Below are 56,976 nucleotides of genomic sequence, written 5' to 3'. Positions count from 1 at the left end.
TGACGTTGGCGTCGATCCAGGCGGCCAGGGCCGGCTCCAGCGCCTCCGCAAGCGCGCCCACCGCACGGCGGGCCACGGCACCGTTGTCCGCAAGGTTGTCGCAACTCACGACGGCGAGTGGACCGGCGTCGGCATCCCTGCGGGCGGCGAGCGCGGTCACCAAGCGTGCCAACGGCGTCGACGGTTGAGCGCCAACAGCCGCAGCGCTAAAGTCGGCCGCGTACGCGGCCTCCGTGATGGTGAGCGTGACGATCGCCGTGGACGGAGCGGCCACAAGCTCCGCCAACCGTCCGGCGTCGGCACCATCAACGGCCTCCACAATGCTGCCGATGACTTCGAAGGAATCGCCGCTGCCTGACCGTTCCACCAGCGTGTAGACGCCGTCCTGCGCAGCCAGGACCTCGGCGGCGTCGGGGCGCCGGCCCGTGAAAGCGGCGATCCCCCACTCCGCTGCGTCGCCTGCATGCTGGGTGTACCACGCCTGGTGGGAGCGGTGGAACGCGCCCAGGCCAAGATGCACGATGCGGACCGGAGGCTTGTCCCCGACCATCCCGCTCCTGCCGAGCCGGGGCAACGAATCGGAGCTGTTCACAGTTTGAAGACCCTTCTCGGGGAAGCATCGACGACGTCGACAATCAGCTCGTGCGCGCGTTCCTCGCTGATGCGGTGCTCGGCTACGAGCCTTGCCAGGAACGAGGCTTCGATCCTGCGTGAAGCGTCGTGCCGCGCAGGGATGGAGCAGAAGGCCCGGGTGTCGTCGATGAAGCCCGAGGAGCGCGAGAAACCGGCGGTCTCCGTGACAGCGGAACGGAAGCGGAGCATGGCATCGGGCGCGTCCAGGAACCACCACGGCGCACCCAGGTACACGGAAGGGTAGAAGCCAGCCAAAGGTGCGAGTTCCCGCGAGAAGACAGTCTCGTCCAGGGTGAACAGCACCAGGTGAAAGTCCTTCGCCGTGCCGAAGTCCTGCAGCAGCGGACGGATGGCCTCCGTGTAGTTCACGGCGACGGGGATGTCGTGGCCGGTATCTGCTCCGAAGGCCTCGAACGTGGGCTGGTGGTGGTTTCGGAAGGAACCGGGGTGGATGGTCATGACCAGGCCGTCTTCCACGGACATCCTGGCCATCTGGTACATCATGTGGGCCTCAAAAACGTCCCGGTCCTGCGACGTGGCTTGGCCTAAGCGCGCCTTCTCGAACAACGCCCCGGCCTCGAAAGGATCGAGTTTGAGCGTCGCGGGCGTACGGACACCGTGGTCCGCGGAGACGGCACCGTGCTCCACGAAGTAACGGCGGCGGGCCTCCAGCGCGGAGATGTAACCGCTGTAGCCCGTGCCGCCGTCGGACGCCTCAGCGATCAGCTGCTCAACGTTGGCCGCCCACGCCGGGTGGGCGATATTGATGTACGCATCCGGGCGGAAGGTCGGCAGGACCCGGCCGTGGAAAGACGGATCATCTGCGAGCGCCCGGTGGCTCGCGAGGTTGTCCAGCGGATCATCCGTGGTGGCAAGGACCTCGATGTTGAAGTCCTTGAACAGCTCGCGGGGCCGGAAGCCGGGCTCGGAGAGCTTTGCGGAGATCGCGTCGAAGCTGGCGTCGGCGGTGTCCGCACTCAGTTCCCCTTGCAGGCCAAAGACGGTGTCGAACTGCGTCCGCAACCAGTAGCCGGAGGCTGTGCCGTCGAAAAGAGGCCACGACTGGCAGAAGGTCCGCCAGACCTCGCGCGGCCCGGTGCTTGGCTGGAGTCGTTCAAGCGGTACGCCGGACGCGTGAATGAGGCGCGTGACGTAGTGGTCCGGTGTAACCAGCAGGGCGGCAGGATCCGGGAACGGAGTGTTTTGCTCGATGACTGCGGCATCCACGTGGCCATGCGGGGAGATGATGGGCAGGTCCTGTATCCGTTCCAGCAGCGAGCGCGCGATGCCACGGGTGCCGGGATCAGCAGGCAGAAGCCGGTCTGGATGGGTGGCAATCGACTGGGACATGGATCAGCCTTTCGAAAGTGTGTCAGCGTGCAGGCTTCCGTTGACGGTCAGCCCGGCCTTTTCCGCGGTGCGGCGCAGGAACTCCAGGTTGCCCGCTGTGCGCGCGGCCAGAGGCAGTTCCGTGGAGAAGTCCTCCACGGTCACCCATTCGTCGTAACCCACCTCGGCAAGCGCCCTGAAGTAAGCCAGGACGCTCCCTTGCCCTTCGGCGAGCGGCGCCCACTCGTTGACCCACACAGCGGCGCCGGCCTCGTCACGCTCATCGGTGCGGACCCAGCGGGCGTTCTTCACGTGGACGTGTGCCAGGTAGGGGCCCAACAGCTCGAGCGCCGGCAGCGGAGACTCCCAGCCTTCGATCAGCAGGTTGCCAAGATCGTGGATGACCCCCACGTGCTGTGGGTCCAGGCCTTCAAGAAGGCGGCGGGCCGACGACGCCGAGGCCGTCACGGTGCCGTGGTGCAGCTCGACGAGCGCCTTGACTCCATGGTGTGCGGCTCGCCCGGCCACCCATTCGTAGTGTTCCCGGGTTGCCGCGAAAAGCTCCGGGTAGGCCAGGCCGCTCGGTTCCTGGCCGCCCATGGTCGAATTCCCCAGCGGCAGGACGTTGACCCTGACTTGGCGGGCACCCAAGGCGGCCGTTGCCGCGAGAACGCGCTCCACGCCGTCGTGGTTGTCACAGCGCGCGTAGCCGCCCAGGCCGGAGTACTCCAGCCCGGCTTCGGACGTAATCCGGGCGATCTCCGGAAGCGAGTCCTCAAGGCCAGTCATGGGCCACGTGGCCTTGTTGCCTGCCCAGAAGCCTGGCTCGGGAGCATCGGCCTGGTCCGTGACGCGCCATTCAATGCCGTCCCAGCCCTGGGCGGCAAGCTCGGTGGCGGCTTCCTGGGGAGTCCACTCCGGCGTCGAGGCCGTGAAAACCGAGAACTTCATGCCGTGACCTCCTCAAAGTGGCCGTTGCCGGTGCGTACTTCGACGCTGTTGTATTTGCCGGCCAACACGTCGTCAACCAGCACCGGCCGGCCCAGCGTTGCGGATACATAGATTGCGCGGACCGTGGCCAGTGCCGTGACGGCGTCCTGGACCGTGACTCCGGCGGGGCGGCCGTTCCGGATGGCATCCACCACATCGCGGTACTGGCGGATGTGGCCGGCGGGGTACACGGTCGGATCCAGGGTGGTCCGGACCGGCGGTTCCGAGAACCTGGCAAGCTCCGCGTCAGCCTGGTTGCCCCCGCCCAGAAGGCCCATTGCTCCGCTTTCGGTCTCCGCGTCCGAACCGGCGGCGTGGAAGTATTCAAGGTTGTCGTTGTCGATCACGGCGGAACCTTGGCTGCCCATGACCTGCAACCTGACCGTCAGTCCCGGGTAGGCCCCCGTGGTGGCGTGCAGCACGGCCAGCGCGCCGGACTCGAACGTCACCGTGGCGACGGCGGTGTCCTCGACCTCCACACCGGAGTGAGCCAGAAGCGCCGTCTTGGCGCTGATCTCAAGGGGACGCCCCAGGAACCACAGCAACAGGTCCACGGTGTGGACGCCCTGGTTCATCACGGCTCCTCCGCCATCCATGGCCCACGTGCCACGCCACGCGCCGGAGTCGTAGTAGCCCTGGCTGCGCCACCAGCTGACGGACGCGATGGCCGACGTCAGGCGGCCGAAACGGCCCGCACGGCGGGCCTCGTCCACCACGATGCTGGCGGGATCGAAGCGGTGCTGGCTGATGACACTCGCAACGAGTCCCTTCGCTGCTGCGGCATTGGCCGCAGCGAGGATCTCGTCCGCGCGGTCCAGGTTCACGTCAAGGGGCTTTTCGATGACGACGTGCTTTCCGGCGTCGAGCACTTCCAGGGCTTGCTGGATATGCAGGCCGCTGGGCGTGGCAATGATGACAAGATCGACGTCGGCACCGGCCATCGCTTCACCCAAGGTGCGGAACGTTGCCGGGCGGGCCGCGCCGCCGTCCTCGATGAATTGCGCGAGGGCCTCGGCAGCCTCCGCTATTTCGTCCACGAGCGCCGTGACGTGCAGTTCGGGAAGTTCGCCGACGGCGGTGGCGTGCGTACGGCCTATGACGCCGCAGCCGGCGATGGCCACCTTGAGGACGGTTGCCTGTGTTTCGATGCTCATTTGGTTCCCACTCCTGCTTCGTTCACGACTTTGGCAAAGGCACGGGCCGCAATGCCGAACGCCGTCGGTCCTGAAAAGCCGCCCAGGCCATGCGCCCCGGCCAGATGCGGTTCGAGGCTTGCGAAGCCCGCGAAGCCATCGGCCTTCAAGGCCTCCACGGTGCGCAGCAGATCGCCGTCGCCCTCGCCGGCAGGAACCACGACGCCGTCGGCGAACCGCGCGTCCTTGACCTGCAGGTACTCGAGGTGGGGACGGAGCTTGGCATAGCCTTCGTCGAACGGCTTGACGCCCACCTGCACGAAGTTGGCCGGATCCCAGGCCACCTTCAAGGCCGGGGATGCCACGGCCTCGATGATGTCCAGGACGCGGTCCGGGGTGTCCCCGAAGATGTCCTTTTCGTTCTCATGCAGCAGCACCACATCGCTCTCCTCGGCCACGGCCGCGAGCGCCCGCATCCGCTCGACGACGTCGTCGCGGATGCTCTCCACGGCCACCCCTTCGCCGTAGTAGAAGGAGAAGATCCGGATGTAACGGGCACCGAGGACATGGGCTGCGTTGGCGGCGCGCCGCAACCGTTCCACTTCGTGCTCCACCGGCAGCGAGACGTCCACCTTGCCGATGGGCGAAGCGATGGCGGACACGCCCATGCCTGCTGCGTCAAGGAGGGCTTTGAGTGCCGCCAACTGGCCGGCATCGAGGTCCACGATGTTGGTTCCCCACGCGCTGCGGACCTCAATGTGGTTCGCGCCCAGGGCCTGGAGCACGGCGATCTGCTGTACGGGGTCGTCGTCGATCTCGTCTCCGAAGCCCGAAAGCGTCCACTCAACTGTTGCTGAACCGGTCATTGCTATTTGACTCCTCCGGCGGTCAGGCCGCCCACTAGATATCGTTGGAAAATCAGGTACAGGATGACCACAGGCGCCGCGCAGACCAGCGAGGCCGCCATCATCTGCCCGTACAGCGGGATGGCACCGCCTTCCTGGGACGCCCCGAAGATTTGCAGGGCAACCGCAGCCGTCTGGCTGTCCGGCCGGGTCATGACCGAGGCGAACAGGACGTCGTTCCAGCCGAGCAGGAAGGCGAAGATCCCGGAGACCACGATTCCCGGCCAGCTCAGCGGCAGGATGATGCGGACCAGGACGCCGAGGTTGCTGGCGCCGTCGATTCTCGCGGCTTCCTCGAGTTCGCGCGGCAAGCCCCGGAGGTACGTGACCATCACCCAGGTTGAGAACGGCATGGCGAACGTCAGGTAGGTGATGAAGAGGCCCCACTGCGTCCCGATGACCTGGATGCCCAGGTAGCTCGCGGCGGACGAGAAGAGGACGAACACCGGCAGGACCATGAGCGTGCCGGGAACCGACTGCAGTGCCAGCAGGCCGCGCAGGATGCTCAGGCGTCCGCGGAACTGGTACCGGACCAAGACGTAGGCGATGGACACGGACATCGCCGCGGACACTATGGCCGTGGCACCGGCTACGAGCACGCTGTTGGCAAGGCCCTTGGCCAGGCCAACACTGGACCAGATCTTGGTGTAGTTCTCCAGCGAGAACGTCGACGGCCAGAATTCCCCGTTGGCCACGCCGATGTCCGAGTTCACCGAGGCCAGGAAGATGTAGGCGATGGGGATCAGGACGATCGCACAGAGGACCGTGAGGATGATTGCCAGCATCGGACCCGGGAGCAGACGGGTGACCTCATGCTGCCGCTTGGAACCAGGCCGGAACCCTGATCCAGCCGTGCCCCGGACGGACGTACGGCGGACGGTGGTGGCTGATGCGCTCATTTCTTTCCTCCGGGCGTCTCGGCGTCGTCCAGCTTGACGGCGCGCAGGTAGATGAAGAGCGGAATGGCAATCAGGACCAGGGACACGAAGGCCATGGCCGCACTGAGGCCGAAACGGAAGCTCTGGAAGCTGGTCACGTAGGTCAGGATCGGCAGGACTTCGACGTCGGCCGGGGCCGGTACGCCGAACAGCACGAACGGGAGCGTGAAGTTGTTGATGTGGTGCAGCATGCCGATCAAGAACGCCAAGGAGAGCGGGCCCTTGAGATACGGGAAGACAACGTACCTAAGCTTGTTCCACCACAGCGCCCCGTCCAGGGCCGAAGCTTCGTGCACCTCATGGTCCACAGACTGCAGGCCGGAAAGGGCCAGCAGGTAAATAAACGGCCAAGAGGCCCAGATCTGTACCAGGATGAGCGTCCAGTAGGTTTGCGGCCCGTTGAGCCACAGCCCGGCGTCAATGCCGAAGCCGCCCAGGGCCGAATCCACCACGCCATCCGGCTGGAACATCGTGCGCCACACGGTGGCGACAACGAACGACGGCAGTACGTAAGGGATCAGGAAGATCGAACGGATCACTGCCCGGCCCTTGAAGGAGTTCTGCGTCGCGACGGCTGCCGCAATGCCCAGCGGCACGGTGACCACCATGGCGATCAGCGAGTAGCTGACGCTGAGCCAGACCGAGTGGAGCAGCGGCGAGTCGGTCAGCGCCTCAATGAAGTTCTCGACGCCGATGAACGGGGCGCTGATCCATTTGCGGAGCGTGTACTGGTCCAGGTTGAGCGCGGACATGTAGATGCCGAGGAACAGCGGCACCACGATGATGACCAGCATCAGCAGTCCACCGGGGATCAGCATCCACAGGGGACGGTTCCGTTCGCTGAGGCCCTTCCTGCGGGCCGTCTTTTTCGAAGGACCCTGGGGCCCGGTGGCGGGTGTACCCGCGCCCGGTGACGTACTGCCGTCGGGCATGTGGGCTGCGGGGCCGGACCGGGCCGGCTGCGAATCCGCGGCGGGGCCGGTCACGGCGCTCATTTCCCTGAAGGAATTAGTGGACATGATGGTCCCTGCCTAGGACTTCGATGCCCGGTCGAGTGATGCCTGTCCCTTGGACTGTGCGTCCTTGAGGCGGGCCTGCAAGGCTGCATCGTCCACGGAACCGTTGGCCAAATCCGGAATGGACTGGACTGTGACGTTCAGGAGCGCAAGCTGGATGTCGCCCCAGGCTCCGGTGAAGGGGGTCGCCTTGGACTTGCCCGCGGTGTCGGCGATCGGCTGAAGCTTGGCGTCCGTCAACGATGCCAGGGCCTCGGCGTTGGCAGGCAGGTCGCCGAAGATCTTCTGGTAGTTCAACTGCTCGTCCTTGGACGTGATGAGCTTGATGTACGCGAAGGCCAGGTCCTTCTGCTTCGAGTAATCGGCTACCACGACGTTGTCGCCGGACAGGATGCTCGCGGCCTTGGCGCCGTCCCCCTTGGGTGCGGTTTCGCCCGGAGCCGTGGTGGGCATGGTGGCGTACGCGTACTTGCCCGCGACGGCGGACTTGTCCAGCGTCGGCACGGAGCCGGACGTCGTCATCATCAGATAGCCGGCCTTGCCGGACGCGAAGGCGGCAACGGCGTTGCTGTTGCTCCACCCGATAGCGGCGGGATCGACGACTTTGTCTTTCGTGAGCCAGCCGAAGTAGGTCTCGTAGGCCTTCTTGACGGCGGGATCGTCCAGCTTAAGGTTCTTGCCGTCCACCAGCGGATTTCCGGCCTGGATGGACATGGCCCAGACGAACTTCCACGGGTCGAAGTTGTCCTTGTATCCGGTGGCCAGGCCGTAAGTGCCAGCGCCCGTGTTGGTCAGTTTCTTGGCCTGTTCGGCAAGTTCGTCCCACGTGGTGGCCGGCTTCTCGATGCCTGCTGCGGCCAGCAAGTCCTTGTTGTACGCCATGACGAACGGGCGGCTGACGAACGGGATACCTGCCATGTGGTCAGCATCCGGGCCGGAGATGCCCAGGGCTGCCGGGTTGAAGCGGTCCTTGCCACCCACCTTCTTCCAGTCATCTTCGGACAGAGTAACGAAGGCCTTGGTTGCGTAGGCCGTCGGCGTAAACGTGGTGCCCAGGCTGTAGACGTCCGGGCCCTGGCCGGACACCACGGACGTTTGGATTCGCGTCAGTTCATCATTGGCTGACGCGAAAGTTTCGAATTCAACGTCGGCGCCGGTCTGGGCCTTGAACTTCGCGGAGATGTCCTTGAACCATGCCTTTTGCTGTTCAGGGTATTGGTTATTGACGCTGGTCAGGACACTCAGCTTCTTGCCGGCGCCGTCCACGGCGCCTCCCGCGCTTCCGGAATCGCTGCTGCTTCCCCCACAGGCAGTCAAAGCCAACGCGGCAGTAACGGCGACGGCGGCCAGCTTTGCTGATGGTGCAAACTTCATTGTTCCTCCTTGGATACCCAGCCCGCAGGTGGTGGCGTGCGTCACAGGGGCTTCGGTGTCGAGTCTATGGAACGGCAAATGTCGTGGCAAGCGGTTGCCAAAAATTGCCAAAAGTGCTGCAATTACCTCACAAGAGGACTCTCGCCCCACCTCCGGCGGCCAGGCTCCTACGTCAAGGAAGGTCCGTCACCATGGCAGATGCAAAGACCCGTGCGGCAGGTGCTCCACCGACGATCCGCGACGTTGCAGAACTCGCCGGGGTGGCAACATCAACCGTGTCCAGGGCGCTGTCGAATCCGGGCAGGGTGAACCGTGTGACGCGCGAGCGGATCGAGCAGGCAGCCGCCGAATTGCAATACGTGCCAAGTTCGCAGGCGCGGGGACTGAGTTCGGGACGCACCAACGCCATCGCCCTCCTGGTCCCCGACGTGACCAACCCGTTCTACTTCGACATCATCCGGGGCACCCAGAACCAACTCAAAGCAGCCGGATACACGCAGCTGCTGGTGGATACCGAGGAATCCGCCGAGATGGAAGCAGACACACTCCGCAAGATGCAGCGGACGGCCGACGGCTTCATCCTGGCGGCGTCCCGCCTGACCGACGCGCAAATACTCGAAGCCGCGTCATCACAGGCAATCGTCACGATCAACAGGTCCTCCGCCAACGCGCCCACCGTCATGATCGACACCCCCGGCGCTGTGGTCCAGGCCCTGGAGCACCTGACTTCGCTGGGTCATTCACAGATCTGCTACGTCGGCGGCCCGGCCTCATCATGGTCCAATGCAAAGCGGTGGAAGACCTTTGAAGACGAGAGCCGCGAACGCGGGCTGACCACCTCGCGCGTGGGTCCCTTCACACCCAAGACCACCTCCGGTGCAGCGGCCGCCGACGCCGCAGCCCGCACGGGAGCCACTGCCTGCATCGTGTTCAACGACCTCCTGGCCATCGGCATGCTCCAGCGGCTCCGCGAACGCGGCATCCGCGTCCCCGAGGACATGAGCATCGTGGGCTGCGACGACATCTTCGGCGCCGACTTCTGCAACCCGCCGTTGACCACCATCGCCTCGCCGATCGAACAGGCCGGACGTGTGGCAGTGTCCATGCTGCTGGCCCAGCTGGATCCGCTGCACGCCGCCTCCAGCCGCCGTCTGGCAGTCATGCCCACGCACTTGACCGTCCGCTCCTCCACGGGCCCGGCCCCGGCCTCACCCAACCCGGCGTTGCCCAACTGACTGGCAATCGTGGTTGTTCTGGGCCCTCAGAACAACCACTACTGCGGGTTACTTGGGTGCCGACACAGTTGAGGGGCGCGGACGCCGCTGACTAGTGTGGTGCTATGCGCGAACTCCAGGCCACGATCATTGCCGAAATGGGCGTACAGCCCCGGATCACCCCCGTCGAGGAGGTCCGCAAACGCGTCACCTTCCTGAAGGACTACCTCAAGGCCACCCACACCAAGGGCTTCGTGCTGGGCATCTCCGGCGGACTCGACTCCTCATTGGCAGGCAGGCTGGCACAGCTGGCAGTCGAGGAACTCGAAGCGGAGGGCGTCGAAGCCAACTTCGTGGCCGTCCGGCTCCCGTACGGCGAGCAGCATGACGAGGACGACGCCCAGGCCGCCCTGGACTTCATCAAGGCCAAGACCGAGTGGAGCTACAACATCTCGCAGGCCGTGGACGGCTTCGAGGACGAGTTCGAGAAGACCACCGGTGCCCCGATCTCCGACTTCCACAAGGGCAACACCAAGGCGCGGGCACGCATGATCGCCCAGTACGCCCTGGCCGGGGAGCACAACTACCTCGTGGTCGGAACGGACCACGGCGCGGAATCCGTCACGGGCTTCTTCACCAAGTTCGGCGACGGCGGCGCGGACATCCTGCCGCTGTTCGGCCTGAACAAGCGCCAGAACCGCGAACTGCTCGTCGAGCTGGGCGCCCCGGCACGCGTGTGGGAAAAGGTCCCCACGGCGGACCTGCTGGACGGCAAGCCCGGCCGCACCGACGAGGACGAGCTCGGCATCAGCTACGACCAGATCGACGACTACCTCGAGGGCCGCGACGTCCCCGTCGAGGTTGCCGAGATCATCGAGCAGAAGTACCTGCGCACCCGCCACAAGCGCACCGTTCCGGTCACCATCTTCGACACCTGGTGGAAGTAGCCGCCCCGGGAACCGGAGCTCCCGCCGTCGTGGGCTGCTTTCAAGCCCTCGACGGCGGATCCGCGGCAGGGAGCCGGCGTGTCCGTGTCGATGTGGCCCGCGACGGCGCCCGCCACGCGCGTCGAGCCCCACAGACTCTGGCGCCCGCCGGGGCGCAGGGCGTAGGGTCATAGGGCAACGCAGCGGATTCTCCTTGAAGGAGCCAGCGATGGCCGGATGGAATGCTGACACTACGGCCGGCCCGCTGGCCGCGACGGTGACCTTGGTGGACGGGTCGAATTTCTCAATCTCAGGCCTGGCGGGCGATATGTACTCTGACCGCCCCCATGGCGTGTTCCACGCGGACACGCGCATCATTTCCCGCTGGCGGCTGACCATCAACGACGTCACGCTGGAACCGCTGGCCGCGCGCACCATGGAGCCGTACAGGGCGCTCTTCATCGGCCGCCCGGGCCGGGTGGCCGGGCACGCGGACGGCCCCCTGGTGGTGGAACGCAACCGCGAGGTGGGCACGGGCATCGTGGAGGAAATCACGGTGCGGAACCACTCCCGCGAGCCCGCCGTGTGCAGCGTCGAGCTGGCCATGGACGCAGATTTCGCGGACCTGTTTGAGGTCAAGGACGCCCGGATTGTCCGCATCTGGGAGCAGACGCGCCGGCCCGACGGCGATTCGCTCACCATCGAGGGCCGCTGGCGGGGCGTGCTGAAGCGCGTGGTGATCCAGGCTCCGGGCGCCACGGTCACCTACGAGGGCATCGGCTACCGCACCGTGGTGCCGCCCCATGGCGGGTGGAGCACCAGGGTCACGGTGTCGCCGTTGTTGGAGGGCGCCTCCATCCCGGCCGCGTTCCACCGCGAGCGCAGCAGCGGATCGCCGGCGGAAATCCGGCGCCAGGAGTGGCTCCGGAAGATCCCCACCCCGCAGATCGACAATGTGTCCTTCGCGCGGACCCTGCTGCGCAGCCATGAGGACATCGGGGCGCTGCAGATCGAAGACCCGGAGCGGCCGGACCGGACCGTCGTCGCGGCCGGGGCACCGTGGTTCATGGCCCTCTTTGGCCGCGACTCGATCCTTTCCTCCTACATGGCCCTCCCCCTGGATCCCACGCTGGCGCTGGATACGCTGCGGAACCTGGCGGACCGGCAGGGCACCGTGGTGGACCTGCTGACCGAGGAGCAACCCGGCCGGATCCTGCACGAGGTGCGCCTGGGCGTGGGCACGGGGCTGGCGCTGGGCGGCCAGTCCGCCTACTACGGCAGCATCGACGCCACGCCGTTGTTCGTGGCGCTGCTGGGCGAAGTCAGCCGCTGGGGCCTGGCCGCCGACGAGGTTGCGGCGCTGCTGCCCCATGCGGACCGGGCCCTGGACTGGATCCGGGACTATGGGGACCGGGACGGCGACGGCTTCGTGGAGTACCAGCGGCTCAACAACCAGGGCCTGCTCAACCAAGGCTGGAAGGATTCCTGGGACGGCATCAACTTCGCGGACGGGCGCCTGGCGGAACCTCCCATCGCGCTCTGCGAGGTGCAGGGCTACGTGTACAGCGCGTACCTTTCGCGGGCGTGGATGGCGTACGACGCCGGCGAGCTGGCTTTGGCGTCCGAGCTGCGCGACAGCGCTGCCCGGCTGAAAAAGCAGTTCAACGAGCAGTTCTGGCTCCCGGAGCGGGGCTACTACGCGATCGCCCTGGACCGGGACAAGAAACCCGTGGACGCCTGCGCCTCCAACATGGGGCACTGCCTCATGAGCGGCATCATCGACGCGGACAAGGCGCCCCAGGTGGCGGAGCGGCTGATGTCGCCGGAGATGTTCACCGGCTGGGGCGTCCGGACCTTGGCCTCGGACATGGGCGCCTACAACCCGGCCAGTTACCACAACGGCTCGGTGTGGCCGCACGACAATGCGCTGATTGCCACGGGACTCATGAGGTACGGCTTCGTGGCGGAGGCGCAGCGGATCGCCCTGGCGCTCCTGGAGGCTGCGGACTTCACCGACCACCGGCTGCCGGAGCTGTTCTGTGGCTTCGACCGCAGCGAGTTCCCCGAACCGGTGCCGTACCCGACGTCGTGCTCGCCGCAGGCGTGGGCCGCCACCACGCCCGTGCAGCTGCTGCGCATGCTGCTGCGCTATGACCCCCATGTGTCCCTGAACGGCCTCTGGGTGGATCCCGTCCTGCCCGAGTCGCTCGGCAGGGTCCATCTGGGCAACTGCCCCCTCGGCACCGACCGGATCACCATCGACGCCAAGGGCAGCGAGGCCACCATCGAGGGGCTTTCGGCCGGCATGACGTACCACCGCGGGGTGCGTCCACCGCTCGCCGACCTGGTGGAGCTGGCCGACAAGCTGGACCACAGCAGCTGAGCACAGGTCAGGAGCAAACCTCATGCGGATAGGACTGATTGCTCCGCCGTGGCTTCCCATCCCGCCCACCGGGTATGGCGGGACGGAGACGGCCATCCACGCCCTGGCGGTTTCGCTGCAGGCCGCCGGGCACACGGTGCTGCTGGCGGCACCTTCGGACAGCACGTGCCCCGTGGAGCGCCTTGGCGGTTTCGCCCCCGCACAGCGTTCCGAGATGGGACACACAAACGCCGAACTCCCCCACGTGGTCCGCGCGTACCGGGAACTTTCCGACGTCGACATCATCCATGACCACACCCTCGCCGGCCCCCTGTACCGGCACCGCCCCGCGGACATCCCCGTGGTCTGCACCATCCATTCCGCCATCACGGCTGCGCTCCGCCCGGTCTACGAGGCCATCAGCCGCGACGTGTCGCTGCTTGCCATCTCGCAGCACCAGGCCGACACCGCCCCCGGGGTGCGGATCCGCCGGGTCATCCACCACGGCCTCGACACCTCCGCCATCCCAGTGGGCGCCGGCACGGGCGGCTATGCCTGCTTCCTTGGCCGGATAGCGCCGGCCAAGGGCGTGGTGGAAGCCATCGAGGTGGCGCGCCGGGCAGGAATCAGGCTGAAGATCGCCGCGAAGATGAGCGAACGGGAGGAGCTGGACTACTTCCACTCCGCCGTCGAACCCTTACTGGGAGCCAACGAGGAGTTCCTGGGCGAGGTGGACTCGGCGGGAAAATTCGCCCTTCTGGGCGGCGCCGTGGCCCTGCTCAATCCGCTGCAGTGGGACGAGCCCTTCGGCCTGGTCATGATCGAGGCCCTGGCCAGCGGCACCCCCGTGGTGGCCACCCCGCGCGGCGCCGCACCGGAAATCATCGACGACGGCGTGACGGGCTTCCTGGGATCCGGCACCGAGGAACTGGCCCTGGCCCTGCAGCGGGCGGCCGGGCTCGGGCGGCAAAGCTGCCGGGCCGCCGTCGAATCCCGCTTCAGTGCGGAGCTCATGGCCCGCCGGCATGCCGAGCTGTTTGACGAGGTGCTCGCCGAAGGGCGTTGAAGCCGGCGAGTCATTGACGGGCGATAGTTACCGATATATCGTTAACTATCGCCGATACACCTTCGGCGACATATCTCACCGAAAGGAAGATGCTGTCATGAAAGGCATCCACGAAGACAACGCATTCCCGGAACACAGCCACGGAAGGGGCCGCTTCGAACGCAGCAAGGGCCGCCGAGGCCCCCACGGCCACGGCGGCGGAGGCTTCGGGCCGCGCGGCTTCGGCCCCGGCGGATTCGGGCCGGGCGGATTTGGCCCCAGGGGTTTCGGCCCGGGCGGTTCGCGCCGCGCCAGCAGGGGCGACGTCCGCTCAGCCATTCTTTCGCTGCTTGCCGAGGCACCCTCGAACGGCTACGGGCTCATCAAGACCATCGCCGAAAAGACGTCCGGTGCCTGGCGCCCGAGTCCCGGGTCCGTCTACCCCACGCTGCAGCAGTTGGTTGATGAAGAACTCATCACCGCTGTAGGCGAAGGCCGGGGCACGGAGTTCACCCTCACCGAAAGCGGCCGCGCCTACATTGCCGAGCATGAAGAAGAGCTCGCCAACGCCTGGAACAGCGACTCCGACGGAACCGGGCCCGCCTTCCACCAGAGTGTTGGCAAACTGATGGGGGTTATCCACCAATTCCGAGTGGCGGCTTCCGAGGAGCAGCGCCAGGCAGCGATTGAAAAGCTGGACGAAACCCGGCGCGCGCTCTACCTCATCCTGGCCGACTAGCACCCGGCCCACACCCTTGACCGTGACGTGGCGGAGGCTCCTGCCCGGAGCCTCCGCCGTCGGGGGTGCGTGCCCGGGCGATTCACCAAGCCGCAAGCCCTTCCAACCACTTGGATGTCCTAGTATATTGCAAGGTGATGTGGATCACTAGGCCGAAGGTGTCCTGTCCACAAAGGCGAAAGGCGGACCATGGCAGTCACTACAGTCACAGAGGAATTCCGGGCGGCCCGCGACAGGCTTCTTGAGCTCCGTGAGAACTACCAGCAGGCCCACAGCGAGTTCGAATGGCCTCGCTTCGAGGAGTTCAACTTCGCCTTCGACTGGTTCGACCAGATTGCGGCCGACCCGCAGCGGGGCAGCAGACCCGCCCTGGTCATCGTGGAGCAGGACGGCAGCGCCACCCGCCGCAGCTACGCGGAGCTCTCTGCTCGGTCCTCGCAGGTGGCCAACTGGTTGAGCAGCCAGGGTGTGCACCGCGGCGACCACATGATCATCATGCTCGGCAACCAGATCGAACTGTGGGAGCTCATGCTCGCCGGCATCAAGCTGGGCCTGGTCATGATCCCCACCACCACGCTCATGGGCCCGCGCGACCTCGAGGACCGGGTGGAGCGCGGCAATGCCCGCTGGGTGGCCGTGGGTAGCGCCAACATCGGCAAATTTGCCGACGTTCCGGGCCGCTTCACCGTCATTGAAGTGGGCGACGGCGGCAGCCGCACCGAGGGCGCGCTGGAGTACGCCGATTCGGCCTGGTCCAAGACGGACTTCACCCCCGATGCGCCCAGCCGCGCCGACGATACGCTCCTGCTCTACTTCACCTCCGGCACCACGTCCCGCGCCAAGCTCGTGGAACACACCCACACCTCGTACCCGGTGGGCCACCTGTCCACGATGTACTGGATCGGCCTGGAACCGGGCGACGTCCACCTGAACGTGGCCTCCCCAGGCTGGGCCAAGCATGCCTGGTCCAATGTGTTCACGCCGTGGATTGCCGAGGCCTGCGTCTTCATCTACAACTACGAACGCTTCGACGCCGCCGCCCTCATGGCGCAGATGGACCGGGAGGGTGTCACCAGCTTCTGCGCCCCGCCCACGGTGTGGCGGATGCTGATCCAAGCGGATCTGACGCTCCTGAAGACCCCTCCGCGGAAGGCGGTCTCCGCAGGCGAGCCCCTCAACGCGGAGGTCATCGGCCAGGTGGAGAAGGCCTGGGGCGTGACCATCCGGGACGGCTTCGGCCAGACGGAGTCCACGGTCCAGATCGCCAACACCCCCGGCCAGCCGGTCAAGATCGGTTCCATGGGACGCCCGCTGCCCGGCTACGACGTGGTCCTGGTGGACCCCGCCACCGGGGATGAGAGCAACGACGGCGAGCTCTGCCTGCGCCTGGACAAGCACCCCGTGGGGCTCATGGCGGGGTACTTCGGCGATCCCGTCAAGACCGCCGAGGCGTTCGGCAACGGTTACTACCACACGGGCGACATGGCCAGCAGGGACGCCGACGGCGTGATCACCTATGTGGGCCGCGGCGACGACGTCTTCAAGTCCTCGGACTACCGGCTCTCCCCCTTCGAACTCGAAAGCGTGCTGATCGAACACCCCGCGGTGGCGGAGGCCGCCGTCGTTCCTTCACCGGATCCCGTGAAGCTCTCGGTGCCCAAGGCCTTTGTGGTCCTTGCCGGCGGCTACCAGGCCGGACCGGAGCTCGCTGAGGACATCCTGCGGTACTGCCGGGAGCACCTGGCGCCGTTCAAGCGCATCCGCCGGATCGAGTTCGGCGAGCTGCCCAAGACCATCTCGGGCAAGATCCGGCGGGTGGAACTGCGGGTCGGCGAGGAGATGCGGCACGGCGGCGGAGCGATCCCGGAAGGGCTGGGCATCGAATATTCCGAGTCGGACTTCCCCGGTCTGAGAGACTAGACACCCAACAACGTCAGGAGGACCATGGGCAACCCACTTCCGCGCGACCCCATTGCCGATGCCCAGCGCAACTGGGACAGGCACGGCTGGGGCGATGTTGCCGCGCCCATGGCCGCCATCACCGCCATCATGCGCACCCAGCAAATCCTGCTGGCACGCATCGAGGCGGTGCTGAAGCCCTTCGGCTTGACGTTCGCGCGGTACGAACTCCTGGCGCTGCTCAGCTTCGCCCGCAGCGGCGCGCTGCCCATGAACAAGGCCAGCGCGCTGCTGCAGGTCCACCCCACCTCGGTGACCAACGCCGTCGACCGTTTGGAGAAGGCCGCCCTGGTGGTCCGCTCCCCGCACCCCACGGACGGCCGCACCACGCTGATCGAGCTCACCTCCGAGGGCCGCACCCTCGCGAAACGCGCGACGACGGCGCTCAACGCCGAGGTGTTCGCCCAGTCCGGCTTCGGGGACGACGACGTCGAGCACCTCATCCGCATCCTGGGCAGCTTCCGCAGGGATGCCGGAGACTTCACCGACGCCTGACGGCGCCGCGATCCGATTGACAGGCCCGCCGCCAGCCACAGGGGACGCTTGCGGCCCACAGAAAGTCCTTCATGACGAAGAACGAGTATTCCCGCCCGGACGACCGCGAACTCCTCCGCGCCTCGCTCCGCTCGCTGTCCGCAGCCTTCCGCCCTGCCGTCCTTTTTGGCGGTCTGGTGGACGGTGTTGGCCTGCGCCTGTCCGAGTTCCTCGGCACGGACACGGCCAGCCTGCACAAGGTCAGGGTGGAGCCCGGATCGGGGCTGGGCGGGCGCGTCCTGAGCCAGCGCCGGCCATTCCTGATCCAGGACTACGTGGGCTCCGACGCCATCACGCACGAGCACGACTTTGCCGTCAGCCACGAACGGCTGAGGTCCATGGCCGCGGCCCCCGTGGTGGTCCGCGGCAAGACGCGCTCCGTGCTGTACATCGCCACCCGCGGCGAGGCCCCGCTCGGCGAGCGGGTCATGAACGAGGCCATGGGCGCCGCGGCGGCCATCGCCCTGGAAATGGACATCCGGGACGAAGTGGACCGCCGCCTGGCCATGATGGCCGAGGCCCGGGTGCAGCCGGAGCAGTCGTTCGACAGCACCTGGATGGAGCATGTCCGCCAGGCCCACGCCGATCTGCGCTCCCTGGCCAGCCGGGTGGAGGATGCGGAGCTTGCGGCGCAGCTGGAGCGGATCGGCGGGCACCTTGCGCCCGCTCCGTCCGCTCCGCCCATCGCCGTGAGGTCGCTGGTCCGGCTCACGCCGCGGGAGCTCGACGTCCTGGCCCAGCTCGCCCTGGGTTGCTCCTACGAGGAGACGGCAGCCCGGCTCGCCCTCAAGCCCGTCACGGTCAAGAGCTACCTGCAGAACGCCATGGCCAAGCTGTCCGTCCACAACCGCATGGAAGCCGTGTCCGCGGCGAGGAAGCTGGGCCTGCTGCCGTAGCTTCAGGGAGACCGGCGGTCGTCCAGGCGTTGGCGGACACGAGCGCGCAGGGACTACCCGATGATCGGCCGTTCCTCGGGCAGGTTGAACAGCCGCGGCCGCGAGGCCAAGGCGATGGCCGATGCCACGGTGATGGTCCCGATGCGGCCTGTGAACATCAGCGCCATCAGGACCCATTCGGCGCTTGCCGGCAGCTTGTAGGTGATGCCCGTGCTCACGCCCACGGTGGCGTAGGCGGAGATGGCCTCGAACAGCACTTTCTCGAGGCTGTAGTCGGTGACCATGAGCAACAGCATCGTTCCGCCGATCACCGCGGCGACGCCGAGCAGGGCGACGGAGAGGGCCTGGCGCTGCACGGAAGGGCTGATGGAGCGGTGGGCGATGGTGACCTGCTCGCGGCCGCGGATTTCGTTCCAGATCGCGAACCCCAGCACCAGGAAGGTGGTGATCTTGATGCCGCCGGCGGTTCCGGCGCTGCCGCCGCCGACGAACATGAGGATGTTGGTGAACATCAGCGTTTCCGGCAACGCGGCACCGTAGTCGATGCTGTTGAATCCGGCGGTGCGGGGAAAGACTGTGCCCGCCAACGAGCCCAGGAACTTCCCGCCGAGGCTCAGCGTGCCCAGGGTCTCTTCCCGGTTCCATTCGAAGGCGGCGAAGAACGCGAACCCCGCGAGCAGCAGGAACACGGTGCCGTAGACGGTCAGGCGCAGGTGGACGGTCCAGTCCTTGAATCTGAGGCCGCCCTTGAAGAGTTGGATGATGACGGGGAAGCCGAGCCCTCCGGCCACCACGGCCGCGCAGATCGGAATGATGATCCAGGGGTCCTCGGCGAAGCCGACCAGGTTGTCACTGTAGAGAGCGAACCCGGCATTGTTGAAGGCCGAAACCGCGTGAAACACCCCGTGCCAGAGGGCCGTGGCCGGGTTGTTGTCATAGGCGAGCAAGAAGCGGAGCGTCAGGGCCAGGGCGGTGACAGCCTCGATGGCCACCATGATTCTGGCCACCCGGAACAGCACCGACCGGACATCACCGAAGTTCAGAGTGTGGGTTTCGGATTGCGCCACGAGCTGGCCCCGGAGACCGATGCTTTTCCGCACGAGCAGGGCAAGGAGGGTCGCCAGCGTCATGATGCCGAATCCGCCGAGCTGAATGAGCACGAGAATCACCGCATGGCCGAAGGGCGTCCAAAACGTCGCGGTGTCCACGGTGATCAGGCCGGTGACGCAGACCGCCGAAACTGCTGTGAACAGGGCAGGCATCACGATCTCACCGTCACTGCCGGTACGCGACACAGGAAGCATGAGCAGCCCGGCGCCCAGGATAATCACGGCCAGGAACGCGAGCGGCACCGAGCGGACAGGATGCAGGAGTGCGCGGGTCAGGCGGCTCTCCCTTTTCGGCCGGGGCGCGGCACGGTCCCGCAGGGCCACTCGGTCAGTTTCCGGCATCAGCTGTTCCTTTTTCATGGGGAGGACTCCAATGCCCATCTGTTCGAGTTTCAGGCCACATTGGTCCGGCGCGAAGCGCACCACGCAGCGTAACACCGGGAATCCGCCAGGGTTAGGGGTCTTAACGAAACCTTTGCGCCCGTGGCCGAATTGGCTCAAGAACGCAAAGAGGCGGGGCTGCCGGTGCAGCCCCGCCTCTTTGCGTTCAGTCCTGTGCTTTGTGGGTCCAGCGTCCGGTTCCCTATGACGCCGTGGCGCGCACCGGCGTCGTGCTTTCCTTCAGGGAGGCCGCCGCGGAAGCTTCCTCCATGTCGTTGTGCTCGCGGCTGGGGAGGGCGAGGGTGCAGAGGATGCTGAAGACGCCGATTCCGGCGAGCAGCAGGCCCACGGCCCACGTTCCGGGGCTGGCGGCCAGCTGTGCCGCGAGGAGCGGGACGATGCCGCCGCCCACCACGCCGGCCAGGTTGTAGCCCATGCCGGCGCCCGTGTAGCGGTAACGGGTCTCGAACAGTTCCGGCAGGAGCGCGCCGGCCGGGCCGTAGGCGATCGCGAAGATCATCAGGGTGACGGTCAGCCCGACGCCGAACGCCAGGACAGTGCCCGTGCTCAGCAAGGGGAAGAGCACCAGGGACCACGGCACCGCGATGATGCAGGAGGTGGCGATGACCTTCTTGCGGCCGAAGCGGTCGGACAGGATGCCGGAGGCCAGGGTGGCGGCGGCAACGAAGACCGAGGCGACGATGCCCGTGCTGAGGACCTCCACGCGGCCCAGCTTCATGCCCGTGGGGCTGGCGGCGTAGCTGGTGAGGAAGGCGGTGCCGAGGTAGAAGAGCGCGAACAGCAGCGTCAAGGAACCGCCGGCCAGCAGGATCTCCTTGGGCTGGCGCTTGATGGATTCCAGGACGGGGAGCTTGCGGACAACGGGCTGCCGGGCGTTCTTGAACACGGGCGTTTCCTCGATGCTGCTCCGCACCCAGAAGCCCACCAGGACCAGGACAGCGCTGAGGATGAAGGGCACGCGCCAGCCGATGGTGATGAAGGCCTCGGACTTGTCGCCGAGCGTGAGGTTGGTGATCAGGAACGTGGCGCTTGCTAGGGCGAACGCGATGGAGGGGCCGATCTGCGGGAAGGATCCGAAGAGCCCGCGCTTGCCCTTGGGCGCGTATTCGGCGGTGAGCAGCGTGGCGCCGGCCCATTCGCCGCCCACAGCCAGGCCCTGGACGAAGCGCAGGACCACCAGCAGGATGGGTGCCGCGACGCCGATGGTCTTGGCATCCGGGACCAGGCCGATGGCCACCGTGGCGATGCCCATCATGAGGAGGGTGGTGATGAGGGTCTTCTTGCGGCCGATCCGGTCGCCGAAGTGGCCGAAGATGATGGCGCCCACGGGCCGTGCAAAGAACGCGACGGCGAAGGTTCCGAAGGATGCCACGGTGCCGGCCGCCGCGCCCAGGGCCGGGAAGAAGACCACCGGGAAGACCAGTGCGGCCGCCGTGCCGTAGATGAAGAAGTCGTAGAACTCGATGGTGGTGCCGGCCGCACTGGCGAACGCCACCTTACGGAGGGTCTTGCGGCTGTGGGGTGATGCATGCGAAACGGGTGAAACAGAGGTCATGGGAATCTCCTTTGATGTCCGCTCTGGTGTCTCACAATGTGATTCACCTCACCGTAGCGAGGGGCGGAGATTCTCCAGTACCTCCAAAAAGAGGTACTGGGCGTCAGCTAGTCACCACGGCCGGACCGCACCGCGTACTCAAGTTCCACCAGGCCGGCGTCGTAGGTTTTCGCGCTCAGCAGGCGCAGCAGGGCCGGGTCCTGCCCGGGCGGGAACGCCCCGCGCCCGGCGCCGATCGCCACCGGCATCACCACTAGCCGCACGCCGTCCACCTCCCCTGCCGCGAAGAACGCCTCGCTCAGCGTGAGGCTGCCCCAGAGCACCACGGTGCCCGGCGTTTCGGCCTTGATCCGGCGGATCGCCTGCACGGCGTCACCGGATTCGATGGTGGCCGGCGGGTAGTCGCCCCACGGTGCGGCGTTGAGGTGGCGCGAGAACACGTAGCGGCGGAGTCCGTTCAACGCGGGGGCGATGATGTCATCCACCGAGGCCGGAGTTGGCCAGAACTCCGCGAACATCCTGTACGTGGAGGCACCCAGCACCATGGCATCCACCGTCTTGAGCCACTCAATCTGGCTGCGGCTGAACTCGTCCGTACCGCCGTCGAGCAGCTCGTAGGCCCTGAACTCATTATTGGCGTCGGCCGCGAAACCATCGGCGGTGACGAATTGCTGAACGACCAGTTGTCCCATGGTTGGCTCCTTGTGTCGGGTGGCAGAAGGACTCTACGCCCGCCCCGATATAGCCGTCCACCGCAGCTTCGCTAACCGGGCGATGTGAGTACATGGACAAGGCCGAACATGCGCCTGCTACCGGCCCCCGCGAACTCCCGGCCGTGTTTTCAAGGATTTGGTTCATCACGTGGCGCAGCCCATCCGAGTAGCGCCAAGTAGTTGCCGGCGCCTCTTGCCCAATACCGAGTACCGCCGCGTAGTTCCGCCCGCGATGCCGCCCAAAAGTCGAGTAGTGGCTACGGATGTGCACCCTGCCCTGCGATTGGTTCACTGAAAGCAGCCAAAAAAATGCAAAGGAAGAAGGTCTCCCCGATGCGGCAATCCGCAGCCCGAAGCTGCACCGGCCTCCCGGCCGTTGGGCAGTGGCGCCGCGGACACCGGATTTCAACCGGCGCGCTGGACACATCTGCTGCCAGCAGCGCCCCCAGATCGGAGCCGGCGGCGAAAGAGCCCTAGAGACCAGGACTCTACCCCCCAGCCGTCGCCGGCTCCCACATAGTGCCGCCTGCCCGGACCGGGCAGGTGGCAGCTTTAACCGCCGTCACGCCTCAGATGTCCGTGAGCTTCAGCCCCGGCAGGCCAAGCGTGAACTCCGCTCCCAGCACCTGCCCGGACGTCCGGAAGCCGCTGAGCCGCGAGGCGGCCAGACGCTGCGCAAGCTCCAAGGCGATCACCGCCGTCGTCTCGGTCCCGTAGCCCTGCACCCAGCCGGCCGCCCCGGCGCCATGGCGGTTTGTTGCCTCAACCCAGATCGTGGAGGAGGCGCGGGCCGGCCCTTGGCCTGCGCCCTCCCCGCCAGCGCCCTGTCGCCCGGCGCGCGGTGGGCCAAGGGTCCCAGCGCGGGCGAGCGTCCGGGCCAGCGGGACAGCCAGCCGCGAGATCAGCGGGCCAGTCCGCGTGGTGAAGTAAGCCGCCACATTGCGCACGCCCGTGGACTGCGCGACGGCGAACATCTCGCCGCTGCCGATCGGCACAGCCGAACGCCGGCCTTCCGGCAGCTCGAACTCCATGATCCTGTTAGGGCCTTGGGCCAACACGCCGTCCCGGACCCGCCAATTGCCCGCCGCCAGAAGAGCCGACGCCGTCCGGCGCACACCTTCGCTGCGGACGGCTCGGGGCGAGGACCGCACGATCGTCACCTGATCGGCGTCGGGGATTCTGTGCAGCACATGGGACGCGAGCGCCTCCACCACAGCGGTGGCGAAGCCGGCTCCGGAGACGAGGGCGACGCCGGCCTCCTGGGCTTCGGCGTCCAGGGATCACGCGTCGCGGAACGTGGTGAGCTCATTCGAGACGTCCAGGTAGTGGCAGCCGCTGCGCAGGCATGCCCTCGCGAGCGCGGGAGCCGTGCGGTGAAAGGGTCCGGCCGTGTTGACCAGCACCCGGACTCCCTGCAGGAGGCGGGACAGGGCATCGGCATGGGACGTGGACGTCCGCCACCCAAGGCCGAGGGATCCGGCCGCGGCAGCCGCCCGGACAGCGTCCCGGCCGCCTATCACGGCTTCAACACCGGCTTCCATTGCGAGCCGCGCGGTCCGCATCCCCACGGCGCCGCACCCGTAGATCATGAGAATAGCCACCACCCACATTCTGCTCGTGACCGTGTTTCTGACCATGGCGCCGGAAGTCTCTGGCTACACTGTGCTTCATTATGGTGCAGAGCGCGGGGCGGCCACGGAACGCTGATCTGGATGTTGCCCTGATCAAGGCGGCCGAGGAGCTCATCCTGGACAGGGGCCTCAGCGCCGTCTCGGTCGAAGCCGTCTCAGCCAGGGCGGGAACCACGCGCCCGGCTTTCTACCGCCGCTTTGACGGCATTCCCGACCTCATTCTCGCCCTGCTCTTGGAGCGTTTCGCCACCGAGCTCGATGCGGTGATGGACTTTGGCAGCCTGCCCGCCGACCTTGAGGCGATCCAGCGCGAGCAAGTGGCGCTCTTCGCGGACCCGCTGGTGACATCCAGCTTCACGGGCTTCCTGGATTCCCTGCACACCAACGATCAGTTGAGGCAGGCCTTCCTCGAGAAGTTCCTGGGCCCGCGGCGTGCCGCCGTGGCTGCCATCATCCGCAGGGCTGAAAGCCGCGGGGAAATCCCCGAAGGTGCTGATGTTGAGTGGATCTGTGACCTGATCACCGGGCCCTTGGTCATGCGGATCCTGCTGCCGGGGCTCCTGCCACTGGATGATGCGCTGGTTTCGAACACCGTAGCCAGCGCCCTTCACGCACTGGGATATCAATCGTCTTGATCGCGTTAATCGTCTTAGGGGAGATGATGCAATGCAGGCCCACATCGACAGGACACTGGTCCACAAGTCATCCGCTGACGCGGTGTTGCTGAGCTCGGCGGAAAGGCTTGGCGAAGGCTGCTGGGAATTCGAAGGCCAGCTCCCCGGGGAAGGCGGTGGCGAGGCTTCGGCGGACGGCGTCCCGATCATCCTGGGCATGGAGCTCATGCGGCAGACCGCCATCGCCTACGCCCACCTGGAAGGCCAGGTTCCCCTGGACTGGGCACTGCTCATGAACGTGCTCGATTTTGGCTGGCTGCCGGAGGCCGCGCACCGCCCCGCGACAACCCTGTTGGCCGGTACCGTCCGCGTGAACACGCAGTCGGTACGGATGCGGCGGGACCACGTCAGCGAACTCACCCTGGAGGCAAGCTACAGTGCGGGCGGCGTCCTGCTGGGGGCGGGCCACGGGCAATTGTCCTGCCTTTCCGCCACCGCCTACAGGGCCATCCGGAGGAACGCACCCGCAGTGGAGCAGCACAGCACCGGCCCCCTGCACGTGGTGCTGGCGAACGTTCGCCGTGACGGCAAACGGCTTGAGTCTGAACTCGTGTGGAACTGGGGAGATTCCTTCATTTTCGACCATTTTTCCGACCACCTGCCCGGCATGCTGCTGGCCCGGGCCATGGTGGAGGCACACCGGCAACTCACGGGATCCGAGCCCGTCCATGTGCGCATCGATTGCGGGACTTTCGGGGAGTTCAACGGGCCCGTCATGGTCGTGTCGGAGCTGTGCGGGAGCGCAGCCACCCGCGTCACCATCACCCAGGCCGGCAGGTCCCTGGCGGACGGGCGCTGCAGCGGCCCGGACGCCGGCACAGCCCACGCCGGCGAAGCGTCGCGGACCATTGACCGGGAGTCCCTGCCCCACTAATATTCCGTTACGTAGCGGGTCGTAATCTAATGGCCATGGCAGGCACCACCAAGCCGCCATCAGCCCGGCGACCACCACTCAACAAGTGGATGGGGGTTCACACTTCAGTGTCTTGCCACCCCTCATCGTTGGGGAAACGGCCAGTCCCCAACCAGCCAGGATCGCAGGCGATCCACGGGCAATAGCGGCTGTGGGCAACAGCAGAATCCGCGCGCGTTTGGTCCACGCCGGACTCCATCAGCAGGCCTGGAACGGCCCCGCTGACTTCAGTGGTTCCACCATCACAACGGCGCCAGCCAAGGGGCGGCCGTGATGCGACATACCAAGGAGTGACAAGACATGAGCGACACCGTTGATTCCATGCTCCACCACCTGGAATGGGATGCCACGGACATCCCCACCACCGACCACCCCCTGGCGACAACCCGCCAGTACGCCGTGCCAACTGCAGCCACTGCCGGGGACAACGACAAAGCCTGGAACCACCTCTACGGGGCCATGATTTCCGGGATGGGCCTGAAGCCGGAGAACTTCCAGCTGAACTACCCGTTCCTCACCTGGGACTGGCCCATCACCAACATCGGCTACACCTCCGCCGCGCAGTACGACTTCTGCTCCACTGTTCCGCAGTTCAGCGCCACGGGAGCCTATGTCTCCGCGGGCGTCGAGTTCAACGACACCTACGGCCAGGTGCTCAATGTCCTGGCGGCAGACACCACGGATCCGATTCTTGAGGAGCGGATCAGCCAGGCACGGAACGTGCTGAACATCGCCACCAACGACTACCAGACCACGTACGCGCAGGCACGCAACGCGTACCTGCAGGAGACGGGCGGCACCAATGTTCCGTCCTTCCTGGAGTGGCAGGGCAGCTTCGGCGGGAAGCCGTGGGCAGCCCAGCTCGACGCCGCGGACAAGACCGTCCAGGCCAAGCAGCGCGTCCTGAACCAGTTGCTGTCCGAGACCATCACGCCCGGCCTCAATGAAGCCGTGGCGCGCTTCGGCAACAAGGACTATTACACCAAGCTGCAGGACCCCGGGCTCAGCGGCTTCCCCGCGGTGCCGGGATACTCCCTGGGCATGGACGCAACCACGTGGCTGCAGAAGGTCAAGGCGGGCACGGGCGGCAGCAGCGGACACGTCGGCTTCGCCAACGAACAGGCCGAGTACGACTACAGCAAGACCTGGGCCGGGGGCAGTGCCTCGGTGGGGAACTTCTTCTGGAGCGTGAACATCGGCGGTTCCTGGGAGCGCGTGGAGGAGTTCGGCTCGGACAGTTCCCTCGAGGTGAACGTGAACTTCGAGGCCTGGGACACCATCTCCATCGGGGCGGGCCGCTGGTACAACGGTGCGTTTGTCCGGAGCATGGCCGAGGGCCCGTTCATCCGCGGCTACTCCCCGTACGGGGCCAGCGGGGAGAAGGCAGTCTGGGGGCCGGGGGGCATCATGGACGTCCAGAAGGTGGGCATGGTGGTCTGCTACAAGCCATCGTTCTCCATCAAGGTCAGCAGTTCGTCCTTCACGTCCTTCTCGAACAAGTGGAACCTCTCCGCAGGGGTGCGGATCGGCCCGTTCAGCTTCGAGGGCGGCGGCGGCAGTTCCTCCTCCGGGTGGACCGCGGATTCCGCGACCAGCACGTTCACGGGGACCTCGACGGCGGAGACGGCCCTCATCCTGGGGACCACCATCGCCCTGGTCAACCCGGAATAGGGACGGCCATGGCCCTCGAACAGGAGCAGATCGAACCGATTCTGCTGACGGTGCGCACGTGGCTCTCCCATGAGAACATCACGGGCCTCACGGTGGGGCCCAAGACGGTCAACGGCCAGGAAACGGAACAACTGGCGGTGGTGGTCCACGTGGTGAAGAAAAAGGATCCCGAAGAGCTGGGGATCGACGATCTGATGGTGCCGCCCTTCGTGGAGGTCCATGTCCAGGACGACGCCGGCGGGCCGCCACGCGTGGAGCAGGTCGCCACCGATGTCATTGAGACAGGCCAAATACGCCTCAGCATCCTGGACGAGAAAGTCCGCCCCACGCCGGGTGGATACCAGGTGGCCGTGTCCTCGGGCTTCTTTGGCGAGGCAACCGGGACGCTCGGCGTGAACATGGTCTGGGGAGGCCGGTACAGGATGCTCACCAACAACCATGTCATCTCCGAGAACGGATCGCGTGGACCCACCGTGTACCAGCCCGACTGGGCGCTGTGGGGAAACAGCCTCTCCGACGTCGCGGGTTACGTGAACGTGGTGACCTATGCGAATCGCTCGCAACCGAACCCGAGCTACAACTCGACGGACTTTGCATGGTGCAACATCAAGGCAAGCGACGGGGATCCGGCGATCCACGGGATCGGGACGCCCAAAGGCTACCGTTCACCGCTGCTCAATGAGGCCGTCAAGTGGATCGGCAAGCAGACGGCCACCGTGCAGAACGCCACCATCACCGGCAAGAGCGGCCAGTTTGTCCTGGAGTTCTTGCCCGGACGGTGGGCCTGGTTCGAAAACTGCATCAGTTTCAGCGCGGGCACGGTGATTGACGGCGACTCGGGCTCAGCGATTGTCGCCACCAGCGACATGCAGGTGGTGGGGCTGATCTTTGCAAGCGACAGCAGCAACCGGGGATACGGCGTCCGGATCCCCGTCCCCTGAGCCGACCCGCCCCTGGCCGGCCCCTCAAGACCGGCGCCACGGTCCGTCCCCGCCATCACGGGGACGGACCGTGGCGTCAGCGGTGCTTGAAATCCGGCGTCCGCTTCTCGGAGAAGGCGGCCATGCCTTCCTTCTGGTCCTCCGTGGCGAACAGGGAGTGGAACACCCTGCGCTCGAACACGACACCCTGGGCCAGGCCCACTTCGAAGGCGGTGTTGACGGCTTCCTTGGCCACCATGGCCACGGGCTTGGACTTGGAAGCGATCACTTCCGCTGCCTTGAAGGCTTCCTCCACCACATCGGCGGCCGGCACCACGCGGGACACCAGGCCCGAGCGCTCGGCTTCCTCGGCGCCCATGAAGCGGCCCGTAAGGACCATGTCCATGGCCTTGGCCTTGCCCACGGCGTGGGCAAGGCGCTGCGAGCCGCCCATGCCCGGGATGACGCCCAGGTTGATCTCCGGCTGGCCGAACTTGGCGTTGTCTCCGGCGATGATGAAATCGCACATCATGGCCAGTTCGCAGCCGCCGCCCAGGGCAAAGCCGGACACCGCAGCCACTACGGGAATGCGCAGGCGGGTCAGATTCTCCCAGCCCCGGAACCAGTCCGCCGCGTACATTTCCATGTAGCCCTTGGACTGCATCTCCTTGATGTCCGCCCCGGCCGCAAAGGCCTTGGCGGAGCCGGTGATCACCACGGCACCGATCCCGGGATCGGCGTCCATGGAGGTGACGGCTGCAACGAGCTCCTCCATCAGCGCCAGGTTCAGCGCGTTGAGCGCTTCCGGACGGTTCAGGGTCACCAGGCCGACCCGGCCCCGCTGTTCCACCAGGATGTTCCCGTACTGCTCCGCCATGCTGTGCCCCTCGTCTGAAGTCCGCTCTGAATCCTTCGTCCGAGTCTGCTCGATGATGTCCGTTGCTGCCAAAGTCATGCCCCCGATTTGTCGCGGATGTCGGTGATGATGCCGGAGAAATCGCGTCCGGCCCCGCCCTCTGCTGCGAAGGCATCGTAGATCTGCGAGGCCAGGAGCCCCATCTTCCCGTCGACGCCGGTGCTTTCCAGGGCGTTGACGGCGAGCCGGAGGTCCTTGGCCATCAGGGCCCCGGCAAAGCCCGGCTGGTAGTCCCGGTTGGCCGGGCTGGCGGGCACCGGCCCCGGAACGGGACAGTTGGTGGTCAGCGCCCAGCACTGGCCGGAGGCGTTGGAGGCGACGTCGAACAGGGCCTGGTGCGTCAGGCCGAGCTTCTCGCCGAGCACGAAGGCCTCGCTGACCGCGATCATGGAGACGCCCAGGATCATGTTGTTGCAGACCTTGGCAGCCTGCCCGGCGCCGTGGTCGCCGCAATGCACGATCCTCCTGCCCATGAGCTCCAGGATGGGCTTCACGGTCTCGAAGTCCTCCGGCAGGGCGCCCACCATGAACGTCAGGGTGCCGGCCTCGGCCCCCACCACGCCTCCGGAAACCGGCGCGTCCACGGAGCGGTGGCCCGCCTCGAGCGCGATGGCGGCGGCCTCGCGGGCCTCGTCCACGTTGATCGTGGAGCAGTCCAGGAACAGGGTGTCCGGAGCTGCCACCGAGAGCAGGCCGGGCGTCCCGTCCACGCCGCGGTACGCGTCCAGGACGTGCTTGCCGCTGGGCAGCATGGTCAGCACCACGTTGGCGCCGTTGACTGCTTGCCCAGCCGAGGCCGCCATGGGAATCCCGTGCTCCTTGGCTGCCTCAACGGCCGCCGGCACCGGATCGAAGCCCAGCACTTTGTGCCCGGCCTTGATCAGATTGGCCGCCATGGGCCCGCCCATGTGCCCGAGCCCCAGGAAGGCGATGGTGCCCGTGTCCACTGCTGGGTTTTCTGTCATTTCGGCTCCTTTGACTGGCTGAAGATGTTCGCACCGGCGCCTACGCCGCCCAGGCCGAGTTCCCGTTCGCCCAGGGATTCAAAATAGGCCTCGACGTCGGCCTCGCCCACCTCTGCGAGCGTGGCCGGCCGCCACCGTGGATTGCGGTCTTTCTCGACCACCTGCGCCCGGATGCCCTCACGGAAATCGTGGCCGGCCAGGAAGCGCAGCCCCACCCGGTATTCCTGGTCCAGCGCCTCCTCGAGCGAAAGGTCCCGCACGCGCCGCAGGGAGGCCAGAGCAACCTTCACGGCCGTGGGCGACTTCTGTTCGATGGTGCCGGCGGCCTCCGCCGCGTCACCGCCCGCGGCACGCAGGCGGCGGACGATCTCCTCGGCGTCGTCACCGGCATAGCCGGCGTCGATCCAGTCCCGCTGCGCCTCCAGAGCCGAGGCCGGCGGTTCCTGGGCGAAGCGCCCGACGGCGGCGTCCGCCGTCGCGCTTTCCAGCGCTTCCGCCAGTGCCGGGAGACTGCCGGACGGCACAAAGTGGTCGGCAAGCCCCAGGAACAGGGCGTCTGCCCCGTCCAGGTGCGCGCCCGTGAGGGCGGCATGCGTGCCCGTCTCCCCCGGCGAGCGGGAGAGCAGGAGCGTGCCGCCGACGTCGGGCACAAATCCAATGGTGGTTTCCGGCATGCCCGTCCGCGTCCGCTCGGTGACGACGCGGAGCGAGCCGTGCGCGGAGACCCCCACGCCGCCGCCGAGCACCAGGCCGTCCATGAAGGCCACGTAGGGCTTGGGGTAGCTGGCGATGAGCGCGTTGAGCCGGTACTCGGTGGCCCAGAAGTCCTGGGCCCGGCCTGCCTCCTCGACCATGTCCTGGTAGATGGCCACGATGTCCCCGCCGGCGCACAGCCCGCGGTCCCCGGCGCCGCGCACCAGGACGGTGGCCACGGCGTCGTCGGCGGCCCAGGCGGTGAGCTGCTCCAGCATGGCCGTGACCATGCCGAGCGTGAGGGCGTTGACGGCCTTCGGGCGGTTCAGCGTGACGACGCCCAGGTGCCCGCGGCGCTCGAAGAGTACGTCGTTCCCGGCCGGCTCCCCCATCAGCTGCCTGCCGGCATCACGAAGCTGGCGCCCTGGCGGATGCCGGAGGGCCAGCGGGTGGTGACCGTCTTGGTCTTGGTGTAGAAGCGGAAGGCGTCCGCGCCGTGCTGGTTCAGGTCGCCGAAGCCCGAGGCCTTCCAGCCGCCGAAGGTGTAGTAGGCGATCGGCACGGGGATGGGGACGTTGATGCCCACCATGCCCACCTCCACGCGGCTGGCAAAGTCGCGGGCGGAGTCGCCGTCGCGCGTGAAGATCGCCACGCCGTTGCCGAACTCGTGCTCACTGCACAGGCGGAGGGCTTCGTCGTAGTCGGCGGCGCGCAGCACGCTGAGCACCGGCCCGAAGATCTCCTCCTTGTAGATGGACATGTCCTTGGTGACGTGGTCGAACAGCGTGGGGCCCACCCAGAAGCCGCCGTCGTAGCCGTCCACGGTGAGGCCGCGGCCGTCCGCGAGGAGCGTCGCGCCCTGGTCCACGCCGGCCTGGATATAGCCCTCGATCCGTTCCTTGGCAGACCGGGCCACCACCGGGCCGAAGTCCGAGTCCTTGTCCAGGCTGTGGCCCACCTTAAGATCCCTGATGCGGTCCTGCAGCTTGGCCACGAGTTCGTTGGCGGTTTCCTCGCCCACCGGAACCGCCACGGAAATGGCCATGCAGCGCTCACCGGCGGAACCGAAACCGGCGCCGATCAGGGCATCGGCGGCCATGTCCAGGTCCGCGTCCGGCATGATCACCATGTGGTTCTTGGCGCCGCCGAAGCACTGGGCACGCTTGCCGTGGGCGGCGGCCGTGGCATAGATGTACTGTGCGATCGGGGTGGAACCCACGAATCCGATGGCCTTCACCCGGGGATCCTCCAGGAGGGCGTCCACGGCTTCCTTGTCCCCGTTCACCACGTTGAAGACGCCGTTCGGCAGGCCTGCCTCGGTGAAGAGTTCGGCCAGGCGCAGCGGCACGGAGGGGTCGCGCTCGGAGGGCTTGAGGATGAAGGCGTTGCCGGCAGCGAGCGCCGGGCCGGACTTCCACAGCGGGATCATGGCCGGGAAGTTGAAGGGTGTGATGCCGGCGACGACGCCGAGAGGCTGCCGCAGCGAATGGACGTCGATGCCCTGCCCGGCGCTGTCCGAGAACTCGCCCTTGAGCAGGTGGGGGGCATTGGCGGCGAACTCCACCACTTCAATGCCGCGCTGGATGTCGCCCTTGGCATCCGGGAAGGTCTTGCCGTGCTCGGAGGAGAGCAGGGTGGCAAGCTCGTCCATGTGCTCGTTGACAAGGTCCACGAACTTGAGCAGGATCCGGCCGCGGCGCTGCGGGTTCATGGCGGCCCATTCGAGCTGGCCCTTCTCCGCATTGGCGACCGCATTGGCCACCTCTTCCCTGCTGGCCAGGGGAAGCCGCGCCTGCACCTCACCCGTGCAGGGATCATAGACATCGCTGAACCGCCCGGAGGTACCGTCGATCCGCTGGCCATCTACGTAATGGGAAAGCTCTTGAACCATGATGGAATGCTCCTTTGCATCTGTGTGAGTGCCCTGCCGTCGGCCTCGGGAACACATGTCCAGCTGTGATCCGGGTCATCTCTGATCCCGAATATACTCGGACTTCCTACTAATTTCTAGAGGGCCTTTGTCATCCGCCATGGTCTCGGGTCTGGTCCTGGGTCTGGCCTCCACCTGCCCTCCGGCGTACCGTCAATCACATCCACGCTGACGCCGTTGAAGGAGCAAAAAGTGGCTGGATGGAATGCTGATACGGCCGCCGGACCGCTTGGGTCCGGCACGGTAACGCTGGTTGAAGGCTCCTCCTTCTGCATCTCTTCCGCCAATGGTGACATCCGGCCGGAGCTGCCCCATGGCGTCTTCCATTTGGATACGCGCATCCTGTCCCGGTGGGAGCTCACCATCAACGGCCAGCCGCTGGAACCCCTGGCTGCCGAGACCAAGGAACCGTACAGGGCACTGTTCGCCGGACGGGTGCCCCGGCCCGACGGGCACGCGGACAGTCCTTTGCTCGTGGAGAGGCTGCGTGAGGTGGGCGCCGGAATGCTGGAAGAGATCACCGTCCGGAATTACTCCACCCAGCCAGCCGATTGCCGGATCTTGTTATCAGTCGAGTCGGATTTCGCGGATCTTTTTGAGGTGAAGGAAGCACGGATCACGCGCCAGTGGAAGGAAACCCGACGGCTGGAAAGCGATTCGCTGGAAATCCGGGGGCAGTGGGAGGGGGTCCGGAAAAGCGTGGTGATCCGGGGCGAAGGCGCCGGCGTCGGCGCCAAGGCCTTGGGCTTCAGGACCACGATTCCGCCTTTCGGGCAATGGAGCACGCGCGTGAGCGTTTTGCCGACTGTCGATGGCGCCGTGGCACCCTTCGTCCATCCAGCGCGCGGGGAAATGTCGCCCAGCGACCGGCGTCGGCAAGAGTGGGTGGACAAGATCCCCGTCCTGCATATGGGCAATCGATCCATCGAGCGGACCCTGCGGCGCAGCTACGAGGACCTCGGCGCCCTCAGGATCCAGGATCCGGACCATCCGGACAGGGTGGTGGTGGCCGCCGGCGCTCCCTGGTTCATGACGTTGTTCGGCCGCGACTCCCTCTGGGCATCGGAAATGGCGCTGCCCGTTGACCCGTCCCTCGCACTGGGGACGCTCCGTACCTTGGCCGATCGTCAGGGAACGGTTGTGGATCCGGTCAGCGAGGAAGAACCGGGCAAGATCCTGCATGAGGTGAGGCTCGACGTCTCCAGCGGCCTCGCGCTCGGCGGAAAGTCCGCTTACTACGGCAGCGTTGATGCAACCCCGCTCTTCGTGGTTGTCCTGGGATCGGTCAGCCGCTGGGGCTTCTCCAAGGACACCATCTCCGCACTCCTGCCCAACGCCGACCGCGCCCTTGAGTGGATCCGCGATTACGGTGACCGGGACGGCGATGGCTTTGTGGAGTACGGTCGCCCCAATGTGCACGGGCTCATCCACCAGGGATGGAAGGACTCTTGGGACGGCATCAACTTCGCCGATGGCACCCTCGCGGAGCCGCCCTTGGCGCTGTGCGAAGTCCAGGCGTACGTGCACGGCGCGTATACGTCACGGGCCTGGATGGCATACGACGACGGCGACCTCACCTTGGCCGCGGAGCTTCAGGAGCGCGCGGACCGCATCAAGCAAAAGTTCAACGAAGAGTTTTGGCTTCCGAACAAGGGCTATTACGCCGTCGCATTGGACCGCGACAAGCGGCCTGTGGACGCTTGCGCCTCGAACATGGGCCACTGCTTGTGGTTTGGCTTGGTGGATGAGGACAAAGCCCCCTCCGTAGTGGAGCACTTGATGTCCCCCGAGATGTTCAGTGGTTGGGGAGTCCGGACACTGGCAAGCAACATGGGCGCCTACAACCCGGCCAGCTACCACAATGGCTCTGTCTGGCCGCACGACAACGCCCTGATTGTCCAAGGGCTGCTGCGGTACGGATTTGTGGACGAAGCACAACGGATCGCCACAGCCTTGCTGGAAGCCGCCGAGTATTCGGGCGGCCGGCTCCCGGAACTCTTCTGCGGCTTCGACCGGAAACAGTTCAACGAACCGGTCCCCTATCCAACCGCCTGCTCACCCCAAGCATGGGCCGCCACCACGCCCATTCAACTGGTTATGGGCCTCATGCGCTATGACGTCCACATTTCGTTGGGCGGCGTCTGGCTGGACCCAGTTTTGCCGGAGTCCTACGGTGAGCTGCACATCAGCAACGCCCCGATGGGAAATGGCCGTGTCACTATCGATATCTCCGGCCCGGACTCCACGGTCCAGGGTCTGCCGGATGGGCTGGCGTTCCACCACGCGCAGCGGCCTTGGCTTACGGAGCTGTTGGAACAGGCGCACCTGCAGAAGCCCGGAACCTAGTCCTCCCAACGTCCAGTCCCGCACCGAGGCCATCGCATTGGCCTCAGTGCGGGACTCCGGTAGTCGCTGGCTTTCGGCTAGAGCAGCTGGAAGCGGCTAGGCATCGATCACCAAATCGGTCCGCGCGGTGGAGCAGCAGGGCAGGAACTTCCCCGCATCGATTTCCCGTGCGCGGATTCCGCCCTGGTGGTTCATCTCGACCTCCCCGGAAAGCTTGACGACCTTGCAGGAGCCACACATGCCTTCCTTGCAGTTCGCGCCGATCCTGACGCCGGCACGTTGGGCCGCGCCGAGGATGTGTTCGGTCGGGTCGATCCGCACATTGATGCCAGTGCGCATGAAGGACAGCATCAGGCTTCCCGTTCCCACCGTGTCGAAGGTCGAGACATCCGGTGTGTCGGCCTCCGGCGCCGTCCCCGAACCGCCGTCGGGGGCTTCCGATCCGGAAACGTCCGGGGCGACGGTTTCCAGCGGCAGCCCTGTGGCCTGCAGGGTTCCGTCGGCGTCGTAGCCGGGTTCGTAGAGCCCGAAGGCGGCGGGCTGGCTTTCAAAGTAGTCCTCGGCGGAATCGGCGATTTCCTCCGCGATTTCCTCAGCAATATCAGCGGCAAGCGCGAGCTCGGCCTGGTATTCCAGGAGCGTCTGACGATCTCCCGAGAAGAATTCCATGTAGATGGAGGTGTCGTCGACGCCCACCTTCCCCAGAAGCTCGGTGGCGGTGTTCAGGTAACCCTCGGGACCGCAGGCATAGACCTGGCGGCCGTTGGCATCGGGTGCCACCTCGTCGAGCATGGCTGCCGTCAGCCTTCCGCTGAGCCCTTCCCACCCCTCGGGTTTGCGGCGGTCGCCCAGGGAGTAGAAGACCTTGACGCGCGAGTCCACGGAGGCGATGTAGGCCAACTCCCGGTGGAAGGCAAAGCCTCCGGCATCCGATCCGTGGTAGAGCACCACAACATCAGCCTGTCCGGGCAGGGAGTGGATGGTCCGCACCATCGACATGATGGGAGTGATGCCTGCGCCGGCGGCCAGCAAGAGGTACCGTGCCCTCCGGTCGGCGTCGGGCAGGTGAAATGCCCCGACCGGTCCGAGCATCTCAAGCACAGTGCCGGGTTTGACATTCTCGTGCACCCACGGTGAGACCAGTCCCGTGGGGTCGCATTTGACGGTGATGTTGAAGGTCCACGGCTCTGTGGGCGAACTGGACAGCGAGTAGCTGCGGTCCGCCGGATCCTGGTCCTCGCCATTCACTGGAAAGGCGACGTTTACGTACTGGCCCGCACGGAACGCCAGGGGCGCACCGTCGCAGCGGCGGAACACGAAGGTCATCATGCCGCCCGCCTCGGGAACGGTCTCGACACATTCGGCCATGAACTCCTGCGGATGCCAGGGGCCCAATGCACGGGCGGCGCCTGCGGGTCCCTCGGTGCTGCCCATCACCCTGTTCCACGGCATCTCAAGACCGCGAATGCGCTGTGGTTCCTGGATTGCCGTCTCAGTGAGGAGTTCAATCATGCCAAGTGTTCCTGCACGCGCTGCACGTACCAGTTGATGAACGCCTCCACCTGGTATTCGCTCTTCATGTACGGGCCGGGCTCGTAGGCGGGGCTGCCGGCGCCCTTCTGGCACAGCTCCACGAACGCCTTGTCCTGCAGATTGGTCTGCTTCCAGGTGTAGGTGAGTTTCTCCAAATCGTAGTCGACGCCTTCCACGGCGTCGTCAGCCACCAGCCAGGTGGTGCGAACCAGTGACTGGTGTTCGTTGATGGGGAAGACGCCGAACGTGATGACGTGGTCTCCGAGGAAATGGAACCAGCTGTTGGGCTGCAGGTGCATTGAGCAGCGGCCAAGGCGGAAGTCCGGCAAGTCACCGAGCAGCTTCTTGGAAAGCCTGCGGCCATCTGCCGAGAACGATTCGCCCTCTCCGTCGAGCGATTCCCGGGAGATGCGGATTCCCGCGATGCGCGTATCAAGCTCCTCGACCACCTCGTAGGGAAGGCCATACCGGCGGCAACGCTCCTCGAGCGAGGACTGTGCTTCCTTGTTGCGGTCCCACACTTCCTCAAGGTGGGCCGGGATCAGGCCCTCCGTCAGGCCCCATGTCGGGAAGAGGGAGCAGGCGAGCTCCGGGTGGCCGTCGCAGTGGTAGCACTCACGGTTGTTCTCCATGACGAGCTTCCAGTTGCCTTCCTCGATGATGTTCTGCTGGTAGGCAATCTTCGTCTTCGACAAATCGTGGGGCGCGAGGTAAGGCTCGAAGATCTTTGAGGTCTCGTCGAAGTCGGTCGGCGGTTCGTCCGCAATGCAGACGAAGATGAGTCCGGCGACCACGCGGCTGTGGGCACGCTTGAGTGCAAAGCAGCTCTTGTCGAACTTTGTTTCCCCTGGAGCCGAGGCATGGATCAAATTGCCGTCAGGGGAGTACGTCCAGGAGTGATAGCCGCAGACCAGGTTTCCGGTCGAGCCGGCGGATTCGGTCAGGACTCGGGCGCCGCGGTGGCGGCAGACGTTGTGCAAGACGTTGACGTCGCCGTCGTCGTTGCGCAGCACGATCAGTGAGTAGGGCCCGTAGTCGACCGTGACATAGTCGCCCGGCTCCGGCAGTTCGGCGACGCTGGCGGCAAAGATCCAGTGCTGGCCAAAGATGGCTTCCATGTCGATCTTGAAGATCGTCGGGTCGGTGTAGAAGGGGGCGTCGAGGGAATAGCCCTTCCGGCGGAACTCGAACAGCCCGGAGATTTCCGCCAGCTGCTCGGCAGGCAGCGATGACGCGATCTTTCCGCGTGATTTGAGGGGCAGGTTCGCTTGGGCAGTCATGTGGTTCCTCCCGGGAGGCTGGGTGAATGTGTGAATCGTGGGGACAGCGGGGGCGTCTTCGCAACCCGCGTTATCGAAGTCTTCGTAGTACGAGATTAGGGACGATTGAACTGCAACAAAAGCGCAATATTTAGGAGATAACCATGCGCAATTGGTGCATGATGGATGCATGATCGATCCAAGGCTCATCACTCTTCGGGTGTTTGCCCGGTGCGGCACCGTTGGCGCAACCGCGGAGCTCACAGGTTATTCTCCCTCCGCCGTCTCCGCGCAATTGCGGGAGCTCCAGCGCATGCTTGGAATGCAGCTGCTGACGAAGGACGGCCGGGGTGTGCGGCTGACCGCCACGGGCCGCTTTCTCGTCGCGGGCTCGGACGCCCTCATTGCCGAATGGGAGAGCCTGCGCGCTGCAGCCATGGAGGCCGGAGACCAGGTGCAGTCACATTTTGGCCTCGGCGGATTCTCCACGGCGGCCGCCCAGTTGCTCGCGCCGCTGGCCGCCACCCTGCGCTCAACACGCCCCCTGCTGGAGGTACAGGTACTCGAGGCCAACCCGGCCCGCTGCTTCGACTTGTTGGTTGCCGAGCGAATCGACCTCGCAGTCATCGTTGCCATGCAGTCCGACGCCTATGGTGAGGACGATCCGCGCTTCGACCAGACCGTCCTGCTCGACGATCCGCTCGACGTGATCATTCCCGCTGACCATCCGTTGGCATCGCGGGAAACGGTCACGCTCGAAGAGCTGGCGTCCGAACCCTGGATCACGGAGGCCGCCGGTTCCACCTACCATTCCCTATTCACTGCGGCGTTCACGGCAGTCGGGGTGACACCGCGGATTGCCCACGAGGCCGTCGAATGGGAAACCCAAATCGCTTTCGTGGGTGCGGGACTGGGCGTGGGCCTGCTGCCGCGACTGGCGCCCCTGCACAATGCCGAAAACGTGGTTCGACTGCGCATTACCGGCAAGGGGAAGCCCGCGCGCCGCATTGTCGCTGCGGTCCGCAGGGGCAGCATCGGATCGCCCCTGATCCAGGAGTCGCTCGGCATCCTGCAGGTCAGAGCCAATCGGATCCTCGCCGCCCGGCCGGAAGACGATCTCTGAAATCGCATGCATCATGGAGAAGGGCCGGGCGGCGCCTTGCGCCCCCCGTGGGTGGCGCCGGCAAACCAGCCCGTGATCAATCCGTGAAGCGACCCCCCACGGGGTGGGTCAGAACCCAGACCTGATATCCGGTTGCCTTATCAAAAAGTCGCCGCGTACTGGCTCCCGTGGCGGCTATCCACAAGACAGAGTCGTCGTCCGATGCCTGCTCAACCACGCCCGTCATGACATGGTCATCCAAGAGCCACACCTCAACCGAGTGGCCAGTCAACTTAGCCCAATCCTTCCGCAAACCGCGGCCATCAACGGCCTTCAACGGCTTCATGTCCAACACTTCGCCCTACCAGCCGCGTTCTGCGAGGCGGTGGGGCTGCGGGATTTCGTCGACGTTGATGCCCACCATGGCTTCGCCCAGGCCGCGGGAGACCTTGGCGATGACGTCGGCGTCGTCGTAGAACGTGGTGGCCTTCACGACGGCGGCCGCACGCTGGGCCGGGTTGCCGGACTTGAAGATGCCCGAACCGACGAACACGCCGTCGGCGCCGAGCTGCATCATCATGGCGGCGTCAGCCGGGGTGGCAATGCCACCGGCGGTGAAGAGCACCACGGGGAGCTTGCCGGAAGCGGCAACTTCCTTGACCAGCTCGTACGGTGCCTGCAGTTCCTTGGCCGCAACGTACAGCTCGTCTTCCGGCAGGGCTGCGAGCTTGGCGATCTCGGCACGGATCTGGCGCATGTGGCCCGTGGCGTTGGAGACATCGCCGGTGCCGGCCTCGCCCTTGGAGCGGATCATGGCCGCGCCCTCGTTGATGCGGCGCAGGGCCTCACCGAGGTTGGTGGCGCCACAGACGAACGGGACGGTGAAGTTCCACTTGTCGATGTGGTTGACGTAGTCGGCCGGGGTCAGGACCTCGGACTCGTCGATGTAGTCGACACCGAGGGACTGCAGGACCTGGGCTTCGACGAAGTGCCCGATGCGGGCCTTGGCCATGACCGGGATGGACACGGCAGCGATGATCGCGTCGATCATGTCCGGATCGGACATGCGGGACACGCCACCCTGGGCGCGGATGTCGGCCGGGACGCGCTCGAGCGCCATGACCGCCACGGCACCGGCATCCTCGGCGATGCGGGCCTGCTCGACGTTGACGACGTCCATGATGACGCCGCCCTTCAACATCTCAGCCATGCCCCGCTTGACGCGACTGCTGCCCGTGAGCGGAATGTGTTCGAAAAGGCGGGGTCTTGTAGTCACGCGATACTCCGAGGGCTGAAGGGCTGAGATTGCATCACAGGCGCCCGGATCGAATGGCGGGTCAGATGCCAAGGCCATCTGATATCCGGGTGATATATTAGTGAGAGGTCCAGTATGCAATCAGCCCGGCGCGCAGTCAACCACCCAGAGTGCGAAAGCGGCCCCTAGGCGGCGAAGAGTGCCTGACGGACGGCGCGCTCGAAGCCGCTGACATGGACGCGGGCAAGTTCGGCAGCTTGTTCTTCATCCCCATCGATGACGGCCCGCAGAAGGTCCAGATGCTCGCGCACATGATGCTCAAGATCCGGCAGCCGGTCCAGCACCATGCACCAGATACGCGTGGCCAGGTTGTCGTAGCGAATCAGCACGTCCTCCAGGTGTGGATTCGCAGCAGCCGCATAGATTCCCCGATGAACGCTGGCGTCAAGGCGCAGTGTTTCAACCACCGATGCCGCACTGACATCGAACGCCTCCACCGCGCGCATGACGTCGCGCAGGTGTTCCCGGGTCGCTTCCGTGGCCACCCGCGCGGCCCGCGCGGCTGCGAGAGGCTCCAGCTGAACACGAATCTCGGAAATGTAGGCAAGATCCGTCACCTCAACACGGGTGGCAAACGTCCCCCGCCTCGGGTATGTAATCACCAGGCGGTCCAGCTCCAGCCGCTTCAACGCTTCCCGCACGGGCGTGCGCCCAATGCCGAGGTCCTTGGCCAGTTGGTCATCGTTGAGGAGATCGCCGGGTTTGATTTCCAGCATCAACAGTCGGTCGCGCAGGCGTTCATACGCGACGTCGGCCAAGGATTTCCTGCTGGTGTCGCCCTCGATTGCCAGAGTTCCAAATGCCACAGTGCCGGCCCTTTCCGCAGTTCCCGAAAAACCTATTGACCTCTCCTTGAGACCAGTATACGCTGATTCCCAATCCTAATATATCAGTACGGGACTCAGGAATATATCTAAAGGAGGAGACATGACCCTCGTGGCGACAGACTCACCAACAAGCACCCTGCCGCAGCCAGCAGCGCTCAATGACGAGCAAGCACAGAAGTTCGTACTCACATTGTCGTGCGTCGAACGCGCCGGAATCGTACAGGCAGTCACCACCTTCCTGTTTGAACGCGGCTTCAACATCGACGAACACCAGCAGTTCGACGATGGCATCCGCCAGACATTGCACCTCCGCACCGCATTTTCCGGTTCCCCGGAATACTCGGCGGAGAGGCTCGAAGAAGAGTTCAGCGCCATAGCTGACCGCTTCGAGATGAAGTTCAGTTTCCATGACCAAACCAAGAAGCGCGTGCTGGTCATGGTGTCCAAGTTCGGACACTGCCTTAATGACCTCATCTTCCGCTGGCGGGGTGGCAGCCTGGGCGGTGACCTCGTAGTAGTTGCCTCCAACCACGAAACCCACCGCGCGATGGCCGAGGCTGCGGGACTTCCCTTCGTATATATCCCTGTCACCCCGGACACCAAAGCAGAAGCGGAGCAAAAGCTCCTGGAACTCGTGGACGAATACAAGGCAGACCTCGTAGTGCTCGCGCGGTACATGCAGGTACTCTCGAACGATCTGTGCCGTGCCCTGGAGGGCCGCGCCATCAACATCCACCACTCGTTCCTGCCGGGCTTCAAGGGTGCACGCCCCTACCACCAGGCCTACGACCGCGGCGTGAAGCTGGTTGGAGCAACCGCACACTACGTGACGGCGGACCTCGACGAGGGTCCGATCATCGAGCAGGAAGTCATCCGCGTGGACCACAGCTACGGCCCCAACGCGCTCTCAACGGTGGGACAGGATGCAGAAGCCCTGGCACTGTCCCGCGCCGTCCGGTGGCACTGTGAACACCGCGTGCTGCTGGACCAAACCAGCACCGTCGTTTTCCGGTAAGCACCACCACACCAGTCCGCACACGAACTTTCAGCAGGAGAAACTTTCATGACATCGACGCCCCGCATTGTCATCATCGGCGCCGGAATTGTCGGCACCAACCTCGCCGACGAACTGGTCACCCGCGGTTGGAACAACATCACCGTCCTGGACCAGGGGCCGTTGAACATGCCCGGGGGCTCCACGTCCCACGCCCCCGGCCTGGTCTTCCAGACGAACCCTTCCAAGTCCATGGCGTTGTTCGCCAAGTACACCGTGGAAAAGCTGCTGTCCCTCACCGAGGATGGCCAGAGCTGCTTCAACCAGGTGGGCGGCCTCGAAGTTGCCACCACCGAGACCCGACTCGCCGACCTGAAGCGCAAGCTCGGCTACGCAGCCTCGTGGGGCATCGAAGGCAAACTCCTTTCCCGCGAGGAGTGCAAGGAGCTGTACCCGCTCCTGAACGAAGAAGGGATCCTGGGTGGACTCCACGTCCCCAGTGACGGCCTGGCACTCGCCGCCCGCGCAGTCCAGTTGCTCATCAAGCGCACAGAAGCAGCAGGCGTCAAGTACATCGGCAACACCGAAGTCACCGGCATCGAACAGTCCGGTCGCCGCGTTACCGGCGTCCAGACGGCCGACGGCGTCATCCCCGCCGACATCGTGGTTTCCTGCGCCGGCTTCTGGGGAGCCAAGATCGGCGAAATGATCGGCATGTCCGTGCCGCTCCTCCCGCTGGCCCACCAGTACGTCAAGACCACTCCGGTCCCCGCGCAGCAGGGCAAGAACGAGCTCCCCAACGGCGCCCGGCTGCCTATCCTTCGCCACCAGGACCAGGACCTCTACTACCGCGAGCACGGCGATCGTTACGGCATCGGCTCCTACGCACACCGCCCCATGCCCGTGGACCTGGACGAACTGGGCACGTATGCACCGGAGAGCATCAGCGAACACAACATGCCGTCCCGTCTGGACTTCACGCTGGAGGACTTCCTCCCTGCCTGGGAAGCCACCAAGCAGTTGCTTCCGGCGCTGCGGGAAAGCGACATCGAGGATGGCTTCAACGGCATCTTCTCCTTCACCCCTGACGGCGGTTCGTTGGTAGGCGAGTCCAAGGAACTGGATGGCTTCTTCGTGGCCGAGGCCGTGTGGGTGACCCACTCCGCCGGCATTGCCCGGGCAGTCGCCGAATTGCTCGTGGACGGAAAGTCCCAGATCGATCTGGGCGACTGCGACATCCACCGCTTCGAGGAGGTCCAACTGACACCGGAATACGTCAGCGAGACCTCACAGCAGAACTTCGTGGAAATCTATGATGTCCTGCACCCGCTCCAGCCCAAGCTGTCCCCCCGCAACCTGCGGGTGAGCCCCTTCCACGCCCGCCACAAGCAGCTGGGTGGCTACTTCCTGGAAGGTGCCGGCTGGGAACGCCCCTACTGGTTCGAAGCGAACGCCGAGCTGCTCAAGGAAATGCCGGACGAGTGGCAGCCGCCGGCCCGTGATGCCTGGTCCGGGATGTTCAGTTCCCCCATCGCTGCGGCGGAGGCGTGGAAGACCCGTACGGCAGTTGCCATGTACGACATGACGCCGCTGAAGCGCCTGGAAGTTTCCGGCCCCGGTGCCCTGAAGCTGCTGCAGGAACTGACCACGGGCGACCTCGCCAAGAAGCCCGGCGCCGTTACTTACACCCTGCTCCTGGACGAGGCCGGCGGCATCCGAAGCGACATCACGGTGGCCCGCCTGGACGAGGACACCTTCCAGCTGGGCGCCAACGGCAACATCGACACCGCCTACTTCGAGCGGGCCGCCCGTCACCAGACCGAAAGCGGTGGAGCCGAGGACTGGGTCCAGGTGCGCGACACCACCGGCGGTACCTGCTGCATCGGTCTGTGGGGCCCTCTCGCCCGGGACCTCATCAGCACAATCAGCAGCGATGATTTCTCCAACGACGGCCTGCGCTACTTCCGGGCCAAGAAGGTAACCATCGGCGGCGTCACCGTCACGGCAATGCGTCTGTCCTACGTGGGCGAACTCGGCTGGGAGCTCTACACGAGCGCAGACAACGGACAGCGCCTTTGGGATGCGCTGTGGAAGGCCGGCCAGCCCTTCGGCGTCATCGCCGCAGGCCGCGCCGCCTTCAGCTCCCTCCGTCTCGAGAAGGGCTACCGCTCCTGGGGCACGGACATGACCACCGAGCACGACCCCTTCGAAGCAGGCCTTGCGTTCGCCGTGAAGATGACCAAGGAAAACTTCATCGGAAAGGCCGCCTTGGAAGGACGCACGGAGGAAGGCTCCGCCCGTCGCCTGCGCTGCTTGACGGTCGACGACGGCCGTAGCCTCGTGCTGGGCAAGGAACCGGTGTTCTACAAGGACCAGGCAGTCGGATACGTCACCAGCGCCGCCTACGGCTACACCGTGAACAAGCCAATCGCCTACGCGTATCTCCCGGCTGCAGTCTCGCTGGGCGACTCGGTGGAGATCGAGTACTTCGGACGCCGCATCCAGGCGACGGTTACCGCAGACCCGCTGTACGACCCCACCATGAGCAGGCTCCGCGGCTAACGGCCTGCCGGACCCTAAATGGCCAGCGGCCCGGACTCATCTCCTCGCAACCGAGTCCGGGCCGCTGCCTTACCTCCTTCTTCTTCAGCCCGCCCAGGAAGACCCATGATCAGTTCAGAAACAATCAACGACTACCTCTCCAGGCTCGCTTCACGTCAGCCCACCCCAGGCGGCGGAGCCGCCGCCGCGCTTCACGCGGCCCAGGGTGCCGCCCTGGTTGCCATGGTGGCCAGGTACACCACCGGTGAAAAGTATGCGCAGCACGCTGAACTCGTCGGCAGGATCGTCAAGGCCGCCGACCACCTGATCGTCGAGGCATTGCGCCTCGCGGACGCCGACGAACACGCTTTCCAGGGCGTTATCGATTCCTACCAGCTCCCGTCCGGGACTGACGAACTCAAAACCGCACGCAGCGCAGCCATCAAGGATGCTCTGGTCCAGGCCGCCCAAACCCCTGCAACGCTCATCAAGCTCGCCGGGGAAGTGGTGGGCCTCGCAACGGAACTCTTCGACGTCGCAAACGTCAACGTGATCAGCGACGTCGCTGCAGCCGCCGATGCCGCCCGCGCCGCAGCCACCACGGCCCGGGTCAATATCGATATCAACGTCGTGGCTGTGAAGGATGTCGCCGCCCGCGCCCGTTTGGCCGAGCAGACCGACGGGATCGAGGAGAAGGTGGTCCTGGCAGCGGACTCCCTCGCCAGGCGCGTACGCGAAAGGATCCTCGCGTGAACACGGCAGTGCTTTCCGGAAAGGGGCTGGCCGGCCTTATTCAGCAGAGGGCCCAGGACCAGGCCCGGCTCCTTGAGAGCGAGGGCCTGCGGCCTTCCCTCGCCGTGGTGGTGGCAACTGACGATGAGTCCACGCACTGGTACGTCCGGTCCATTGAGCGCGCAGCCGAGCGCGCGGGGATCGGCTGCCGGATCCTTGATCTGGGACACGATGCCACGGAGCAAGTGCTGGCCAGTGTCCTGAAGGACCTGAGCGCCGAGCCGACCGTCAACGGCATTATTCTTCAGACTCCCCTTCCTGCCGGGGTCAGTGCCGATGAACTGGTGGGTCACATCGCCCCGGAAAAGGACATCGACGGCGCCAACCCCCTCAGCCTCGGACGGCTGGCTGTGGGTCAGCCCGCCTTCGCGCCGGCTACCGCGCGGGCCGTCATCGAGTTGCTGGACCACTTCGAGGTTCCAGTCGCGGGACGGAACGTCGTCGTCGTCGGGCGTTCAGCGGTAGTGGGCAAACCGCTGTCCCTGCTGCTCCTCGCAAAGGACGCCGCCGTCACTGTCTGCCACTCCCGCTCAGGCCCGCTGGAGACGTATACACGGCCAGCCGACGTCGTGGTTGTTGCCGCGGGGCGCACCGGGCTGCTGACCGGCAGCCACGTCTCGCCGAAGTCGGTAGTGATCGACGTCGGCACGAACGTCCTTGCCGACGGTTCACTCGTGGGGGATGTTGACGAGGCCAGTGTCACCGGCGTGGCGGCCGCGCTGACGCCGGTTCCTGGCGGCGTCGGCTCAGTAACCACAGCGTTGCTGCTCCTGCACACGGTGGAGGCTGCGCGGGAACAGTCGCGATCCCTGGTCCGGGCAACCGCAGGTTGACCATGGAAATGAGCCGGTCCCGCTGGACCGGCTCATTTCGGGGCTGCACAGTTAGTCGGCTACAGAACAGACCGGATCAGTTTCTCGAAATCAGCGACGTGCTTGGTGGTCAGTTGCGCGGCGGCGTCAACGTCCCCGTCCGCGATGCAGTCAAGCAACTCGATGTGCTGCGCGATGTGTTCGGATACCGGCGGCAGCTTTTCCAGCACCAGGCTCCAAATGCGGGTTGCCAGGTTGTCATAGCGGATCAGGACGTCCTCCATGTGCCGGCTACCAGTGGCCCGGTAAATCGTCCGGTGCACGCGCATGTCCAGCCGCATCAGGTCCCGCTGCCCCAGCTGCCTCTCCAAGAGCTGATCCACCTCACGGGCGAACTCCTTCAGCTCCTGCCTGGTCTTGGGCGATGCCATCCTTGCGGCACGGGCCGACGCTGCAGGTTCAAGCAGCTGGCGGATCTCGGAGATCTCGGCGAGATCCGTAATGTCCACCCCTGCGGCGAATGTCCCACGGCGCGGGTAAGCCACCACCAGGTGGTCGCTCTCGAGTCGCTTCATGGCTTCCCGGATGGGCGTCCTGCCAACACCGAGCCTTCGGGAGATCACGTCGTCGTTCAGAGGCTCGCCGGGCTTGATATCCAGGACGATCAGTTCATCGCACAGCACACGATAGGCATAGTCGGCGTAGGATTCCTCGGCCTCCCTGGCCGGCAGATCCCCGCCTCCGGTTTGCACCGTTATTTCGCCGCTGCTTTTCACTTCCGGGTCCCTTCCGCTGTGTGACAGAGCCTTGACGCACACGCTCCGTGTACATACTATTCCTAGAACTGATATATCAATACGACAGCATAAGAATGTCAACAACCCGAAGCCTCCCGAAAGACGCCGTCCGGCGAAATGGGGCAGTTCTTAACAGCCAAGGAACGGAGTGCAATGAGCACGGAACCTGTTGCATCGGTGCGGCTGGAGGTTGTCCCGTCCGCCGAGCTGCTGAGCCAACTCCCCCTTATGTACAAGGCTCCGGGTTCGCTGAGCGTGACGTGCCTTCCACACCACGGCCCTGCGAGGACGGTAGCGGCGTCGATCGAGCTGGCCCAGCTCGGATATCACACGGTTCCGCACCTGGCGGCCCGCAGCATCGCGAGCCAGGCTGAGCTGCATTCCTTCCTGGGCCAGCTCCAGGATGCCGGCATCTCTGAACTCTTTCTCGTGGCCGGCGACCGCCGCACTCCAACTGGCCCCTACTCCTGGAGCGGCCAGCTCTTGGAAGACGTCAAGGCTTTCTCACCGGAATTCTCAGTGGGCATTGCCGGCTACCCGGAAGGCCATCCAGTGCTCGGCGCTGCGGAGCTGACCCGCAGCCTGGACGCAAAGGCAGCAATGGCCTCGTCCATGGTCACGCAAATGTGCTTCTCCGCGGACGCGATCTCCGATTATCTTGCGACCCTCCGCAGCAGCGGTGTTGAGCTTCCGGTCTGGGTAGGGGTCCCGGGACCGGTCTCCATCAAGAAGCTGCTCGCCTTGGGTGCGCGCCTTGGCGTTGGCCGTTCCCTCAAGTTGGCGCGAGGCACAGGCATGGCAAGGGCCCTATGGCGGCAAGGCGATTTCCTGCACTACGACAGCAACCGGCTCATCCGGCAAATCCACCAACGCCTTGGCAATGACCCGCTGTTTGCGGGCTTCCATGTCTACACCTTCAACAACCTCCACCGCTTGCCGGGCATGCTGGGCAGCCTGCCCGTACCTAAACCCGGCGCACTGCCCGCCAATCCTGCCTACCCCGCCACGATCTGAAGGGAAGATCACATGGCTTCAAAAGCCCCCCGTGAGAACATCGATGAGTCAAAGCTGACTCTCACCAAACCCAAGACCAAGGCCGTGGGAATCCCGGCCGTCGCCAACGCACTGAAGATATCCCTGGAGCAGATGGGTTCGGTGCGGAGCATCCAAACGCTGCTCGCGGTCAACCAGGTGGACGGTTTCGACTGCATGGGCTGTGCGTGGCCTGAACACGAGAAGCGTAATGCTGCGGAGTTCTGTGAAAACGGCGCCAAAGCCGTAGCGGAGGAAGCCACGCGTCGCCGCGTGACGCCTGAATTCTTCGCTCAACACTCCATCGCGGATTTGAAGACACGTGACGACTACTGGCTGGGCCAACAGGGCCGGCTGACCCATCCGATGCTCTTGGATGAGGGCGCGACGCACTACACACCGATCGAGTGGGACGAGGCCTATGAGCTGATAGCCCAGGAAATCCGCGGCATGGACAACCCCGGCCAAGCCGTGTTCTACACCTCCGGCCGCACCTCGAATGAAGCGGCGTTCGCTTACCAACTCCTGGTGCGGGGCATTGGTACGAACAACCTTCCCGATTGCTCCAACATGTGCCACGAGTCCTCGGGCTCGGCCCTCGTCGAAACCATCGGTATCGGCAAGGGCTCCGTCAGCCTCGAGGATCTGGAAACGGCGTCGCTGATTTTCGTGGCCGGACAGAACCCGGGAACCAACCACCCGCGCATGCTCAGCGCCTTGGAGAAGGCCAAGAAGAACGGCGCGTTCATCGTCTCAGTCAATCCGCTGCCCGAGGCCGGGCTCATGCGGTTCGAGAACCCGCAGAACATCACCGGCATGCTCCATGGCACCCAGTTGACGGACGATTTCCTGCAGATCCGGGCCGGTGGCGATCAAGCCCTTTTCCAGGGGCTCGGCAAGTACCTTCTCGAGGCGGAGGCCCAGGGAAGGAAGACCCCGGGCCTGTCCACCGTCCTGGACCACGAGTTCATCAAGGACCACACCGTGGGCATCGACGAGTACCTGCGCTACCTCGAAAAGGTGGAGTGGGACGACATCGTCGAAGCCACGGGGCTGACACTGGAACAAATCAAGTCCACTGGCGAACGCCTGCTGGCCTCGAGCGCCACCATCGTCTGCTGGGCCATGGGCCTGACCCAGCACAAGCACTCGGTCCCCACGCTCCGTGATGTGGTCAACGTCCTGTTGCTCCAGGGCAACATCGGAAAGCCTGGCGCCGGAGTCTGCCCCGTCCGCGGCCACTCGAATGTCCAGGGAGACCGGACCATGGGAATCTTCGAGAAGATGCCCGAGAAGTTCCATGACCGGCTCGACCAGGAGTTCGAGTTCCTTTCACCTCGTGAACACGGCTACGACACCGTGGCGGCCATTCGTGCCATGCGGGATGGCAAGGTGAGGGTCTTCGTAGGGATGGGCGGCAACTTCGTGCGCGCGGCCCCGGATTCCGAGGTTACGGAGCAGGCCTTGGCCAACACGGGGCTGACTGTGCAGATTTCCACCAAGCTGAACCATTCCCACGTGTCCACTGGGCGCCGTGCCCTGATCCTTCCCACGCTCGGACGAACCGAGAAAGACGCCCAACGCACGGGCGACCAGAGAGTCACGGTAGAGGACTCCATGAGCGCAGTCCACGCCTCACGCGGACGCCTCAAGCCTGCCAGCGAGCATCTCCACTCTGAAGTGGCGATCGTGTGCAACCTGGCCCACAAGCTCTTCACAGACAGTGACGGCCAACCTCTCCCGAACAAGCCCAGGACCAATTGGCTTGCGCTGCGGGACGATTACACCCTTATCAGGAAGCACATCGAAGCAGTCCTTGATGGTTTCGAAAACTTCGAGGAAAGGATCCAGAACCCGGGCGGGTTCGTTCTTCCGCACCCTCCGCGGGACGCCAGGAAGTTCGATACCGCCTCCGGCAAAGCACATTTCACTGGCAATGCGCTGGAGTACATCAAGATCCCCGCCGGACGACTGGTACTTCAGACACTGCGGTCCCACGACCAGTACAACACCACCATCTACGGCAAGGACGATCGCTACCGCGGCATCCACGGCGGACGTCGCGTGGTCCTCATCAACGTGGACGACATACATGAGCTGGGTTTCGCAGACGGGGACATGGTGCACCTCGTCTCCGAGTTCCAAGGGACCGAGCGCCGTGCCGAAAACTTCCGCATCGTCTCGTACTCCACGCCCAAGGGCTGCGCGGCCGCCTACTACCCGGAAACCAACGTGCTGGTGCCATTGGATTCCGTAGCCGATACCAGCGGCACGCCAACGTCGAAGTCCGTCATTGTCCGCCTGGAACGTGCGGACGGCCATGAGTGAGACCCTGCCCGCGGTAGCCACCCGCCGGGTGGACCGGCAAAGGGCTGAGCAGGCGGTCCGGGAATACCTCTTGGCGATCGGGGAAGACCCGGACAGGCCCGGCCTGGCCGAGACTCCAGCCCGGGTGGCCCGCGCCGCCGAGGAAATGTTCGGCGGCCTCCATGAGGACCCGTTCTCCGTGCTGGACAAGACGTTCGATCTTGGTCATGGCGAGCTTGTCATCGTCAAGGACATTCCGTTCTACTCCACCTGCGAACATCACCTGGTGCCGTTCCATGGTGTGGCCCACGTGGGGTACATCCCTTCCGCAGAGGGACTCGTCACCGGACTCAGCAAGCTCGCAAGGCTTGTGGATGTGTTTGCACGAAGGCCGCAGGTCCAAGAGAGGCTCACCACGCAGGTAGTGGACGCACTGGTGACCTCGCTGCGGCCTTTGGGGGCAATCGTGGTGGTCGAGTGCGAGCATTTGTGCATGTCCATGCGCGGCATCCGCAAACCGGGAGCCAAGACCATCACGTCCGCAGTCCGCGGTGAACTACGGTTGCCGGCGGCCCGCGCTGAGGCACTGAGCCTGATACTCGGCAGATAAAAACACTGGACACGTGACCTGCGCCATCCTAGGATGTAACTGATATATCTTTACTGGCCAAGTGAAAATATCAGTACCGATCGGACGCCCAGGGCACGTCAGCCCACCCAGACCACCCTTCGTCAAAGACATACATCAAGGGAGATACATTGTCTGACATCACCCAAGCCCACGCAGATGCCGTACTCCGCGCCGCCCGCGAATCCGCTCGTGAAACCGGCATGGCGATGAACAACGCAGTTGTAGCCTCCGCAGGAGCAGCAGCACAGCTCTAGAAGAAAAGCTGTCCCGTTCCCGTGAATGGTGCTTCGGTGGCCTGAAACCTGGGGAGGTATCCTCACCGAAGCACCGCTCTCGGGCAACGGGACAGCCTGCAATTACCCTGCACCAGCCATATATCCCAAGGAGTGTCCATGTCCGGAAACAGAGCAGTTGCCTACAAGGAACCCGGTGTCGTCGAAATCATCAACACCGACTACCCGACGTTCGAACTCAAGGACGGACCGGGCGTCAACCCGGCCAACGTCGGACGGAAGGTGCCGCACGGAGCGATCCTCCGCACCGTGACAACCAACATCTGTGGTTCTGACCAGCACATGGTCCGTGGCCGCACCACAGCCCCGCAAGACCTGGTCCTCGGTCACGAGATCACCGGTGAAGTGGTGGAGGTGGGTCCCGACGTCGAATTCATCAAGGTGGGCGACATCGTCTCGGTGCCGTTCAACATCTCCTGTGGCCGCTGCCGGAACTGCAAGGAACAGAAGACCGGTATTTGCCTCAACGTCAACCCCGACCGCCCCGGCAGTGCTTACGGATACGTGGACATGGGTGGCTGGGTAGGCGGACAGGCTGAGTACGTCCTGGTCCCCTACGCTGACTGGAACCTGCTGCGCTTCCCGGACCGCGATCAGGCCCTGGAAAAAATCATGGACCTGACCATGCTCTCGGACATCTTCCCCACCGGATTCCACGGTGCTGTTACGGCCGGGGTGGGCGTAGGTTCCACGGTGTACATCGCGGGTGCCGGTCCGGTGGGCCTTGCTGCTGCCGTCGGCGCCCAGTTGCTGGGTGCCGCCGTCGTGATTGTGGGCGACATGAACGAAGACCGACTGGCGCAGGCGCGCTCGTTCGGATGCGAAACGGTGAACGTCTCCAACGGAAACCCGAAGGACCAGATCGAACAGATCCTGGGCGTACCCGAAGTGGATTGCGGCGTGGACGCCGTGGGATTCGAGGCCCGTGGCCACGGAAAGGACGCTTCGCACGAGGCTCCTGCCACCGTGCTGAACTCCCTCATGGACATCACCGCCGCTGGCGGCGCGCTTGGCATCCCCGGCCTGTACGTCACGGGCGACCCGGGTGGAATTGACGAGGCGGCCAAGCACGGTTCCCTTTCGCTGTCCCTGGGCACCGGCTGGGCAAAGTCGTTGTCGTTCACCACCGGGCAGTGCCCTGTCATGAAGTACAACCGTCAACTGATGATGGCCATCCTGCATGACAAGGTCCAGATCGCCAAGGCCGTCAACGCCACGGCCATCCCGCTCGAGGACGCGCCGCGCGGTTACGCCGAATTCGACGCAGGAGCGGCAACAAAGTTCGTACTGAACCCCAACGGCTACGTGAAGGCTTAGTACACACCAAACAGATACCGGGGACTGCGCGGCAAGAATTACGGGAAGGCCGTGCAGTCCCCGGTATCTGCGCCACACCAGAAGCACCACCTCAGGAAGCGGACATCCATGCTTGCCCAAGAAGTCGCCGCCAACATTCTCCCCTTCCGCACGCCGGACTTGACGGACAGCAAGGAGTTAACGGACAGCTTCCAGCGGAAGCATGCCCCCACCTGGGCCGAAGCGCGGCAGCTGGCCTACCACTGTGCCGCCCCGCTCCCGTCCTCGAAAGTCACCCTCGCTGAAGCAATCGGCTGCACGCTGACCAGCGAAGTCATCGCTCACCAGGACCTTCCCCACTATGCGTCGTCGGCCATGGACGGCTGGGCCATCAACGGCGGCGGTCCATGGACCATCACGGAGCCGGGGCGTCCCCTTTCAGCTGGTGGAGCCGCCGTTATCGCCACCGGCGGGCCGGTTCCTTCCGGTGCCACGGCCGTGCTCCGCAAGGAGAGTGGACAGGCCTCGGGGGACGTGCACCTCTCGCTCAAGCACGACGCGAAGCCGGGCGAGACACTCCCCGGCCGGCACATTCGTCCAGCCGGCGAAGAAGCCACCGCGGGTGATGTCCTCATACCCGCCGGGACGCTCCTCAACCCTGCACATATTGCCCTCGCCGCTGTGGCTGGACACGATCACCTTCAGGTACAGCGCAAGCCGAGGGTCGCCGTCGTACTGACGGGCTCGGAGGTAGTGACCTCGGGTGAGCCTGCACCGGGCCAGGTCCGCGACGCATTCGGCCCGCAGCTGGATGCGGTCATTTCGCAATTGGGCGGGGTGCCGGGTGGCCAGCTCAGGATTGGCGATTCGTACGATGAGTGGCTGACAGCACTGGCCAGCGCCCATGAGGGCCAGCGGCCCGACGTGACGATTACCACCGGCGGAACCGGGAAATCCGGGACAGACCATTTCCGCGATGCCATTGCGGCGCTCGGTGGGCGGCTCCTCCTGGACGGGATTGCCATGCGGCCAGGTCATCCTGCAGTATTGGCGGAGCTTCCCGATGGCCGTTTCATCATCGGCCTGCCCGGAAATCCGCTGGCCGCCATGATGGCACTCATGACCCTTGGTGAACCCCTGTTGGCCGCCTTGGGAAACCGTTGTTCCCAGGGGAGCCGGCACGTGATTTCCGGAGCGGACCTCGAACCCACCCCAGGGAAAACACGGCTCGTACCCTGCGCCTTTGTCCACGAACTCGCGTTCCCTGCCTCCCATACCGGTCCCGGGATGATGCGTGGGCTGGCCTGGGCAGACGGATACATGGCTGTTCCCCCTGAAGGTGTAGCAGCCGGCGCGCCAGTTCCCGTCCTGCCGCTGCCGTGGACAGCACCCATGAGTTCCCCGAACCAGAGAGGAAGGCACTCCGGATGGCACGCATGACGCAGCGCAGGAAAATCCATCGTTTCGTACTGGACGGGACGGGCACCGAATATCCCGTGCGGTTCAAGGAGGACGTTCTGGCCGCCGAAGAACCCTTGGAAATCAGGATTGGAGGCACGTCCTTCGCCGTGACCATGAGGACGCCGGGGGATGACTTTGATCTGGTGGCCGGGTTCCTGGTGTCCGAGGGCATCATCCGCAGCCACTCGGAGCTGGTCTCCCTGCGGTTCTGTGCTGGTGAAAAGGACGGGACGCAGACCTTTAATGTGGTGGAAGCACAGCTACGGCCGGATGTGCCCATGCCGGACACCATGCGCCACGTCTACACTTCCAGCTCCTGTGGCATCTGCGGCACGGACTCCATTGAGGCCGTGCGCAAGACCATCCACTTCGATCCATCCCTGGACGGACTACGCGTTCCCGTCGATGTCCTCGCCGAACTGCCGGAGCGCCTCCGCGAGGCCCAGGCGGTTTTCGACAGGACCGGCGGCGTCCACGCTGCAGGACTCTTCAAGGTAGACGGTTCCATCCCGGAACTGCTGTGCCTGCGCGAGGACGTGGGCCGCCACAATGCCGTAGACAAAGTGGTGGGGTGGGCGCTCCGCCAGGACCTGCTGCCGTTGACTGGCCTGGTCCTGCAGGTTTCCGGCAGGGCGTCGTTCGAACTCGTCCAGAAGGCCGCCCTGGCTGGCATTCCCATTCTGTCCGCGGTCAGCGCACCCTCAAGCCTGGCTGCTGATCTGGCTGCCGAGACCGGGCTGACGCTGGTGGGCTTCAGCCGGGGACATAGCTTGAATGTCTACTCTGGAAGAGAACGGCTGACCGGCCCGCGAAGGGCTGTCCCCGACGCTGCGATCAGCGCGTAATGACGCGTGCCCCCATGATGTGTGGGTCCGTGGAAAACTCCGTCTAGGATGAGAAAAGACGAGGGTGCAGGCAGGACAGGGCTACCAGCCCAGGGCCGCCTGCCTGGACAACGACACGAGGCATCATGGCCGCACGCAACAACCCGGACTTCGACAAGGACGCAGACGCCCAGGGTGGAGGCGTCCAGTCAGTAGACCGCGCACTCCAAATCCTGGAAATCCTGGCCCGTGAAGGCGATGCCGGAGTGAGCGAGATCGCTGAGGAAATGGGCGTCCATAAATCCACTGTGTCCCGGCTGGTCGGCTCCCTGGTTGGCCGTGATCTGGTCCGGCAAAACAGTGAACGGGGCAAGTACCAGCTGGGCTTTGGGATCCTCCGCCTGGCATCTTCCATCCCCGGCAGGCTGAGTGTGGTGCATGAGGCACGGGAAGTCCTGGAGGCGCTGGCAGCCGAATACAAGGAAACCGTCAACCTGGCCGTGCTGAGGTCAAACTATGCGGTCAATGTGGACCAGGCGATGGGACCGTCAACCCTGGCCACCTACGACTGGGTGGGCAGCCTGACGCCGCTGCATGCCACTTCCAGCGGCAAGGTTCTTCTGGCTGCACTGACCGCCGACGAAAGAAGCCAGGTCTTCAAGGCAGTGGGCCTGCCCGCGCGAACGCCACGCACCGTGACAAACCGCGGGGAGCTGGAAAAGCAGCTGCTGGACGTGGCCCGCAACGGGTACGCCACAGTCCACGAGGAGTTTGAAATCGGCCTCACCGCCGTCGCAGTGCCCATCTTCAACCACGCGGGAAGCGTCATTGCCGCCGTGAGTATCTCCGGCCCGGCGTTCCGCTTTTCACCCGAGGACCAGCCAGGGCTCATCGACGCCCTCCGCGAGGCCGGGCTGGCCATCAGCGCCCGAATGGGCTACAGACACCGCTAGGCCCCCTCGTGTCGCTTACCAGGCCCTCCTGAGGTTCGACGCTCGGCGTTCAAGTCAGTCGATGTTCGGTGCGGGCAGTTGGCGGCACGGGCAGCGTTGCAATAATGACGCCGCATGACGTAACATTCCGGCCGCCTGCATGATGGATGGTCCTGATCCCGGCGTGAAACGCTGTCGCTCCGACGCCCGGAATCCATTCGACGATAACGCTTTCTACGCAACGATCGTCGTCATATGCAACATGGATGATCCAAGCCGCCCGGAGTGTCAAGGCTTCGGCAAGCATGAGAAAGTCCTTGACTTTTGCGTGTGACGGGGCGCACTCTGTTGCTTAGCGCGAATGTTGTTGATTCATGCGGAACGTTCGCAAGGCCCCAAGAGCCCAGCGCCCAAGCTACCCGTCTCACCAACCGAATGAGGTGCAACATGCGTAAGGCCTGCCCCCTCACTGCACTCGCTCCCGGGGTGGCGCTACGGCTCGATACAGCTCCGCCGATCGCCGTTTTCCATGCTGGAAGAAGGCGGGAATTTCGCGATCGACGATACGTGCACCGCAACATCATGGTCATCGAATCGGGGGAAGCCCCCAACCTTTCCTCCCGGACTCAAACTCCAGGGCCATGTATAAACGCAAACCCATGACTCGCCGAGCAAAGGACCCGCTCATGGCTATTAACAGCGACACAAAACCCGTAACACCAGAGGAGCTACCTGCCGACGATCGCTTGGCAGATACTCCCGCAGCACGTAAGACCGCCCGCACGGAGACTCCTGAAGAAGTCATCAGCGTCTCCCCTGACGAAACCAAACCCGCAGTCCTTGACGCTGAGGACGGAGGTGAAGAACTCCTCCCGGATGCTGAAGAATACGAACAGATCCTCGAAGAACTGCGCAACGCAAAGACCGAGCAGGCCGTTTCGGCACGCCGGAACCGCAAACTTACGCTCGACAAAGTCACCTTCGGAATCACGGGCGCCATCGCCGTCGCCTTCGTGGTCTGGGGCTTCGTCGGCCGGGACAGCCTCTCTGAGACGTCCAAGGGCGCCCTGAACTGGGTCATGGAATACACCGGCTGGCTCTTCATGGTCCTCGCCTCCCTGTTCGTCGTTTTCGTCCTATGGCTGGCGCTTGGCAAGTTCGGCAACATCCCGCTGGGGAAGGACGGCGAGAAGCCGGAATTCCGCACCGTCTCCTGGGTAGCGATGATGTTCGCCGCCGGCATGGGCATCGGACTGATGTTCTATGGTGTGGCAGAACCGCTCTACCACTACATCTCGCCTCCGCCCGGCACTGTGGACGGCCGCACCCCCGCAGCCATCCAGACCGCCATGGCCACCTCGATCTTCCACTGGACCCTGCACCCCTGGGCCATGTACGCAGTGGTCGGCATCGCCATGGCCTATGGCACCTATCGCCTGGGTCGCAGGCAGCTGATCTCGGCAGCGTTCACTTCGCTGTTCGGCATCAGGATGGTCGAAGGGCCGATCGGGAAGTTCATCAACATCCTGGCCATCTTTGCCACCCTCTTCGGAACCGCTGCTTCCCTGGGCCTTGGCGCCCTGCAGATCGGCAGTGGCATGACCTCCAACGGCTGGATGGGCGAAATCGGCACTCCCGTGCTGGTGGTCATCGTGGCCATCCTGACGTTCTGCTTTGTGGCTTCAGCCGTCTCGGGCATCAGCCGCGGCATCCAGTGGCTTTCCAACATCAACATGGTCCTGGCCGTCGTACTTGCCCTCATCGTCTTCGTTGCCGGCCCTACTTTGTTCATCCTGA

The 56,976-nt window shown here is 65.1% G+C and carries 50 protein-coding genes (2 of these 50 cut by a window edge); 27 read left to right on the top strand and 23 right to left on the bottom strand.

Annotated elements, in window-relative coordinates:
* The 8 genes in view from NVV90_RS02260 to NVV90_RS02225 are tightly spaced (at most 38 nt apart) and all read right to left on the bottom strand, a layout consistent with a single transcriptional unit that may run on beyond the window.
* Positions 1–550: the 5' portion of a mannitol dehydrogenase family protein gene (locus tag NVV90_RS02260; RefSeq protein WP_258439579.1), read on the bottom strand. 761 nt of this gene lie to the left of the window's left edge; the window shows 550 of its 1,311 coding nt (coding positions 1–550); the start codon lies at positions 548–550; its stop codon lies beyond the left edge, outside the window.
* Between the two features lie 38 nt (positions 551–588).
* Positions 589–1,983, bottom strand: coding sequence for a glucuronate isomerase (uxaC, locus tag NVV90_RS02255; RefSeq protein WP_258439578.1), 1,395 nt, complete (start codon positions 1,981–1,983; stop codon positions 589–591).
* A 3-nt stretch (positions 1,984–1,986) separates the two neighbouring features.
* Positions 1,987–2,913, bottom strand: coding sequence for a sugar phosphate isomerase/epimerase (locus NVV90_RS02250; RefSeq protein ID WP_258439577.1), 927 nt, complete (start codon positions 2,911–2,913; stop codon positions 1,987–1,989).
* Positions 2,910–4,106, bottom strand: coding sequence for a Gfo/Idh/MocA family protein (locus NVV90_RS02245; RefSeq protein WP_258439576.1), 1,197 nt, complete (start codon positions 4,104–4,106; stop codon positions 2,910–2,912). The genes NVV90_RS02250 and NVV90_RS02245 overlap by 4 nt, the downstream gene beginning before the upstream one ends.
* Entirely contained in the window at positions 4,103–4,951 is an 849-nt protein-coding gene (locus NVV90_RS02240; protein ID WP_258439575.1) for a sugar phosphate isomerase/epimerase, read from the bottom strand. The genes NVV90_RS02245 and NVV90_RS02240 overlap by 4 nt, the downstream gene beginning before the upstream one ends.
* A 2-nt stretch (positions 4,952–4,953) precedes the next feature.
* Positions 4,954–5,889, bottom strand: coding sequence for a carbohydrate ABC transporter permease (locus NVV90_RS02235; protein WP_258439574.1), 936 nt, complete (start codon positions 5,887–5,889; stop codon positions 4,954–4,956).
* Entirely contained in the window at positions 5,886–6,947 is a 1,062-nt protein-coding gene (locus NVV90_RS02230) for a carbohydrate ABC transporter permease (protein ID WP_258439573.1), read from the bottom strand. The genes NVV90_RS02235 and NVV90_RS02230 overlap by 4 nt, the downstream gene beginning before the upstream one ends.
* Before the next feature lie 12 nt (positions 6,948–6,959).
* Positions 6,960–8,318 (bottom strand): ABC transporter substrate-binding protein, encoded by a 1,359-nt coding sequence (locus NVV90_RS02225; protein WP_258439572.1) that lies wholly within the window; start codon positions 8,316–8,318, stop codon positions 6,960–6,962.
* Positions 8,319–8,509: 191 nt separating this feature from the next.
* Here NVV90_RS02225 and NVV90_RS02220 point away from each other — a divergent pair, with 191 nt between their 5' ends.
* The 8 genes from NVV90_RS02220 (at position 8,510) to NVV90_RS02185 (ending at position 17,993) form a co-directional block, all read left to right on the top strand.
* Positions 8,510–9,553 carry a LacI family DNA-binding transcriptional regulator gene (locus NVV90_RS02220; RefSeq protein ID WP_258439571.1) on the top strand — a complete coding sequence of 348 codons (1,044 nt, stop codon included), beginning with the start codon at positions 8,510–8,512 and terminating at the stop codon, positions 9,551–9,553.
* 104 nt (positions 9,554–9,657) lie between these two features.
* On the top strand, positions 9,658–10,479 hold the full coding sequence (gene nadE / locus NVV90_RS02215; RefSeq protein WP_258439569.1) for an ammonia-dependent NAD(+) synthetase: 822 nt from the start codon (positions 9,658–9,660) through the stop codon (positions 10,477–10,479).
* A gap of 208 nt (positions 10,480–10,687) precedes the next feature.
* Positions 10,688–12,841, top strand: coding sequence for a glycogen debranching N-terminal domain-containing protein (locus NVV90_RS02210; RefSeq protein WP_258439568.1), 2,154 nt, complete (start codon positions 10,688–10,690; stop codon positions 12,839–12,841).
* 22 nt (positions 12,842–12,863) lie between these two features.
* Positions 12,864–13,886: a glycosyltransferase family 4 protein gene (locus tag NVV90_RS02205; protein ID WP_258439567.1), complete on the top strand. Its 1,023-nt coding sequence runs from the start codon at positions 12,864–12,866 to the stop codon at positions 13,884–13,886.
* Between the two features lie 97 nt (positions 13,887–13,983).
* Entirely contained in the window at positions 13,984–14,604 is a 621-nt protein-coding gene (locus NVV90_RS02200) for a PadR family transcriptional regulator (RefSeq protein ID WP_258439566.1), read from the top strand.
* A 189-nt stretch (positions 14,605–14,793) separates the two neighbouring features.
* Positions 14,794–16,524, top strand: coding sequence for an AMP-binding protein (locus tag NVV90_RS02195; RefSeq protein ID WP_258439565.1), 1,731 nt, complete (start codon positions 14,794–14,796; stop codon positions 16,522–16,524).
* A 24-nt stretch (positions 16,525–16,548) separates the two neighbouring features.
* Positions 16,549–17,058, top strand: coding sequence for a MarR family winged helix-turn-helix transcriptional regulator (locus tag NVV90_RS02190; protein ID WP_258439564.1), 510 nt, complete (start codon positions 16,549–16,551; stop codon positions 17,056–17,058).
* Between the two features lie 71 nt (positions 17,059–17,129).
* Positions 17,130–17,993, top strand: coding sequence for a LuxR C-terminal-related transcriptional regulator (locus NVV90_RS02185; RefSeq protein ID WP_258439563.1), 864 nt, complete (start codon positions 17,130–17,132; stop codon positions 17,991–17,993).
* A 53-nt stretch (positions 17,994–18,046) separates the two neighbouring features.
* Here the strand turns inward: NVV90_RS02185 and NVV90_RS02180 are convergent, their stop codons facing one another.
* The 5 genes from NVV90_RS02180 to NVV90_RS02160 all read right to left on the bottom strand — a co-directional run bounded on the left by NVV90_RS02180 (position 18,047) and on the right by NVV90_RS02160 (position 23,373).
* Complete coding sequence (locus NVV90_RS02180; RefSeq protein WP_258439562.1) at positions 18,047–19,444, bottom strand: TrkH family potassium uptake protein; 1,398 nt, start codon at positions 19,442–19,444, stop codon at positions 18,047–18,049.
* A gap of 241 nt (positions 19,445–19,685) precedes the next feature.
* Positions 19,686–21,059, bottom strand: coding sequence for an MFS transporter (locus NVV90_RS02175; RefSeq protein WP_258439561.1), 1,374 nt, complete (start codon positions 21,057–21,059; stop codon positions 19,686–19,688).
* Positions 21,060–21,166: 107 nt separating this feature from the next.
* Positions 21,167–21,751 (bottom strand): dihydrofolate reductase family protein, encoded by a 585-nt coding sequence (locus NVV90_RS02170; protein ID WP_258439560.1) that lies wholly within the window; start codon positions 21,749–21,751, stop codon positions 21,167–21,169.
* Between the two features lie 590 nt (positions 21,752–22,341).
* Positions 22,342–22,803 carry a hypothetical protein gene (locus NVV90_RS02165; RefSeq protein ID WP_258439559.1) on the bottom strand — a complete coding sequence of 154 codons (462 nt, stop codon included), beginning with the start codon at positions 22,801–22,803 and terminating at the stop codon, positions 22,342–22,344.
* 249 nt (positions 22,804–23,052) lie between these two features.
* Positions 23,053–23,373 (bottom strand): saccharopine dehydrogenase NADP-binding domain-containing protein, encoded by a 321-nt coding sequence (locus tag NVV90_RS02160; protein ID WP_258439558.1) that lies wholly within the window; start codon positions 23,371–23,373, stop codon positions 23,053–23,055.
* A 71-nt stretch (positions 23,374–23,444) separates the two neighbouring features.
* Between NVV90_RS02160 and NVV90_RS02155 the strand changes: the two genes are divergently transcribed.
* From NVV90_RS02155 to NVV90_RS02140, 4 genes are all read left to right on the top strand, one after another.
* Positions 23,445–24,038 (top strand): TetR/AcrR family transcriptional regulator, encoded by a 594-nt coding sequence (locus tag NVV90_RS02155; protein ID WP_258439557.1) that lies wholly within the window; start codon positions 23,445–23,447, stop codon positions 24,036–24,038.
* Positions 24,039–24,069: 31 nt separating this feature from the next.
* Entirely contained in the window at positions 24,070–24,951 is an 882-nt protein-coding gene (locus NVV90_RS02150) for an AfsA-related hotdog domain-containing protein (protein WP_258439556.1), read from the top strand.
* A 339-nt stretch (positions 24,952–25,290) separates the two neighbouring features.
* Entirely contained in the window at positions 25,291–26,661 is a 1,371-nt protein-coding gene (locus tag NVV90_RS02145) for a hypothetical protein (RefSeq protein WP_258439555.1), read from the top strand.
* A gap of 8 nt (positions 26,662–26,669) precedes the next feature.
* Positions 26,670–27,602: a hypothetical protein gene (locus tag NVV90_RS02140; protein WP_258439554.1), complete on the top strand. Its 933-nt coding sequence runs from the start codon at positions 26,670–26,672 to the stop codon at positions 27,600–27,602.
* Positions 27,603–27,678: 76 nt separating this feature from the next.
* On the opposite strand, the gene NVV90_RS02135 is transcribed toward NVV90_RS02140, so the two are convergent.
* The 4 genes from NVV90_RS02135 to NVV90_RS02120 all read right to left on the bottom strand — a co-directional run bounded on the left by NVV90_RS02135 (position 27,679) and on the right by NVV90_RS02120 (position 32,046).
* Positions 27,679–28,458 carry an enoyl-CoA hydratase gene (locus tag NVV90_RS02135; protein ID WP_258441041.1) on the bottom strand — a complete coding sequence of 260 codons (780 nt, stop codon included), beginning with the start codon at positions 28,456–28,458 and terminating at the stop codon, positions 27,679–27,681.
* Positions 28,459–28,532: 74 nt separating this feature from the next.
* Positions 28,533–29,462 (bottom strand): 3-hydroxyisobutyrate dehydrogenase, encoded by a 930-nt coding sequence (gene mmsB / locus NVV90_RS02130; protein WP_258439553.1) that lies wholly within the window; start codon positions 29,460–29,462, stop codon positions 28,533–28,535.
* Positions 29,459–30,547 (bottom strand): enoyl-CoA hydratase/isomerase family protein, encoded by a 1,089-nt coding sequence (locus tag NVV90_RS02125; protein ID WP_258439552.1) that lies wholly within the window; start codon positions 30,545–30,547, stop codon positions 29,459–29,461. Before NVV90_RS02125 ends, mmsB begins: the two co-directional genes overlap by 4 nt.
* Complete coding sequence (locus NVV90_RS02120) at positions 30,547–32,046, bottom strand: CoA-acylating methylmalonate-semialdehyde dehydrogenase (RefSeq protein ID WP_258439551.1); 1,500 nt, start codon at positions 32,044–32,046, stop codon at positions 30,547–30,549. Before NVV90_RS02120 ends, NVV90_RS02125 begins: the two co-directional genes overlap by 1 nt.
* A 231-nt stretch (positions 32,047–32,277) precedes the next feature.
* Here NVV90_RS02120 and NVV90_RS02115 point away from each other — a divergent pair, with 231 nt between their 5' ends.
* On the top strand, positions 32,278–34,431 hold the full coding sequence (locus tag NVV90_RS02115; protein WP_258439550.1) for a glycogen debranching N-terminal domain-containing protein: 2,154 nt from the start codon (positions 32,278–32,280) through the stop codon (positions 34,429–34,431).
* A gap of 96 nt (positions 34,432–34,527) precedes the next feature.
* Here NVV90_RS02115 and NVV90_RS02110 read toward each other — a convergent pair whose 3' ends face one another.
* Positions 34,528–35,943 carry a ferredoxin reductase gene (locus NVV90_RS02110; protein WP_258439549.1) on the bottom strand — a complete coding sequence of 472 codons (1,416 nt, stop codon included), beginning with the start codon at positions 35,941–35,943 and terminating at the stop codon, positions 34,528–34,530.
* The gene (locus NVV90_RS02105) at positions 35,940–37,244 is read right to left on the bottom strand and encodes an aromatic ring-hydroxylating dioxygenase subunit alpha (RefSeq protein ID WP_258439548.1); all 1,305 of its coding nucleotides are present in this window, start codon (positions 37,242–37,244) and stop codon (positions 35,940–35,942) included. The genes NVV90_RS02110 and NVV90_RS02105 overlap by 4 nt, the downstream gene beginning before the upstream one ends.
* A 169-nt stretch (positions 37,245–37,413) precedes the next feature.
* On the opposite strand from NVV90_RS02105, the gene NVV90_RS02100 reads away from it, so the two are divergent.
* A complete protein-coding gene (locus NVV90_RS02100; RefSeq protein WP_258439547.1) occupies positions 37,414–38,346 on the top strand; it encodes a LysR family transcriptional regulator in 933 nt (310 codons plus the stop codon).
* 340 nt (positions 38,347–38,686) lie between these two features.
* Here NVV90_RS02100 and pdxS read toward each other — a convergent pair whose 3' ends face one another.
* Both pdxS and NVV90_RS02090 read right to left on the bottom strand, forming a co-directional pair.
* The gene (pdxS, locus tag NVV90_RS02095; RefSeq protein ID WP_309304088.1) at positions 38,687–39,535 is read right to left on the bottom strand and encodes a pyridoxal 5'-phosphate synthase lyase subunit PdxS; all 849 of its coding nucleotides are present in this window, start codon (positions 39,533–39,535) and stop codon (positions 38,687–38,689) included.
* Positions 39,536–39,765: 230 nt separating this feature from the next.
* Positions 39,766–40,446 (bottom strand): GntR family transcriptional regulator, encoded by a 681-nt coding sequence (locus NVV90_RS02090; RefSeq protein ID WP_258439546.1) that lies wholly within the window; start codon positions 40,444–40,446, stop codon positions 39,766–39,768.
* Between the two features lie 121 nt (positions 40,447–40,567).
* Between NVV90_RS02090 and purU the strand changes: the two genes are divergently transcribed.
* The 4 genes from purU (at position 40,568) to NVV90_RS02070 (ending at position 45,627) form a co-directional block, all read left to right on the top strand.
* Positions 40,568–41,482 carry a formyltetrahydrofolate deformylase gene (gene purU / locus NVV90_RS02085; protein WP_258439545.1) on the top strand — a complete coding sequence of 305 codons (915 nt, stop codon included), beginning with the start codon at positions 40,568–40,570 and terminating at the stop codon, positions 41,480–41,482.
* A 48-nt stretch (positions 41,483–41,530) separates the two neighbouring features.
* Complete coding sequence (locus NVV90_RS02080) at positions 41,531–44,023, top strand: FAD-dependent oxidoreductase (protein ID WP_258439544.1); 2,493 nt, start codon at positions 41,531–41,533, stop codon at positions 44,021–44,023.
* Between the two features lie 105 nt (positions 44,024–44,128).
* Entirely contained in the window at positions 44,129–44,755 is a 627-nt protein-coding gene (locus tag NVV90_RS02075) for a cyclodeaminase/cyclohydrolase family protein (RefSeq protein WP_258439543.1), read from the top strand.
* Entirely contained in the window at positions 44,752–45,627 is an 876-nt protein-coding gene (locus NVV90_RS02070) for a bifunctional 5,10-methylenetetrahydrofolate dehydrogenase/5,10-methenyltetrahydrofolate cyclohydrolase (RefSeq protein WP_258439542.1), read from the top strand. The genes NVV90_RS02075 and NVV90_RS02070 overlap by 4 nt, the downstream gene beginning before the upstream one ends.
* Positions 45,628–45,686: 59 nt before the next feature.
* Here NVV90_RS02070 and NVV90_RS02065 read toward each other — a convergent pair whose 3' ends face one another.
* The gene (locus NVV90_RS02065) at positions 45,687–46,358 is read right to left on the bottom strand and encodes a GntR family transcriptional regulator (protein ID WP_258441039.1); all 672 of its coding nucleotides are present in this window, start codon (positions 46,356–46,358) and stop codon (positions 45,687–45,689) included.
* Between the two features lie 198 nt (positions 46,359–46,556).
* Between NVV90_RS02065 and NVV90_RS02060 the strand changes: the two genes are divergently transcribed.
* The 8 genes from NVV90_RS02060 to NVV90_RS02025 all read left to right on the top strand — a co-directional run bounded on the left by NVV90_RS02060 (position 46,557) and on the right by NVV90_RS02025 (position 55,200).
* Positions 46,557–47,417, top strand: a complete 861-nt coding sequence (locus tag NVV90_RS02060; RefSeq protein ID WP_258439541.1) for a methylenetetrahydrofolate reductase — start codon at positions 46,557–46,559, stop codon at positions 47,415–47,417.
* 12 nt (positions 47,418–47,429) lie between these two features.
* Entirely contained in the window at positions 47,430–49,763 is a 2,334-nt protein-coding gene (locus NVV90_RS02055) for an FdhF/YdeP family oxidoreductase (protein ID WP_258439540.1), read from the top strand.
* The gene (gene folE, locus NVV90_RS02050; RefSeq protein WP_258439539.1) at positions 49,756–50,352 is read left to right on the top strand and encodes a GTP cyclohydrolase I FolE; all 597 of its coding nucleotides are present in this window, start codon (positions 49,756–49,758) and stop codon (positions 50,350–50,352) included. Before NVV90_RS02055 ends, folE begins: the two co-directional genes overlap by 8 nt.
* A gap of 149 nt (positions 50,353–50,501) precedes the next feature.
* Complete coding sequence (locus NVV90_RS02045; RefSeq protein WP_258439538.1) at positions 50,502–50,627, top strand: hypothetical protein; 126 nt, start codon at positions 50,502–50,504, stop codon at positions 50,625–50,627.
* Positions 50,628–50,765: 138 nt separating this feature from the next.
* Positions 50,766–51,983 (top strand): formaldehyde dehydrogenase, glutathione-independent, encoded by a 1,218-nt coding sequence (fdhA, locus tag NVV90_RS02040; protein WP_258439537.1) that lies wholly within the window; start codon positions 50,766–50,768, stop codon positions 51,981–51,983.
* Between the two features lie 108 nt (positions 51,984–52,091).
* Positions 52,092–53,402: a molybdopterin molybdotransferase MoeA gene (locus tag NVV90_RS02035; protein WP_258439535.1), complete on the top strand. Its 1,311-nt coding sequence runs from the start codon at positions 52,092–52,094 to the stop codon at positions 53,400–53,402.
* Positions 53,390–54,268 carry a formate dehydrogenase accessory sulfurtransferase FdhD gene (fdhD, locus tag NVV90_RS02030; RefSeq protein ID WP_258439534.1) on the top strand — a complete coding sequence of 293 codons (879 nt, stop codon included), beginning with the start codon at positions 53,390–53,392 and terminating at the stop codon, positions 54,266–54,268. The genes NVV90_RS02035 and fdhD overlap by 13 nt, the downstream gene beginning before the upstream one ends.
* 125 nt (positions 54,269–54,393) lie before the next feature.
* Positions 54,394–55,200, top strand: a complete 807-nt coding sequence (locus NVV90_RS02025) for an IclR family transcriptional regulator (protein WP_258439532.1) — start codon at positions 54,394–54,396, stop codon at positions 55,198–55,200.
* 49 nt (positions 55,201–55,249) lie between these two features.
* Here NVV90_RS02025 and NVV90_RS02020 read toward each other — a convergent pair whose 3' ends face one another.
* Positions 55,250–55,486, bottom strand: coding sequence for a hypothetical protein (locus NVV90_RS02020; RefSeq protein WP_258439531.1), 237 nt, complete (start codon positions 55,484–55,486; stop codon positions 55,250–55,252).
* 379 nt (positions 55,487–55,865) lie between these two features.
* Here NVV90_RS02020 and NVV90_RS02015 point away from each other — a divergent pair, with 379 nt between their 5' ends.
* Positions 55,866–56,976, top strand: partial view of a BCCT family transporter gene (locus tag NVV90_RS02015; protein ID WP_258439530.1) — the 5' portion only. The gene runs 911 nt beyond the window's last position; only the first 1,111 of its 2,022 coding nucleotides appear in the window; its start codon is at positions 55,866–55,868; the stop codon falls past the right edge of the window.

Origin of the sequence: Arthrobacter sp. CJ23, from assembly GCF_024741795.1 — a bacterium.
Classification (GTDB): Bacteria; Actinomycetota; Actinomycetes; order Actinomycetales; family Micrococcaceae; genus Arthrobacter.
This window is presented reverse-complemented; position numbering and strand designations above follow the sequence as displayed.

What these genes read in the sequence shown, in the direction of transcription:
- NVV90_RS02055 (WP_258439540.1), top strand. Translation starts at nt 47,430, where the DNA reads ATGGCTTCAAAAGCCCCCCGTGAGAACATCGATGAGTCAAAGCTGACT.
- NVV90_RS02225 (WP_258439572.1), bottom strand. Translation starts at nt 8,318, where the DNA reads ATGAAGTTTGCACCATCAGCAAAGCTGGCCGCCGTCGCCGTTACTGCC.
- NVV90_RS02150 (WP_258439556.1), top strand. Translation starts at nt 24,070, where the DNA reads ATGCAGGCCCACATCGACAGGACACTGGTCCACAAGTCATCCGCTGAC.
- NVV90_RS02155 (WP_258439557.1), top strand. Translation starts at nt 23,445, where the DNA reads ATGGTGCAGAGCGCGGGGCGGCCACGGAACGCTGATCTGGATGTTGCC.
- NVV90_RS02105 (WP_258439548.1), bottom strand. Translation starts at nt 37,244, where the DNA reads ATGACTGCCCAAGCGAACCTGCCCCTCAAATCACGCGGAAAGATCGCG.
- NVV90_RS02235 (WP_258439574.1), bottom strand. Translation starts at nt 5,889, where the DNA reads ATGAGCGCATCAGCCACCACCGTCCGCCGTACGTCCGTCCGGGGCACG.
- NVV90_RS02100 (WP_258439547.1), top strand. Translation starts at nt 37,414, where the DNA reads ATGATCGATCCAAGGCTCATCACTCTTCGGGTGTTTGCCCGGTGCGGC.
- NVV90_RS02060 (WP_258439541.1), top strand. Translation starts at nt 46,557, where the DNA reads ATGAGCACGGAACCTGTTGCATCGGTGCGGCTGGAGGTTGTCCCGTCC.
- folE (WP_258439539.1), top strand. Translation starts at nt 49,756, where the DNA reads ATGAGTGAGACCCTGCCCGCGGTAGCCACCCGCCGGGTGGACCGGCAA.
- NVV90_RS02125 (WP_258439552.1), bottom strand. Translation starts at nt 30,547, where the DNA reads ATGGGGGAGCCGGCCGGGAACGACGTACTCTTCGAGCGCCGCGGGCAC.
- NVV90_RS02075 (WP_258439543.1), top strand. Translation starts at nt 44,129, where the DNA reads ATGATCAGTTCAGAAACAATCAACGACTACCTCTCCAGGCTCGCTTCA.
- NVV90_RS02180 (WP_258439562.1), bottom strand. Translation starts at nt 19,444, where the DNA reads ATGCCGGAAACTGACCGAGTGGCCCTGCGGGACCGTGCCGCGCCCCGG.
- NVV90_RS02210 (WP_258439568.1), top strand. Translation starts at nt 10,688, where the DNA reads ATGGCCGGATGGAATGCTGACACTACGGCCGGCCCGCTGGCCGCGACG.
- nadE (WP_258439569.1), top strand. Translation starts at nt 9,658, where the DNA reads ATGCGCGAACTCCAGGCCACGATCATTGCCGAAATGGGCGTACAGCCC.
- NVV90_RS02240 (WP_258439575.1), bottom strand. Translation starts at nt 4,951, where the DNA reads ATGACCGGTTCAGCAACAGTTGAGTGGACGCTTTCGGGCTTCGGAGAC.
- fdhD (WP_258439534.1), top strand. Translation starts at nt 53,390, where the DNA reads ATGGCACGCATGACGCAGCGCAGGAAAATCCATCGTTTCGTACTGGAC.
- NVV90_RS02230 (WP_258439573.1), bottom strand. Translation starts at nt 6,947, where the DNA reads ATGTCCACTAATTCCTTCAGGGAAATGAGCGCCGTGACCGGCCCCGCC.
- NVV90_RS02140 (WP_258439554.1), top strand. Translation starts at nt 26,670, where the DNA reads ATGGCCCTCGAACAGGAGCAGATCGAACCGATTCTGCTGACGGTGCGC.
- NVV90_RS02120 (WP_258439551.1), bottom strand. Translation starts at nt 32,046, where the DNA reads ATGGTTCAAGAGCTTTCCCATTACGTAGATGGCCAGCGGATCGACGGT.
- NVV90_RS02220 (WP_258439571.1), top strand. Translation starts at nt 8,510, where the DNA reads ATGGCAGATGCAAAGACCCGTGCGGCAGGTGCTCCACCGACGATCCGC.
- NVV90_RS02170 (WP_258439560.1), bottom strand. Translation starts at nt 21,751, where the DNA reads ATGGGACAACTGGTCGTTCAGCAATTCGTCACCGCCGATGGTTTCGCG.
- mmsB (WP_258439553.1), bottom strand. Translation starts at nt 29,462, where the DNA reads ATGACAGAAAACCCAGCAGTGGACACGGGCACCATCGCCTTCCTGGGG.
- NVV90_RS02020 (WP_258439531.1), bottom strand. Translation starts at nt 55,486, where the DNA reads ATGCTTGCCGAAGCCTTGACACTCCGGGCGGCTTGGATCATCCATGTT.
- NVV90_RS02025 (WP_258439532.1), top strand. Translation starts at nt 54,394, where the DNA reads ATGGCCGCACGCAACAACCCGGACTTCGACAAGGACGCAGACGCCCAG.
- NVV90_RS02245 (WP_258439576.1), bottom strand. Translation starts at nt 4,106, where the DNA reads ATGAGCATCGAAACACAGGCAACCGTCCTCAAGGTGGCCATCGCCGGC.
- NVV90_RS02145 (WP_258439555.1), top strand. Translation starts at nt 25,291, where the DNA reads ATGAGCGACACCGTTGATTCCATGCTCCACCACCTGGAATGGGATGCC.
- NVV90_RS02250 (WP_258439577.1), bottom strand. Translation starts at nt 2,913, where the DNA reads ATGAAGTTCTCGGTTTTCACGGCCTCGACGCCGGAGTGGACTCCCCAG.
- NVV90_RS02175 (WP_258439561.1), bottom strand. Translation starts at nt 21,059, where the DNA reads ATGACCTCTGTTTCACCCGTTTCGCATGCATCACCCCACAGCCGCAAG.
- NVV90_RS02185 (WP_258439563.1), top strand. Translation starts at nt 17,130, where the DNA reads ATGACGAAGAACGAGTATTCCCGCCCGGACGACCGCGAACTCCTCCGC.
- fdhA (WP_258439537.1), top strand. Translation starts at nt 50,766, where the DNA reads ATGTCCGGAAACAGAGCAGTTGCCTACAAGGAACCCGGTGTCGTCGAA.
- NVV90_RS02110 (WP_258439549.1), bottom strand. Translation starts at nt 35,943, where the DNA reads ATGATTGAACTCCTCACTGAGACGGCAATCCAGGAACCACAGCGCATT.
- NVV90_RS02200 (WP_258439566.1), top strand. Translation starts at nt 13,984, where the DNA reads ATGAAAGGCATCCACGAAGACAACGCATTCCCGGAACACAGCCACGGA.
- pdxS (WP_309304088.1), bottom strand. Translation starts at nt 39,535, where the DNA reads ATGGCTGAGATGTTGAAGGGCGGCGTCATCATGGACGTCGTCAACGTC.
- NVV90_RS02135 (WP_258441041.1), bottom strand. Translation starts at nt 28,458, where the DNA reads ATGGCGGAGCAGTACGGGAACATCCTGGTGGAACAGCGGGGCCGGGTC.
- NVV90_RS02205 (WP_258439567.1), top strand. Translation starts at nt 12,864, where the DNA reads ATGCGGATAGGACTGATTGCTCCGCCGTGGCTTCCCATCCCGCCCACC.
- NVV90_RS02165 (WP_258439559.1), bottom strand. Translation starts at nt 22,803, where the DNA reads ATGGAGTTCGAGCTGCCGGAAGGCCGGCGTTCGGCTGTGCCGATCGGC.
- NVV90_RS02080 (WP_258439544.1), top strand. Translation starts at nt 41,531, where the DNA reads ATGACATCGACGCCCCGCATTGTCATCATCGGCGCCGGAATTGTCGGC.
- purU (WP_258439545.1), top strand. Translation starts at nt 40,568, where the DNA reads ATGACCCTCGTGGCGACAGACTCACCAACAAGCACCCTGCCGCAGCCA.
- NVV90_RS02190 (WP_258439564.1), top strand. Translation starts at nt 16,549, where the DNA reads ATGGGCAACCCACTTCCGCGCGACCCCATTGCCGATGCCCAGCGCAAC.
- NVV90_RS02035 (WP_258439535.1), top strand. Translation starts at nt 52,092, where the DNA reads ATGCTTGCCCAAGAAGTCGCCGCCAACATTCTCCCCTTCCGCACGCCG.
- NVV90_RS02195 (WP_258439565.1), top strand. Translation starts at nt 14,794, where the DNA reads ATGGCAGTCACTACAGTCACAGAGGAATTCCGGGCGGCCCGCGACAGG.
- uxaC (WP_258439578.1), bottom strand. Translation starts at nt 1,983, where the DNA reads ATGTCCCAGTCGATTGCCACCCATCCAGACCGGCTTCTGCCTGCTGAT.